The sequence below is a fragment of the Corynebacterium sp. USCH3 genome, from assembly GCF_037619475.1.
GTDB lineage: Bacteria > Actinomycetota > Actinomycetes > Mycobacteriales > Mycobacteriaceae > Corynebacterium.
On sequence record NZ_JAQPZT010000008.1, the window covers coordinates 57672 to 114117 of the forward strand.

At 65.9% G+C, this 56446-nt stretch carries 50 protein-coding genes, 1 tRNA gene and 1 other RNA gene (1 of these 52 running past the window's edge); 30 read left to right on the forward strand and 22 right to left on the reverse strand.

Going from position 1 to position 56446, the window contains the following annotated elements:
* The 3 genes from pgi to PQI66_RS15145 form a co-directional block, all read right to left on the reverse strand.
* On the reverse strand, positions 1-1620 hold the 5' portion of the coding sequence (gene pgi, locus PQI66_RS15135; RefSeq protein ID WP_339999361.1) for a glucose-6-phosphate isomerase. Its footprint begins 84 nt before the window's first position; the window shows 1620 of its 1704 coding nt (coding positions 1-1620); the start codon lies at positions 1618-1620; its stop codon lies beyond the left edge, outside the window.
* A 76-nt stretch (positions 1621-1696) separates the two neighbouring features.
* The gene (locus PQI66_RS15140; protein ID WP_339999362.1) at positions 1697-2518 is read right to left on the reverse strand and encodes an inositol monophosphatase family protein; all 822 of its coding nucleotides are present in this window, start codon (positions 2516-2518) and stop codon (positions 1697-1699) included.
* Positions 2515-3360, reverse strand: coding sequence for an inositol monophosphatase family protein (locus PQI66_RS15145; RefSeq protein ID WP_339999363.1), 846 nt, complete (start codon positions 3358-3360; stop codon positions 2515-2517). The genes PQI66_RS15140 and PQI66_RS15145 overlap by 4 nt, the downstream gene beginning before the upstream one ends.
* 62 nt (positions 3361-3422) lie before the next feature.
* Between PQI66_RS15145 and prfB the strand changes: the two genes are divergently transcribed.
* From prfB to PQI66_RS15185, 8 genes are all read left to right on the forward strand, one after another.
* Positions 3423-4547 (forward strand): peptide chain release factor 2, encoded by a 1125-nt coding sequence (gene prfB / locus PQI66_RS15150; protein WP_339999364.1) that lies wholly within the window; start codon positions 3423-3425, stop codon positions 4545-4547.
* Positions 4548-4698: 151 nt separating this feature from the next.
* Positions 4699-5613, forward strand: a complete 915-nt coding sequence (locus PQI66_RS15155; protein WP_339999365.1) for an aldose epimerase family protein — start codon at positions 4699-4701, stop codon at positions 5611-5613.
* A gap of 23 nt (positions 5614-5636) precedes the next feature.
* Positions 5637-7289 (forward strand): sodium:solute symporter family protein, encoded by a 1653-nt coding sequence (locus tag PQI66_RS15160; RefSeq protein WP_339999366.1) that lies wholly within the window; start codon positions 5637-5639, stop codon positions 7287-7289.
* Between the two features lie 26 nt (positions 7290-7315).
* Positions 7316-7639, forward strand: coding sequence for a hypothetical protein (locus PQI66_RS15165; RefSeq protein WP_339999367.1), 324 nt, complete (start codon positions 7316-7318; stop codon positions 7637-7639).
* A 14-nt stretch (positions 7640-7653) separates the two neighbouring features.
* Positions 7654-8832, forward strand: coding sequence for a galactose-1-phosphate uridylyltransferase (gene galT / locus PQI66_RS15170; RefSeq protein ID WP_339999404.1), 1179 nt, complete (start codon positions 7654-7656; stop codon positions 8830-8832).
* Positions 8829-10181: a galactokinase gene (gene galK, locus PQI66_RS15175; RefSeq protein WP_339999368.1), complete on the forward strand. Its 1353-nt coding sequence runs from the start codon at positions 8829-8831 to the stop codon at positions 10179-10181. The genes galT and galK overlap by 4 nt, the downstream gene beginning before the upstream one ends.
* Before the next feature lie 137 nt (positions 10182-10318).
* Positions 10319-10600, forward strand: a complete 282-nt coding sequence (locus tag PQI66_RS15180) for a hypothetical protein (protein WP_075811713.1) — start codon at positions 10319-10321, stop codon at positions 10598-10600.
* Positions 10601-11078: 478 nt separating this feature from the next.
* Entirely contained in the window at positions 11079-12278 is a 1200-nt protein-coding gene (locus PQI66_RS15185; RefSeq protein ID WP_339999369.1) for an RtcB family protein, read from the forward strand.
* On the opposite strand, the gene PQI66_RS15190 is transcribed toward PQI66_RS15185, so the two are convergent.
* The 3 genes from PQI66_RS15190 to PQI66_RS15200 form a co-directional block, all read right to left on the reverse strand.
* Positions 12265-12879 (reverse strand): class I SAM-dependent methyltransferase, encoded by a 615-nt coding sequence (locus PQI66_RS15190; RefSeq protein WP_339999370.1) that lies wholly within the window; start codon positions 12877-12879, stop codon positions 12265-12267. The two genes, PQI66_RS15185 and PQI66_RS15190, sit on opposite strands and share 14 nt — an antisense overlap.
* A 140-nt stretch (positions 12880-13019) precedes the next feature.
* Positions 13020-16457 (reverse strand): proline dehydrogenase family protein, encoded by a 3438-nt coding sequence (locus tag PQI66_RS15195; RefSeq protein ID WP_445228045.1) that lies wholly within the window; start codon positions 16455-16457, stop codon positions 13020-13022.
* 488 nt (positions 16458-16945) lie between these two features.
* A complete protein-coding gene (locus tag PQI66_RS15200; RefSeq protein WP_339999371.1) occupies positions 16946-18568 on the reverse strand; it encodes an AbgT family transporter in 1623 nt (540 codons plus the stop codon).
* 113 nt (positions 18569-18681) lie between these two features.
* Between PQI66_RS15200 and ftsE the strand changes: the two genes are divergently transcribed.
* From ftsE to PQI66_RS15240, 8 genes are all read left to right on the forward strand, one after another.
* Positions 18682-19371: a cell division ATP-binding protein FtsE gene (gene ftsE / locus PQI66_RS15205; protein WP_339999372.1), complete on the forward strand. Its 690-nt coding sequence runs from the start codon at positions 18682-18684 to the stop codon at positions 19369-19371.
* A gap of 30 nt (positions 19372-19401) precedes the next feature.
* Positions 19402-20304 carry a permease-like cell division protein FtsX gene (gene ftsX, locus PQI66_RS15210; RefSeq protein WP_339999373.1) on the forward strand — a complete coding sequence of 301 codons (903 nt, stop codon included), beginning with the start codon at positions 19402-19404 and terminating at the stop codon, positions 20302-20304.
* 21 nt (positions 20305-20325) lie between these two features.
* Positions 20326-20886, forward strand: a complete 561-nt coding sequence (gene smpB / locus PQI66_RS15215) for an SsrA-binding protein SmpB (protein ID WP_339999374.1) — start codon at positions 20326-20328, stop codon at positions 20884-20886.
* A gap of 115 nt (positions 20887-21001) precedes the next feature.
* Positions 21002-21379, forward strand: a transfer-messenger RNA (tmRNA) gene (gene ssrA, locus PQI66_RS15220).
* 133 nt (positions 21380-21512) lie between these two features.
* Entirely contained in the window at positions 21513-22403 is an 891-nt protein-coding gene (locus tag PQI66_RS15225) for a cutinase family protein (protein ID WP_339999375.1), read from the forward strand.
* Positions 22404-22504: 101 nt separating this feature from the next.
* The gene (locus PQI66_RS15230; protein WP_339999376.1) at positions 22505-23092 is read left to right on the forward strand and encodes a TetR/AcrR family transcriptional regulator; all 588 of its coding nucleotides are present in this window, start codon (positions 22505-22507) and stop codon (positions 23090-23092) included.
* 106 nt (positions 23093-23198) lie between these two features.
* Positions 23199-24512 (forward strand): phenylacetate--CoA ligase PaaK, encoded by a 1314-nt coding sequence (gene paaK, locus PQI66_RS15235; RefSeq protein WP_339999377.1) that lies wholly within the window; start codon positions 23199-23201, stop codon positions 24510-24512.
* A 338-nt stretch (positions 24513-24850) separates the two neighbouring features.
* A complete protein-coding gene (locus PQI66_RS15240; RefSeq protein WP_339999378.1) occupies positions 24851-27142 on the forward strand; it encodes an AAA family ATPase in 2292 nt (763 codons plus the stop codon).
* 20 nt (positions 27143-27162) lie between these two features.
* On the opposite strand, the gene PQI66_RS15245 is transcribed toward PQI66_RS15240, so the two are convergent.
* The 3 genes from PQI66_RS15245 to paaZ form a co-directional block, all read right to left on the reverse strand.
* Positions 27163-28407 carry an MFS transporter gene (locus PQI66_RS15245; protein ID WP_339999406.1) on the reverse strand — a complete coding sequence of 415 codons (1245 nt, stop codon included), beginning with the start codon at positions 28405-28407 and terminating at the stop codon, positions 27163-27165.
* A gap of 192 nt (positions 28408-28599) precedes the next feature.
* Entirely contained in the window at positions 28600-29064 is a 465-nt protein-coding gene (paaI, locus tag PQI66_RS15250; RefSeq protein ID WP_339999379.1) for a hydroxyphenylacetyl-CoA thioesterase PaaI, read from the reverse strand.
* Positions 29061-31199 (reverse strand): phenylacetic acid degradation bifunctional protein PaaZ, encoded by a 2139-nt coding sequence (gene paaZ, locus PQI66_RS15255; protein WP_339999380.1) that lies wholly within the window; start codon positions 31197-31199, stop codon positions 29061-29063. The genes paaI and paaZ overlap by 4 nt, the downstream gene beginning before the upstream one ends.
* 115 nt (positions 31200-31314) lie before the next feature.
* On the opposite strand from paaZ, the gene PQI66_RS15260 reads away from it, so the two are divergent.
* The 3 genes from PQI66_RS15260 to PQI66_RS15270 all read left to right on the forward strand — a co-directional run bounded on the left by PQI66_RS15260 (position 31315) and on the right by PQI66_RS15270 (position 33714).
* On the forward strand, positions 31315-31701 hold the full coding sequence (locus PQI66_RS15260) for a PaaI family thioesterase (RefSeq protein ID WP_339999407.1): 387 nt from the start codon (positions 31315-31317) through the stop codon (positions 31699-31701).
* Between the two features lie 61 nt (positions 31702-31762).
* On the forward strand, positions 31763-32503 hold the full coding sequence (locus PQI66_RS15265; RefSeq protein WP_339999381.1) for a FadR/GntR family transcriptional regulator: 741 nt from the start codon (positions 31763-31765) through the stop codon (positions 32501-32503).
* A complete protein-coding gene (locus PQI66_RS15270; protein WP_339999382.1) occupies positions 32500-33714 on the forward strand; it encodes a CynX/NimT family MFS transporter in 1215 nt (404 codons plus the stop codon). The genes PQI66_RS15265 and PQI66_RS15270 overlap by 4 nt, the downstream gene beginning before the upstream one ends.
* A 23-nt stretch (positions 33715-33737) precedes the next feature.
* On the opposite strand, the gene PQI66_RS15275 is transcribed toward PQI66_RS15270, so the two are convergent.
* From PQI66_RS15275 to paaA, 9 genes are all read right to left on the reverse strand, one after another.
* A complete protein-coding gene (locus tag PQI66_RS15275; RefSeq protein ID WP_339999383.1) occupies positions 33738-34610 on the reverse strand; it encodes a 3-hydroxyacyl-CoA dehydrogenase family protein in 873 nt (290 codons plus the stop codon).
* A gap of 1 nt (position 34611) precedes the next feature.
* A complete protein-coding gene (locus PQI66_RS15280; RefSeq protein WP_339999384.1) occupies positions 34612-35388 on the reverse strand; it encodes an enoyl-CoA hydratase/isomerase family protein in 777 nt (258 codons plus the stop codon).
* Complete coding sequence (locus tag PQI66_RS15285) at positions 35385-36620, reverse strand: thiolase family protein (RefSeq protein ID WP_339999385.1); 1236 nt, start codon at positions 36618-36620, stop codon at positions 35385-35387. The genes PQI66_RS15280 and PQI66_RS15285 overlap by 4 nt, the downstream gene beginning before the upstream one ends.
* A complete protein-coding gene (locus PQI66_RS15290) occupies positions 36617-37390 on the reverse strand; it encodes an enoyl-CoA hydratase/isomerase family protein (protein WP_339999386.1) in 774 nt (257 codons plus the stop codon). The genes PQI66_RS15285 and PQI66_RS15290 overlap by 4 nt, the downstream gene beginning before the upstream one ends.
* Positions 37391-37454: 64 nt before the next feature.
* Positions 37455-38609: a 1,2-phenylacetyl-CoA epoxidase subunit PaaE gene (gene paaE, locus PQI66_RS15295; RefSeq protein ID WP_339999387.1), complete on the reverse strand. Its 1155-nt coding sequence runs from the start codon at positions 38607-38609 to the stop codon at positions 37455-37457.
* Positions 38609-39136 (reverse strand): 1,2-phenylacetyl-CoA epoxidase subunit PaaD, encoded by a 528-nt coding sequence (paaD, locus tag PQI66_RS15300; RefSeq protein WP_339999388.1) that lies wholly within the window; start codon positions 39134-39136, stop codon positions 38609-38611. Before paaD ends, paaE begins: the two co-directional genes overlap by 1 nt.
* On the reverse strand, positions 39130-39954 hold the full coding sequence (paaC, locus tag PQI66_RS15305; RefSeq protein ID WP_339999408.1) for a 1,2-phenylacetyl-CoA epoxidase subunit PaaC: 825 nt from the start codon (positions 39952-39954) through the stop codon (positions 39130-39132). The genes paaD and paaC overlap by 7 nt, the downstream gene beginning before the upstream one ends.
* A gap of 38 nt (positions 39955-39992) precedes the next feature.
* Positions 39993-40277, reverse strand: coding sequence for a 1,2-phenylacetyl-CoA epoxidase subunit PaaB (paaB, locus tag PQI66_RS15310; RefSeq protein ID WP_038549899.1), 285 nt, complete (start codon positions 40275-40277; stop codon positions 39993-39995).
* A gap of 53 nt (positions 40278-40330) precedes the next feature.
* Positions 40331-41284 (reverse strand): 1,2-phenylacetyl-CoA epoxidase subunit PaaA, encoded by a 954-nt coding sequence (paaA, locus tag PQI66_RS15315; protein ID WP_339999389.1) that lies wholly within the window; start codon positions 41282-41284, stop codon positions 40331-40333.
* 162 nt (positions 41285-41446) lie between these two features.
* Here paaA and PQI66_RS15320 point away from each other — a divergent pair, with 162 nt between their 5' ends.
* Positions 41447-42154, forward strand: coding sequence for a phosphatase PAP2 family protein (locus tag PQI66_RS15320; protein ID WP_339999390.1), 708 nt, complete (start codon positions 41447-41449; stop codon positions 42152-42154).
* On the opposite strand, the gene PQI66_RS15325 is transcribed toward PQI66_RS15320, so the two are convergent.
* Positions 42051-43730, reverse strand: a complete 1680-nt coding sequence (locus PQI66_RS15325) for an AMP-binding protein (protein ID WP_339999391.1) — start codon at positions 43728-43730, stop codon at positions 42051-42053. The two genes, PQI66_RS15320 and PQI66_RS15325, sit on opposite strands and share 104 nt — an antisense overlap.
* A 123-nt stretch (positions 43731-43853) precedes the next feature.
* On the opposite strand from PQI66_RS15325, the gene PQI66_RS15330 reads away from it, so the two are divergent.
* Positions 43854-44432: a lipoprotein LpqH gene (locus PQI66_RS15330; protein ID WP_339999392.1), complete on the forward strand. Its 579-nt coding sequence runs from the start codon at positions 43854-43856 to the stop codon at positions 44430-44432.
* A gap of 53 nt (positions 44433-44485) precedes the next feature.
* Here PQI66_RS15330 and PQI66_RS15335 read toward each other — a convergent pair whose 3' ends face one another.
* Positions 44486-45913 (reverse strand): alanine/glycine:cation symporter family protein, encoded by a 1428-nt coding sequence (locus PQI66_RS15335; RefSeq protein WP_339999409.1) that lies wholly within the window; start codon positions 45911-45913, stop codon positions 44486-44488.
* Between the two features lie 265 nt (positions 45914-46178).
* On the opposite strand from PQI66_RS15335, the gene PQI66_RS15340 reads away from it, so the two are divergent.
* Positions 46179-46973, forward strand: coding sequence for a DsbA family protein (locus PQI66_RS15340; protein ID WP_339999393.1), 795 nt, complete (start codon positions 46179-46181; stop codon positions 46971-46973).
* A 331-nt stretch (positions 46974-47304) separates the two neighbouring features.
* Here the strand turns inward: PQI66_RS15340 and PQI66_RS15345 are convergent.
* Positions 47305-47380, reverse strand: a tRNA-Ala gene (locus PQI66_RS15345).
* Between the two features lie 199 nt (positions 47381-47579).
* Between PQI66_RS15345 and PQI66_RS15350 the strand changes: the two genes are divergently transcribed.
* The 6 genes from PQI66_RS15350 to nrdE all read left to right on the forward strand — a co-directional run bounded on the left by PQI66_RS15350 (position 47580) and on the right by nrdE (position 53354).
* The gene (locus PQI66_RS15350) at positions 47580-48194 is read left to right on the forward strand and encodes a vitamin K epoxide reductase family protein (RefSeq protein WP_339999394.1); all 615 of its coding nucleotides are present in this window, start codon (positions 47580-47582) and stop codon (positions 48192-48194) included.
* A 226-nt stretch (positions 48195-48420) separates the two neighbouring features.
* Positions 48421-48543, forward strand: coding sequence for a type B 50S ribosomal protein L36 (gene ykgO, locus PQI66_RS15355; RefSeq protein ID WP_012732041.1), 123 nt, complete (start codon positions 48421-48423; stop codon positions 48541-48543).
* Positions 48544-48938: 395 nt separating this feature from the next.
* Positions 48939-49169: a glutaredoxin-like protein NrdH gene (gene nrdH, locus PQI66_RS15360; protein WP_339999395.1), complete on the forward strand. Its 231-nt coding sequence runs from the start codon at positions 48939-48941 to the stop codon at positions 49167-49169.
* Between the two features lie 113 nt (positions 49170-49282).
* Positions 49283-50644, forward strand: a complete 1362-nt coding sequence (locus PQI66_RS15365) for an MFS transporter (RefSeq protein WP_339999396.1) — start codon at positions 49283-49285, stop codon at positions 50642-50644.
* Between the two features lie 31 nt (positions 50645-50675).
* On the forward strand, positions 50676-51119 hold the full coding sequence (gene nrdI, locus PQI66_RS15370; RefSeq protein WP_339999397.1) for a class Ib ribonucleoside-diphosphate reductase assembly flavoprotein NrdI: 444 nt from the start codon (positions 50676-50678) through the stop codon (positions 51117-51119).
* A gap of 75 nt (positions 51120-51194) precedes the next feature.
* Complete coding sequence (gene nrdE / locus PQI66_RS15375) at positions 51195-53354, forward strand: class 1b ribonucleoside-diphosphate reductase subunit alpha (protein ID WP_339999398.1); 2160 nt, start codon at positions 51195-51197, stop codon at positions 53352-53354.
* 130 nt (positions 53355-53484) lie between these two features.
* Here nrdE and PQI66_RS15380 read toward each other — a convergent pair whose 3' ends face one another.
* The gene (locus tag PQI66_RS15380; protein WP_339999399.1) at positions 53485-53982 is read right to left on the reverse strand and encodes a ferritin; all 498 of its coding nucleotides are present in this window, start codon (positions 53980-53982) and stop codon (positions 53485-53487) included.
* 423 nt (positions 53983-54405) lie between these two features.
* Between PQI66_RS15380 and nrdF the strand changes: the two genes are divergently transcribed.
* Together nrdF and PQI66_RS15390 are read left to right on the forward strand one after the other, a co-directional pair.
* Positions 54406-55404 carry a class 1b ribonucleoside-diphosphate reductase subunit beta gene (nrdF, locus tag PQI66_RS15385; protein WP_339999400.1) on the forward strand — a complete coding sequence of 333 codons (999 nt, stop codon included), beginning with the start codon at positions 54406-54408 and terminating at the stop codon, positions 55402-55404.
* A gap of 251 nt (positions 55405-55655) precedes the next feature.
* Positions 55656-56446: cbb3-type cytochrome c oxidase subunit I (locus PQI66_RS15390; protein WP_339999401.1), on the forward strand; the 791-nt coding region annotated here is incomplete at its 3' end.

Here is a 56446-nt window from a genome sequence, read left to right on the forward strand (position 1 = left end):
GTTACCCAGCAGGGGCAGCAGCTCGTTGGCCTGCTTCTTGCCCAGCTCCACGCCCCACTGGTCGAAGCTGTTGATGCCCCAGACCACACCCTGCACGAAGCAGATGTGCTCGTAGAGGGCGATCAGCGACCCCAGTGTGCGCGGGGTCAGCTTGTCGGCGATGATCGTGCTGGACGGACGGTTACCCGGCATGACCTTGTGCGGGATGAGCTCCTCGTCCACGCCGGCCTCGCGCAGTTCCTCGGCGGAGCGGCCGAACGCCATCACCCGTGACTGGGCCAGGAAGTTCGACAGCAGCATGTCGTGCATGCTGGTCTCCCCGTCGGAACCCCGGTGATCGGTGTGGGGGTTGACGAAGCCGATGAAGTCCGCCGGGATCAGGTGGGTGCCCTGGTGGATCAGCTGCATGAACGCGTGCTGGCCGTTGGTGCCGGCCTCGCCCCAGTAGACCTCGCCGGTCTCGGCGGTCGTGAGTTCTCCGTCGATGCGGACCGACTTGCCGTTGGACTCCATCATCAGCTGCTGCAGGTAGGCGGGGAAGCGGCCCAGGTCCTGCGAGTACGGCAGGACGACATGCGACTGGGAGTTCAGCACCGAGGTGTACCAGACCCCGAGCACACCCATGAGCACCGGCGCGTTCATCTCCAGCGGCTCGGAGTAGAAGTGGTTGTCCACGTCATGGAAACCGGCGACGAACTCCATGAAGTCCCGCGGACCGATCGCCGCCATCAGCGACAGCCCGATCGCCGAGTCCACGGAGTAGCGACCGCCGACCCAGTCCCAGAACCCGAACATGTTCCGGGTGTCGATGCCGAACTTCTCGACCTCGTCGGCGTTCGTCGACACGGCGACGAAGTGTTTGGCGACGGCGTCCTTCACCGCCGCCTCGTCGGAGCTGTCGACACCGAGGCGTTGGAGGCCGTCGATCAGCCAGCGCTTGGCACTGTGGGCGTTGGCCAGGGTCTCCGAGGTGGTGAAGGTCTTCGAGGAGACGACGAAGAGGGTGGAGGCCGGGTCGAGTCCGTCCAGCGTGGCCGTGAGGTCCGCCGGATCGACGTTCGAGACGAAGTACGGGGTGATCCCCGCGGTGCAGTACGGGCGCAGTGCCTGCGCCGCCATCGACGGCCCCAGGTCGGAACCACCGATGCCGATGTTCACGACGTTCTTGATGGTGTGGTTCGTCGCGCCCCGCCAGTCGCCGCTGCGCAGCGCCTTGGCCAGCCCACGCATCCGGTCGAGGGTGTGGTGCACGTCCTCGGCGACGTCCTGGCCGTCGACGCTCAGGTCCTGGTCGATCGGCACCCGCAGCCCGGTGTGCAGTGCCGGACGGTCCTCGGTGGTGTTGACGTGCTCGCCGTTGAACAGGGCCTGACGGTAGTCCTCGATGCCCTTCGCCCGCGCCACGTTCAACAGCAGACGCACGGTGTTCTCGTCGACGAGGTTCTTCGACAGGTCCACGTGCAGCGGGCCGACGTCGAAGGTCATGTCCCCGGCACGGCCCGGGTCATCGCGGAAGAGGTCCTTCAGCGTGGTGCCCTTGAACCGGGTCGCATGGGCGACAAGAGCCTGCCACTCCGGCGTCTTCGTCACAGGGGTGGGGTTCGGGACGGTGAATGTCACTGGTGTCGCCCTTTCGAGAATCCGGTGTCTGTCGTCGTTGGCTGAATCCGTTGTCCCCGCCCACGGTAGCGGAAAATCAGGCGCCGGGTTTCCACCCCGCATCCAGTGCCGAGAGCACCGCGTCCTGCAGCAGCCCGTTCGACGCGACGGCCGATCCCCCGTGCGGGCCCGCGGTGCCGTCGAGTGCGGTGAACGTCCCGCCGGCCTCCCGGACGAGGACGTCCAGCGCCGCCAGGTCCCACAGGTTGACCTCGGGCTCCGCGGCGACGTCCACCGTGCCTTCGGCGACCATGCAGTAGGACCAGAAGTCGCCGAAGCCCCGCAGCCGCCAGGCGGAGTCGGTCAGTGCGATGAGCTCATCGCGGCGTCCGACCGTCTTCCACCCCTCCAGCGAGGACAGGGAGATCGAGCAGTCGGCCACGTCGGACACCTTCGACACCGAGATCCTGCGTGCCTCACCGGTGTTGAAGACCGCCCACGCCCCCATGTCCGCCGCGGCCCACCAGCGTCGCGCCAGGCCGGGGGCGGACACCACCCCGACGACGGGCGTCCCGTCGACGACCAGGGAGATCAGCGTGGCCCACACAGGTACCCCACGCACGAAGTTCTTGGTTCCGTCGATGGGGTCGATGACCCACTGCCGGCCCGTGGACGCCGTACCGCCGAACTCCTCGCCCAGCACCGTGTCGTCCGCACGACGTGTGGACAGGATCTCCCGCAGCTGACGTTCCACCTCGGTGTCGGCGTCGGACACCGGTGTCAGGTCCGGCTTCGTGGAGACCTCCAGGTCACCGGCGCCGAAACGGGCCATGGTGACCTCGTCGGCGACATCGGCGAGGGCCAGCGCCAGGGTCAGGTCGTCGGAATACTCGGTGCGGTCGGACGTCGGTGCGTTCATTCCTCCAAGGATAGGGTCTCCACCACATGACCGACACTGGAGGGGGAGCCTGCCACCGACCACACCCGTCCGCCGGCGGCGACCCGCTCACACCGCCCGCCCGCGCCCTCGATCAGCGCCCGACCCGGTAACAGGTCCCACGGCAGGACGCTGTGCTGGAACCAGCAGCTCGCGTTGCCCGCCGCCACCCCGGCCATGTCGACCGACGCCGACCCGTTGAAGCGCACCGTCGCGAAGTCCTTCACCGTGTCGGTGAAGACCCGGTTCAGCTCCGGTGCCGCGATGTCGGTGGGGTGCAGGTAGCCGGACAGGCAGGACGCCTCCGGGGGCAGGTCGGGGAGTGTGCCGACCGGCGTGCCGTCCAGCGTGGTGGGCAGGTCCGGCCCGCCGAACCAGGTGTAGCCCATCGCCGGACGGTGCACCGCGCCGAAGTGCAGCCTCTCCGGATCCTCCGGGTCGCCGTCGACCAGGGCGAGCGCCGAGCACCAGTAGTCGGAGCCGGTGGTGAAGTTGTACGTGCCGTCCACCGGGTCGATGACCCAGGTCCGTCCCGACTGCGACGGGGCGGAGGACCCCTCCTCCCCGAGCAGACCGTCCTGCGGACGCAGCGTGCGGAGGACCTCGGCGACGAAGTCCTCGGCCGCGCGGTCGGCGGCGGTCACCACGTCGGACACCGACGTCTTGAACTCCGTGGTGACGCCCGCCTCCCGCATGCGCCACGCCAGCCGCCCGGCGTTGTACACCAGTGCCTGGGCGAGTGTGCCGTCGTCGTCCCGGTCGTGGGAGATGATGAACGTCTTCGTGATGGCCTGCAGGGCGTCCGCGGGGAGGGGGGAGTTCATACGTCTATTGTGCACGGGGTGTGCCCCGGGTGCCGCCCGTGGGGTGAGTAGACTGGACGACCATGCAGCCCGATGTGATCTCCGCGATCGATGACCTTGACTCCACCCTCACCACCATCGAAAAGGTGCTCGACCTTGACGAGCTGGAGTCACGCGCGCGCGAACTCGAAGACCAGGCCGCCGACCCGTCGTTGTGGGACGACCCCGACCACGCCCAGCAGATCACCAGCCAGCTCAGCCACGTCCAGGCGCGGCTGAAGAAGGTGCGCGGTCTGCGCGACCGGCTCAACGACCTGCCCGTCATGTACGAGATGGCCGATGAGTCCGAGGGTGACGACGCCGCCGAAGCCACCGAGCTGGCCGAGACGGAACTGGCCGATCTGCGTGAGGAGATCGAGTCCCTCGAGGTCACCACGATGCTCTCCGGCGAGTACGACGCCCGCGAGGCCGTGGTGAACATCCGCTCCGCGGCCGGTGGTGTGGACGCCGCCGACTGGGCCGAGATGCTGATGCGCATGTACACCCGCTGGGCGGAGAAGAGCGGGCACAAGGTCGAGGTCTACGACATCTCCTACGCCGAAGAGGCCGGCATCAAGTCCGCGACCTTCGTCGTCCACGGCGACTACATGTACGGCACCCTGTCGGTGGAGCAGGGAACCCACCGTCTGGTGCGGATCAGCCCCTTCGACAACCAGGGTCGCCGTCAGACCTCCTTCGCCGAGGTCGAGGTCCTGCCGGTGGTGGAGACCTCCGACCACGTCGACATCGACGACAATGATGTGCGCGTGGACGTCTACCGGTCGTCCGGTCCCGGTGGCCAGTCGGTGAACACCACCGACTCGGCGGTGCGGCTGACCCACATTCCGACCGGCATCGTGGTGACCTGTCAGAACGAGAAGTCGCAGATCCAGAACAAGGCCTCGGCGATGCGCGTCCTCGCCGCGAAACTGCTGGAGCGTAAGCGCCAGGAGGAGGCCGCCGAGATGGACGCCCTGCGCGGCGACGGCTCGAACTCCTGGGGCAACCAGATGCGGTCCTACGTGCTGCACCCGTACCAGATGGTCAAGGACCTGCGGACGAACTTCGAGGTCAACGACCCGTCCAAGGTCCTCGACGGTGGCATCGACGGGCTGCTCGAGGCGGGGATCCGCTGGCGGATGGCGGAGCAGCAGGGCGCAGGGGAGTAGGTCGGAGGCTCCCCGGGGAACTCCTGTCGGACCCCGGGGTTGTGCCGGTCACCAGGGGATCAGACCGGCCCAATCCTGGGGTTCTGCCGTGCCGGGCGGCCGTGAAAATCTAAGGTTCCTTCCTTAAGCAAACTGGACTAGTGTGAGCTGAATGACAGCTGCCCGGGCGAGTGTGACGATCGTCTCGGGGGAGTGTGCCGCGACCCTGGCACTCCGGGGTGGCGGCCCCTCACAGCTGACGTGGCGGGGGCTGGAGATGCTCGAGGGCTACGGGGCTCCGGGACAGCAGGCCACCGCACCACTGTCCGCGAATGTCGTCCTGGCCCCGTGGCCGAACCGGACCAGGGACGGGGTCTACAGCTTCGACGGACGGCATCACCGCCTGGAGATCACGGAACCGGGGAAGTCCACCGCCCTGCACGGCTTCGTCGCTGACCGGGAGTGGACGGTGGTGGCACAGGAGACGGACTCCGTCCGTCTCGTCGTCGAGCCGGGGCCGCAGCCCGGATGGCCGTGGCCTGTCCACGTGTCGGTGCTCTACTGCATCACCCGTGACGGGCTGCGGGCGGATCTCGCCCTGCGTAACGACGGCACGACGGACATGCCGGCGGCCGTCGGTTTCCACCTCTACCCGTCGGCCCTGGGTGCGTCGACCGACACCTGTTCGCTGACGGTGCCGACCCACCGGCACCTGCCCCTCGACGAGCGTGGCCTGCCGTGCGGGGAGGAGCAGGAGGACGTCGGAGTACTGCCCGACCGGAAGAACCCCCTCGCGGGGCGCGTGCTCGACCACTGCCTGCGGACCGACGACCCGACGTTCGTCCTGTCGCGTCCCGACGGTGCCGGTGTCGCGCTCAGCACCTCCCCGGAGCTGCGCTGGTTCCAGGTCTTCACCCCGGACGCCCGGACCGGGATGCCCTATCCGGGACGTCCGGGAGGTCGTGCCGTCGCCGTGGAACCGATGACGGCCCCTCCGGACGCCCTGAACTCGGGCACCGGCCTGGCACGTCTACCGCCGGGGGAGAGCCTGACCTGTTCCTGGCGTCTTGACGTCCTCGCCCCCTGACCCCGACAGAAAGCGCATCCCTCATGGAGACCGCACAGAACGTCCTCCGGCTCGACGCGAGCTGGGTGGACTACGCGCTGGTCGCCCTGTTCTTCATCTTCGTCCTCGGCATCGGCTGGGCGGCGAAACGCAGGGTCTCCAGCTCCATCGACTTCTTCCTCTCCGGACGTGGTCTGCCAGCCTGGGTCACCGGTCTGGCCTTCGTCGCCGCGAACCTCGGAGCCGTCGAGATCATCGGCATGTCCGCCAACGGGGTCGAATACGGCCTGCAGACCATGCACTACTTCTGGATCGGCGCCGTGCCGGCGATGATCTTCCTCGGCATCGTGATGATGCCCTTCTACTACGGCTCGAAGGTCCGCTCGGTGCCGGAGTTCATGCGACGCAGGTTCGGTAACGGGGCGCACCTGGTCAACGCGATCTCCTTCGCCGTCGCCCAGCTGCTCATCGCCGGGGTGAACCTGGTGCTGCTGGCCAAGGTGGTCAACGCGCTGCTCGGCTGGCCGCTGTGGGTCACACTGGTCGTCGCCGCGCTGATCGTGCTGTCCTACATCACCCTGGGTGGACTGTCGGCCTCGATCTACACCGAGGTCCTGCAGTTCTTCGTCATCGTCGCCGCCCTCGCCCCGTTGACCATCATCGGCCTGAACCGCGTCGGTGGCTGGGGCGGACTCAAGGAGCAGGTCCAGGACTTCCAGAACCATGCGTGGCCGGCGCAGGAACTCTCCGGTTTCAACAGCCCGGTGCTCTCCGTGATCGGTATCGTGCTGGGCCTGGGCTTCGTCCTGTCCTTCGGCTACTGGACCACCAACTTCGTCGAGGTCCAGCGCGCGATGGCGTCCGACTCGATCAGCGCGGCGCGTAAGACGCCGATCATCGGCTCCTTCGTGAAGCTGTTCGTCCCGTTCATCGTCATCGTCCCGGGCATGATCGCCTCCGTCGTCGTCGCCGCCTACAGTGACGGCGGGGACGCCGCCCCGAACGACGCGATCCTCTACCTCATGCGTGACCTGCTGCCCACCGGCCTGCTCGGTGTGGCGATCGCCGGCCTGCTGGCGTCGTTCATGGCCGGTATGGCGGCGAACATCTCCGCGTTCAACACGGTGTTCAGCTACGACATCTGGCAGGCCTACGTGGTCAAGGACCGCAAGGACGGCTACTACCTGACGGTCGGACGCTGGGCCACCGTCGGCGCCACCGTGATCGCCGTCGGCACCGCGATGATCGCCAACAACTTCGGCAACGTCATGGACTACCTGCAGACGTTGTTCGGCTTCTTCAACGCGCCACTGTTCGCCACCTTCCTGCTCGGTATGTTCTGGAAGCGGATGACCCCGCACGCCGGCTGGTCGGGCCTGGTCGCCGGTACCGCCGCCGCCATCATCTTCTGGGCCTTCTCCCTCGGCGAGGACCCGCTGGTGAACCTGCCCGGCCAGGGCACGGCGTTCGTCGCCGCCGGCCTGGCGTTCGTCGTGGATATCGTGGTGTCTGTGATCGTCACATCCTTCACCGCACCGAAGCCGGACAAGGAACTCGTCGGTTTCGTGAAGTCCGTGACCCCGAAGGCGATGCTCGAGGACCCGGAGGAGAAGACGCTGCCCTGGTACCGCCGTACCGTCCCGCTGGGCATGCTGGCCCTCGCCATCACCGTGATCCTCAACATCGTCTTCCACTGATTCCGGTGACCTGAAAGGAGAAAACAATGTCTGACACTGCACACACCGCGAGCGTCCCGACCACCGACCCTGCAGCTCCGACGAAGCACCGGGCCGGCGCCTTCGACATACGGACCGTGACCGCGGCCCTGCTCGGCATCTACGGGGTCGTCCTGCTGCTCTGCGCCGCGTTCCTCGACCCCGGGGTCAACCCCGACACCGGCGAGGCCAAGTCCTCCGTGGACAACCTCTGGACCGGTGTCGCCCTGCTCGTCGTCGCCGGAGTGCTGGTCCTCTGGGCGAAGCTGAACCCGGTCGTCGTCGACGAGTCACTCATCGACGAGGACAAACTGCCGGGGTCCGGCGACTGATGGGGGAGCACCCGCTGAAGATCACCCCCACCCGCCTGGCCGACGGCCGCGAGCTGATCTACTTCGACGACGACCCGGACGTCCTCGCCGGACGCGTCACCCGCGAACTCCACGACTCCCGGGACTCCCGTGACCTGCCGGCGACCGTGACCGAATCCGAGATGCGACGCGACCCGCTGACCGGCCAGTGGGTGACCTACGCCGCGCACCGCAACAACCGCACGTTCATGCCACCGGCGAACGAGAACCCGCTGGCCCCCACCACGCCGGGCAACCTGCCGACGGAGGTGCCCGCCGACGACTACGACGTCGTCGTCTTCGGCAACCGGTTCCCGTCCTTCTCGACGTCCATCGCCATGCCGGACGACCCGGCCGACTACGCGTGGAGCGTCGACGGGGAGGACCTGTACCCGCGGCGACCCGCGGAGGCCGCCTGCGAGGTCATCTGTTTCACCCCGGACGCCACGAAGTCCTTCCGCGACCTGTCGCTGCCCCGGATCCGTACCGTCGTCGAAGCCTGGACGCACCGCACCGCGGCCCTGTCGCGGATCGACAGCGTGGTGCAGGTCGCCCCGTTCGAGAACCGCGGCGAAGAGATCGGGGTGACGCTCCAGCACCCGCACGGGCAGATCTACAGCTACCCCTTCCTGCCGCCGCGCTCCCGCCAGATCCTGGAGAACGCCCGCGAGCACCGCGGCGCCACCGGGCGTGACCTCTTCGACGACATGCTCGCCGCCGAACATCGTGCCGGCACGAGAATCATCCTCAGCACCGCCGAGTTCACCGTCCTCGTCCCCGCCGCGGCGAAGTGGCCTGTCGAGATCATGGTGGTGCCGAACCGTCCCGTCGCCGACTTCACCGGCCTCACCCGGGACGAACGCGCGGCACTGGCACGTGTGCTGAAGCCGCTGTACACGGCCGTCGACCGGTTCTTCGAGGGCGTGGAGCGCACCCCGTACATCGCCGCGTGGAACCAGGTGCCGGTGCAGTCACGGCTCACCGGGGACGACGAGTCACTGCGTGGGGAGGGGCGTCTGCACCTGCAGCTGTTCTCCCTGATGCGCTCGCCGCACCGGATGAAGTTCCTCGCCGGTTCGGAATCGGCCTTCGGGGCCTGGATCAGCGACACCACACCCGAGGCGGTCGCGGAGAGGATGCGCGCGGTATGGCCCGACGACAAGGAGTGGCAGTGACATCTGACGGGACGCCTGACGGGACACCTGACTGGTGGACGACCCGCGACGACGACCGGCTCGCGTCCGATGCCCGAGCACTCTTCGCAGCCCACTTCGGGGTCAGTGCGGGCTGCGACGGCGTGTGGGCCGCGCCGGGGCGGGTGAACCTCATCGGCGAGCACGTCGACTACGCCGGCGGGATGTCCCTGCCGTTCGCGCTGCCGCAGAACACCGCTGCCGCCGTGGGACGTCGGACGGACGGTCTGCTGCGGCTGGTCTCGGTGCTGCCGGGGGCGGACGCTGCCGAGTACGCGGAGATCAACCTGGACGACGTGGGCCCTGGGCAGCCCGACGGCTGGGCGGGGTACGCGGCCGGTGCCGTGTGGGCGGGCCTGCAGGACGGGGTGATCCCGCACTGCGACGGACTGGATATTGCCCTGGTATCCGATGTCCCCGTCGGTGCAGGCCTGTCCAGCTCTGCGGCGCTCGAATGTTCTGTCGCATTGGCTGCCTACGAACTCGCCACCGGCCGGACACCCGGTGCCGAGGACCTTCCGCGGCTGGTTGCGGCGTGCATGTGGGCGGAGAACGAGGTGGTCGGCGCATCAACCGGCGGACTCGACCAGCGCAGCGCCTTCTACGGAACTGCGGGCATGGCCTTGGCCGTCGACTTCCTCAGTGACACGGTGGAGGCGGTCCCGTGCGATCTCGCCGCAGTCGGCCTGTCGCTGTTGATCATCAACACCAATGCGCAGCACCGGCTCGTCGACGGACAGTACGCGTCACGCCGTGGCGTGATCGACGCCGTCTCCGGGTATCTCGGCGTCCGGACCCTCGGGGAGACGCTGGCGGGGGCGCCCGATACCGCTGCACTGGAGGATGCCGTGACGTCCTGGTCGACCAGTCGGCAGGCCCGTGACCTGCTCGGCGGTAGTGAGGAGACGGGCCAGGTGACACAGGACGAGGTCACCCGGACCGCTCTGCGCCGCGTCCGACACGTCGTCGATGAGATCCGACGGACCAAAGACGGTGCTGTACCGGCACTGCGGGACGGTCGGGCGTTCCCTGCCTACGGCACTACCACCTCGCTCGGGGAGCTCATGAACGCCAGCCATGCAAGCCTCCGTGACCTGTACGAGGTGACGGTGCCCGAGTTGGATTGTGCACAGGAGAGCGCGCTGGCCTGCGGGGCACGGGGTGCACGGGTGACCGGTGGCGGATTCGGGGGCAGCGTGATCGCGCTGGTCGGGAATGACGACGTGGCGCAGGTCGCCACCGGTGTCACGGAGGAGGCCGCCCGTCGTGACTTCCCGGCACCGACGTTCTTCACCGCCGAGCCGTCCGCCGGGGCGCGCCGGATCGGATGAGGCTCGTCGGCCCGTTAACGGGCCCGTCGCAGCAGTCCGTTGCAGTAGCCCGGGGCGTTGTCGGTGTCGGTGGGGTGAGACCGACAACGCCCAGCCATCCCGTGACAAGCATCGGGGCGAGTTGTAGTCTGCGGGCCATGAACCAGCGGCGCGACGATCTTCTTGAACTGTTCTCCGAGGTGGATCCCTGGAAACTCCGGGGAGAGCCTCTGAAGGCCCCGGCGGACGAGTATTCCCCGGAAGTCGACCGCCTCATGGAGTATGACCGCCCGACGGTGCAGGACGTGCTGAGGGTTTTCGTGGAGATGGGGAGCACCGGGACGCCGTCGGTGGGGGAGGAGCCGGTATTCGGGGAGTATCCCGCGATCAGCGAGCGCGATGCACAGCGCCTGGCGGAAGGGATCGCGCAGATCCGGTGATGTCGCAGAACCCCGGGGCTACGGTGGTTTCACCGGTCCGAAACCGACGCAACCCCGGGGTTTCACAAAGGAGGCGGGGCCAACCCTTGCAGGTAGGAAAGCAGTGTGTCATCATCATCTGGTCCGGACGGCACGATGCCCCGGACACAGACCATCGCAGGGTGGACACCAGAAGTCAGAAGCGTCAGAGATCCGGAAAGGGGGAACGGCATGTTTAGGAAGCACCAGCTTTCGTCGTGGCAGCAGCTGCGACAGTCGCAGCTAGAGCTGCATGAGCTGCCCGCCGTTTCCCTGAACGGTCACTGACCTCCACCTCGCAATTCCCCGGGCGCGGCGTCAGTGCCGCGTCCGGACGAGAATCCACGGATGTCCCGTGTGACCCCTGCCGACCCTTCGGTCGGGTCGCCCCGGATCCCGACTTCTCCGCCACGGATGTGCGCCTGCCGCCGTCGCCCTTTCACCAGAAAGGACGACCATCATGTCCACTGACTCCGTCGACATACCGGGAGTGACGCTGAAGGAGAACAAGCTCCTCAGCTTCGCCTCCGACGTCGACGACAACACCCTTGACCAGGCACGGCAGATCGCCGGCCTGCCCTTCATCTTCCCGCACGTCGCCCTGATGCCCGACGCCCACTTCGGCAAGGGATCCTCCGTCGGTACCGTCTTCGGCACCGAGCGGGCCGTGATCCCCGCCGCGGTCGGCGTGGACATCGGCTGCGGGATGATCGGAGTGCGCACCACGTTCACTGCCGCTGACCTCACCGGACGGGATCTCACGGGCCTGCGTGACGCCATCGAGCGCACCATCCCGCTGTCCCCGGGCAACTACAACGGCTGGGATCTCGGCGGGACCGCCGAGGCCAGGACCCGCGAGCTCGCCACCCTGGCGGAGGACACCGGCGTGGACCTGGGCCACTCGAAGAAGTGGCGTCAGCAGCTGGGCTCCCTCGGCGGCGGCAACCACTTCATCGAGCTCTGCCTCGACGAGGAGGACCGGGTCTGGATGTTCCTGCACTCCGGTTCCCGCGGCGTCGGCAACAAGATCGCCCAGAAGCACATCAAGACCGCGCAGCGGCTGATGCGGAAGTTCTGGGTGCAGTTGCCCGACCAGGACCTCGCCTACCTGCCGGAGGGTACCCCGGAGTTCGACTCCTATCTGCGGGACCTCGCCTGGGCACAGCGCTTCGCCTGGTTGAACCGCGAGGAGATGATGGACCGGTTCTCCACCCTGCTCGGTGAGTGGGTCGGTCAGCCGGTCGACGAGACCGAGCGGATCAACTGCCACCACAACTACACCGTCAAGGAGCAGCACTACGGACGGACGGTGTGGTTGACCCGTAAGGGCGCGGTCCGCGCCGACGAAGGAGTGAAAGCGCTGATCGCCGGGTCGATGGGGACGGCGTCCTACGTGGTCGAGGGACGTGGCTTCGCGCCGGGTCTGCGCTCGGCACCCCACGGTGCGGGGCGGAGGTTCTCGCGGAACCAGGCACGTAAGCGCTTCAGTGCGGAGGATCTCGATGCCCGGATGGACGGTATCGTCTACCGGCCCGGTGACGCCTTCGTCGACGAGATCCCCGACGCGTACAAGGACATCGACGTGGTCATGGCGGACGCCGAGCCGCTGGTGCAGGTGCTGCACAAGCTGCGCCAGGTCATGAACGTCAAGGGGACGTAGCGGCGCTGCTCCTGACCGCGATGATCTCCCCGTGAGTACGCCCGGGTCGCCCTGGCCGTGTCGCCGTGTGGGTGACCGCGCACCCGGTGTCTTCGACGAGTGGGACGAGGACGTCGAGCGGCCAGTGGTACGCCGTGGTGACGGCATGGTCGAACGGCCCATGTTCTGTGGCGGTGAAGAAGCCGAGGAGCAGACCGCCCCCGGGCCGGACGCACCGGGCGAATTCTCCGAGAGCCGTAGCAACCTCGACTGCGGTGGAGTGGATGAGGGAGTACCAGGCCAGGACCCCGCCGAGGGACGAGGAGGGGACACCGAGGTTTTCGGCACGTCCGACGCGGTAGGGAACCTCCGGATACGTCTGCCGAGCCAGATCGATGAACTCAGGAACGGGGTCCACACCGGTGATGTCGACGCCTTGCGTGGTCAGCCAGTGTGTCCATTGGCCGGGGCCGCACCCGACGTCGAGCATGGGGCCGTCGACACTCCGTGCCCAGTCACCGACCAGTTGGAGATCCGTGTCCTCGACGTGGTCGATGTGCCCCACAACCTCGGTGTACTCCTGGGCACGGGCGCCGTAGGCTGCGGTTGCTGGTGTGGACATGACGACGAGGGTAGTCGGAGTGGGTGAACCCGGGTTTGCGTTACCGTTCTCAGGATCTGCCGACCGCGGACGTCAGATCCTGTCACCCAAACCTGAACCGGGGCGGGTGGGGACAAGACGCCGTCGCGCCCCGCAACTACCTACGGCGTGGTGCCGTGGATGTAACCGAAGCGGTGCTCGGTGGTGGTCACCGCCTGCTCCAACAGCATCGGCAGCAGTTCGCGGCGACCGTCAGGGAGGACCGGCTGGTCGAGCACGACCGAGCCGGAACGTGCCGCTGCCTCGTAGAGCTCCTCGTCGACCTCGCCGAGCGTGCGGATCCGCACGCTCGGCTGAACGCCGATCTCCGCGGCGAACTCCCCGTCGGAGACCATGCGCAGCCGGTTGGCGAGCTCGCCCATCTCGGAGGCCACCCCCGGGGTGGCGGACACCTTGAGCTCCGTGCCCGTCACCGACGCCCCGAGGTAGAGGCGCAGCAGGTCGCGCAGGTTCGCGTTCTTGCCGATGCGCACCCGCAGCGGTTCCAGCAGCGGACGGTAGCGGAACACGTTGGACTCCACCACCAGGGCGGTCCGGTCGTGCTCGATACCGAACTCCGAGGTCCATGCCTGCGCGTCCGACTCCGCGGCACGGCGCAGCCACCGGTGGTCGTCCTCCGAGAGCACGGGGTGGGCCATGCCGTGGAACTCACGCAGCATCTGGGTGATCGCCGTGGAGACGCTGCCGCTGTGCAGCTCGCTGATGTCACCTTCGGACCAGTGACCCTGCTGGGCCACGTAGTTGGGTCCGCCGGCCTTGGCACCGTTGCCGATCGAGGACCCCTTCCAGCCGCCGAAGGGTTGGCGCTGCACGATGGCACCGGTGATGCCGCGTTCGACGTAGACGTTGCCGGCCTCGACGCGGTCGCGCCAGAAGGCGGTCTCGTCCCGGTCGATGGTGTGCAGGCCGGCGGTCAGGCCGTAGCCGGTGGAGTTCTGCCAGTCGATGGCCTCTTCCAGGGTGTCGGCGTGCATGACGCCGGCGACGGGCCCGAAGCACTCGTGGGTGTGGAACCAGGCGCCGGGGCGGACGTTGTCGCGCAGTCCGGGACTCCACAGGGTGGCGTCCTCGGCGGTGCCGTTGAGCGGTTCGGGCTTCACCAGCCACTTCTCACCCTTGTCCAGCGTGGTCAGACCGCGCAGGAGTTTGTCACCGGCGGGTTCGATGATGCCGTTCATGTCGGTGGCGATGTCGTGGCCCGGGCCGACGTTGAGCGACTTCACGGCGTCGACGAGCTGCCCCATGAAGCGCTTGGACTTGCCCATCGACCCCACGGTGATGATCAGCGATGCCGCGGAGCACTTCTGCCCGGCGTGACCGTAGGCGGAGGCGAGGATGTCGGAGACCGCCAGGTCGGGGTCCGCCGCCGGGGTGACGATGATGGCGTTCTTCCCGGAGGTCTCGGCGTTGATGACCATCCTCGGGTCCCAGGAGCGGAACATCCGGGCGGTCTCGGAGCCGCCGGTGAAGATCACCGAGTCGATGTCCGGGTGGGAGACCAGGCGCTTGCCCGCCTCGCCCTCGTCGGCGTTGACGAGCTGCAGCATGTCCTCGGTGATACCGGCGTCACGCACGGCCTCGACGAAGATCTCGGCGATGCGCAGTGTCTGCGGGGCGGGCTTGATGACCACGCAGGCGCCGGCGGCGAGCGCGGCCATGCAGCCGCCGACGGGGATGGCGATGGGGAAGTTCCACGGCGGGACGACGGCGACGGTCCGGTAGGGGGTGAAGGTGGAGCCGCGGTGGCGGTCGATCTTGCGTGCGGACTCCGCGTAGAACCGGCAGAAGTCGATGGCCTCGGAGACCTCGGGATCGGTCTCGGCCACCGTCTTTCCGGCTTCGTGGACGGCGGCGGCGATGAGCCGGTGCCGGTTGTTCGCCAAGGCGTCGGCGGCGCGGTCGAGTACCTCGGCGCGCTCCGCGCCGGACTTCGAGGCCCACTCCTCGTGCGCGCCGAGCGCACGTTCGACGGCCGTGTCGACGGTGGCGGGGTCGGTGACCTCGTCGCTGACGGCGGGGCCGGGGTCGGACGAGGGGTCGACGATGCGGGCCGCCCACTCGCGGTTGGCCGGCAGATCGGAGTCGGTGTCCGGTTCGTTGACGAAGTTGCCGGGGACGCCGGCGGAGCGGGTACCGAGCTTCTGCCGGGCCTCCTCGGTGCGGTCCTGCGTCCGGCGGGGACCGGCGACGGTGGACCACCGGTCGCGGACGGCGGCGAGGTAGCGCTCGCGCTGCCCCTCCATCGGGGACATTCCGGTCTCGTCGTCGTCCTCGGGGGTGAACATGGCGTAGAGGAAGTTCTGCTTGGCGCCGTTCTCCTCGAGACGACGGACGAGGTAGCTCACCGCGACGTCGAAGTTCTCTTTCTTGACCACCGGGGTGTAGAGGATCACCTCGCCGACGACCTGCCGGACGGCGTCGGCCTGGGCGGGGGCCATGCCCTGCAGCATCTCGGCGTCGATCTGGTCCTCGACGCCACGCTCCACGGAAAGTTCGTGGGCCAGCGCCATGTGGAAGACGTTGTGGGTGGCCACGCCGATGCGGATGGCGTCGGCGTACTCCGGGTGCAGCACCCAGTCGAGCAGTCGGAGGTAGTTCGCGTCGACCTCGGACTTCGTCAGGTACGGCGCCTGGGGCCAGTCGTGGGTCTCGGCGTCCACCCGCTCCATGGACAGGTTCGCGCCCTTGACGATGCGGACCTTGACCTTCGCGCCGCCGCGCTCCCGGCGCTTCTGGGCGAACTCGGTGATCTGACGCAGGGCGTCGAAGGAGTCCGGGAGGTACGCCTGCAGGACGATCCCCGCCTCGAGGTCGAGGAACTCGTCCTCGCCGAGCAGTTCGGTGAAGATCCGCAGGGTGAGGTCGAGGTCCTTGTACTCCTCCATGTCCATGTTGATGAACGGGTGCGGGGAGCGCTTCACCGCCTCACGGTAGAGCGGGCGGAGCCGCTCCTTGAGCCGTTCGGTGGATCCGTCGAGGTCCCAGTGGTTCAGCTGGGAGACCACGGCGGACGGTTTGACGCTGATGTAGTCGACCTTGGGGTTACGCACCAGGTCGATGAGGTCGTCACGGCGGCGCACCGCCTCGTCCTCGCCGAGGACCGCCTCGCCCAGGAGGTTGATGTTGAGCCGGAAGCCGGACTGGCGGGCGTCGTCCAGCATCTTGTCCATGGTGGACCCCTCGGCGTCGAGGACGAGGTGTCCGACGACGGACCGCAGGTAGGCCCGGGCGATGGGCATCACGATCTGCGGCAGCAACGGTGCGGCGATCGAGCCTGCGGTCATGAGGATCTGGTCGACGACACCGAGGAAGCCCGGCACCGGCGCCTGCCGTTTGACCGGGTGCGCGATCTTGGCGAACTCCTCGGCGGCGACCTTGTTGTCTTCCGGACGTGCGACGCGGTCGACGAAGCTGAAGGTGAACTCCACGCCGCTGGGTTCGTGGACCATGTCCGCGAGTTGTTTGGTGGACTTGCTGGTCTCCGTGACCTGCAGCCACTTGTCGGCGAGGTTCAGCGACCGCCTGACCACGGCCTCCACGTCGTCGGCCTTCTGCGGACGGGTGGTGGCGGCGTCATCGTCGGTGCTGCTGCTTTTGGTGTTGCTGCCGTTGCCGCCGGCAGTCGGGCCGGACGGTGAGGTGGTCGATGAGGTGCTCGGGGACACGTCTGGTTCTCCTGTGCGGCCACGGGACGGTGGCCGGTCGATTTCGGCTGCGGTGGTGAGGTGGGGGCGCTCACTCAGCGGCAGGAGGGCGGTCGCCGACAGGTCGGAGTCGGGTCAGTCCGACACGGTCGGACGACGGCGGGCGATGCGGCACTGTGCTCCTCTCTCGTCATCTACGTCCGGCGTCCGAGATGTGACGGACGGCGGCGTCGGTCATGTCTGCAGCGCGCCGGGGCAGAGGAGAGTGGGCGCGCGGGGATGCGGGGTTCGAGCCTACGCCCGACCTCTCAGTTTCGCTTATGGCCGCATGCCAGCGGGTGTGACCGGACCCCACCCGTGGAGGTGGGGATGACCTCCCGGTCCTAGTTCGCCGGATACTCCATCGGCGCGCCGGGGCCGAGGGGGATGCCGAGCGCCCACCAGGCGAGGAAGAAGAGGAACCAGCCGACGAGCATCGCCATCGAGTAGGGGATGGACATCGACAACAGCGTTCCCAGACCCGCCTTCTTGTAGTAGCGGGTGAGGAAGGAGAGGGCCAGGGCGAAGTACGGGCTCATCGGCGTGATGATGTTCGTCGTCGAGTCACCGATGCGGTAGAGCATCTGGGTGACCTCCGGGGAGATGCCCACGTACATCATCATCGGCACGACCACGGGTGCCATCAGGGCCCACTGTGCGGACCCGGAGGTGATCATGAGGTTGAGCAGGCACACCATGACGATGAAGCCGATGAACAGCACCACCGGGGGCAGGTCCCAGGTCTGCAGCAGTTCGCTGCCCTTGATGGACAGGAAGTTGCCCAGGTTGGACCACTCGAACCAGGCGAGGAACTGGGAGACGGCGAAGAACAGGACCATCATCGGCAGCAGGGTCTTCAGCCCCCGGACCATGAACTCCGGGATGTCCGCAGGTGCGGTCACCGAACCGACGACGACACCGTAGACGGTGCCCAGCAGGAAGAACCCGAGCGCGATGGGCACGGCGATGTCGGTGATCAGCGGGCTGTCCATCACCGAACCGCCCTCGCCCTGCAGCGGGGAGCCGGACACGAAGAGCAGCACGAAGTAGACGGCCAGCCCGACCAGGCTGACCAGGCCGGCGACCTTCAGCCCCCGGACCTCCTTGTCCTTGAGGGTCAGGTCCGAGACCTCGTTGCCGTCCTCGTCGGTGAAGGCGACCTCCTCGTAGTTGACGTGGTCGTGGTCGACCAGCTGGTGGATCCGCCTGTTCATGAACAGTTCGGTGACCAGGGTGATGATCACCGACAGGACGATGGCGGAGGCCATGACGAAGAAGTAGTTCGACAGCGGGTTGACCACGTAGTCCGGGTCGACGATCTGCGCAGCGGAGGTCGACAGACCCGACAGCAGAACATCGGTGATGTTCAGCACCAGGGACGAGTTGAAGCCGCCGGAGGAGGCGACGAAGGCGACCATCGCGCCGACGATGGGCGAGCGTCCGATGGCGTGGAAGGCCATGGCACCGAGGGGGATGACGATGACGTAGACCGCGTCCGACGCCACCGACCCGGTGACACCGGCGATGGCGACGGCGAAGGTGAGGGTCCTCGGCCCGGTCTTCGCCACCATCGCGCGGACGAGTGCGCTGATGAGTCCCGCATGCTCGGCGACGGCGACACCGAGCATCACCGTGATGATCACACCGAGTGGCGGGAAGTCGGTGTAGTTGGTGACCACGCCGGTGACGATCTGGTGCAGACCGTCGGTGGTGAGCAGGTTCGTCACCTCGACCGGGTCCCCGGACTGCGGGTCGGAGGCGGACCACCCGGCCAGTGACCCCAGCCAACTGATGACGAGGACGAGGCCGCCGAGGATGACGAAGAGCCAGAACGGGTTGGGCAGCTTGTTGCCCAGCCATTCCACCCATCCGAGGAAGCCGTGGGGCCTGGACTTCCGGCCGGGTGTCCCCGGTGTGTCCGACGTCTGTTCTGTCTCCGACGAGGTCGGGGTCTCCTGTGGCGTCATGGGGGAGCAGACTACCAACGCGGCAGGCGACGTGCAGGAAATGCACAGAAATAGACCTGTCACAGCAGTCACATCTGTTTCTTTTGTCCCACGGGGTCGGGTACGGTGGCGACGTGATCACATTCGACAAGGTCAGCAAGACATACCGGACGTCCACCCGGCCTGCATTGCAGGACATCTCGGTCGAGATCGAGAAGGGCGAGTTCGTCTTCCTCATCGGGCCCAGCGGCTCGGGCAAGTCCACTTTCCTGCAGCTCATGATCCGCGAGGAGGAGGTCGACACCGGAGACCTCCATGTCGCCGACTTCCACGTCAACACCCTGCCCAAGCGCAAGACCCCGCAGCTGCGGCAGAAGATCGGCTACGTCTTCCAGGATTTCCGGCTGCTGCCGAACAAGAACGTCTACGACAACGTCGCCTTCGCCCTCGAGGTCACCGGACGGCGTCGCGACGCGATCGGGAAGTCGGTCCCCGAGGTGCTGGACATGGTCGGTCTCGCGGGCAAAGGCCAGCGGATGCCCGACGAGCTCTCCGGCGGTGAGCAGCAGCGCGTCGCGATCGCGCGCGCCACGGTCAACCGTCCACTCGTCCTGCTCGCCGACGAGCCCACAGGCAACCTCGACCCGGACACCTCCGCCGAGATCATGGCCCTGCTCAACCGCATCAACCGCGGCGGCACCACGGTCGTGATGAGCACCCACGACGACGTCGCCGTCGACTCCATGCGTCGCCGTGTCCTGGAACTGTCCAACGGGAAGCTCGTCCGCGACGACGCCCACGGCATCTACGCCGTCGGACGCTAGGGAACGACAGGGAACAGAAGGAACACGACCATGAAGATCCGTTTCGTCCTCAAGGAAGCCTTCGCCGGGCTGACCCGCAACGTGACCATGACCGTCGCGATGGTCATCACCACCGCCATCTCGTTGGCGCTGCTGGCCACCGGTGTGCTGATCACCAACATGACCGCCGACACCAAGGAGCTCTACCTCGACCGGATCGAGGTGATGGTCCAGCTCGACGACGACATCTCCGCCAACGACCTCGACTGCTCCAGCGACGTCTGCAAGGACATCCGGGACACCCTCGAGGCCGACGATGACGTCGAGTCGGTGACCTACCGCAACAAGGACCAGAGCTACGAGCGTTTCGTCGAGCTCTTCGGGCAGTCCGACCCCGTCCTCGTCGAACAGACCTCGCAGGACGCGTTCCCCGCCGCGCTGCACGTCCGCCTCGCCGACCCGTTGGACACGACGCCCATCGACGAGATCGCCGAGAAGCCCGGCGTCGCGACCGTCGTCGACCAGCAGGACGACCTGCGCGGGGCGACGCAGAACCTCGACGCCGTGCGCAACGCCAGCTTCGTGCTCGCCGCCGTGCAGGCCGTCGCCGCGGTGTTCCTGATCATGAACATGGTGCAGCTGGCGGCGTACTCCCGACGGCAGGAGACCAGCATCATGCGCATGGTCGGTGCGACCCGCTGGTACACCCAGGCGCCGTTCATCCTCGAGGCGATGCTGGCGTCGCTCATCGGCTCCCTGCTATCGGTGGGGGCGCTGCTGCTGGGCAAGAGTTTCCTGCTGGACCAGGCGCTCGGCTCGCTGTATGACGCGAACCTCATCGCACGCATCACCGCCACCGACATCTGGCTGGTGGCGCCGTTCGTCATCGTCGCCGGCGCCCTGGTGGCCGGGGTGACTGCGCAGGTCACACTGCGCTGGTACGTGAAGAAGTAAGCGGGTAGACTTCGTCGGGCTATGGCGAAGAAGAGCACACCGGTGGATTCCGGACGGAAAAAGGGCGAGAAGGCCGCCAAGTCGGGCAAGACCGGCAAGGCCGGCACGAAGAACGGCGGCCCGCTCGTCGTCGCCACCAACCGCAAGGCCCGCCACAACTACCGCATCCTCGACACCGTCGAGGCCGGCGTCGCTCTCGTCGGAACCGAGGTCAAGGCACTGCGTGAGGGCAAGGCGTCGCTGGTGGACGCCTTCGCCACCGTCGACGACGGTGAGGTGTGGCTGCGTAACCTCCACATCCCCGAGTACACGCAGGGGACGTGGACGAACCACGCGCCGCGGCGCGTCCGGAAACTCCTGCTGCACCGCGGCGAGATCGACTCGCTGATGGGCAAGGTCCGCGACGGCAACAACACACTGGTCCCGTTGCAGCTCTACTTCGTGTCGGGGCGTCTGAAGGTCGAGCTGGCGCTGGCCACCGGTAAGCAGGACTACGACAAGCGCCAGGACATCAAACGACGGACCGAGGAGCGCGAGGCCACCCGCGAGGTGGGCCGCCGGATCAAGGGGATCACCGGCTGAGTCACCGTGGTACCGGCGGGGTTGACTGGGGTAACTCGCCCGAACTAGAGTGAGTCATCCTGCCATCGCCGAGCTTTCCGGTGGTGGGGTGCACTACCGACGACAAGTCGTAAAAGGGGTCGATCAGGTTTCGACTTCGTGCATTGAGCCAGGGGAAGCGTGCCGGTGCAGGCTGGAGACCACCGTGAGCGTCGCAGCAACCTATAGGCGCCGAGAAGAACACTCAGCGCGACTACGCCCTCGCTGCCTAATCAGCGACCGCGTGTCTGTCAGCCCGGGTAGGTCCCTGACCCGGTCACTGGCATCAGCTAAGGGACTTGACGCCACCGTCCTGTCGTTCGGGCGGGTGGCGGACATTTCAGGACGACTGGGCTCATCATCCGGGCACGTCCGCATGACCCGGAGAGCCGAGCAGAGATGACCGCGGACTGCGCACGGAGAAGCCCTGGCGAGGTCGCGAAGGACCCGGGTTCAATTCCCGGCGGCTCCACGGAAAGTCCCCCTGACCTGCATTCGCGGGGACGGGGGACTTTTGTTTTGGGGTGGGGCGCTCCGGGGGAGTGGATGTGCTTATAATCCTGTTGTCGTTTCATGCCGGAGTCTGTCAGCCCATCCCAGGAGTACCTGTGCGCCTTTTCCGCCGTCACCGCCGTTCCGGTGTCCGATCCGTTCTCGGCGCGGCGGCGGCAACCGTCGCCCTCGCCGTCGTCGGGGCTCCGGTGGCCTCCGCCGTCGGTTTCTCCACCGGTATCGTGGCAACTCCCGCTGTCCCGAGGTGTGAGCCGGACATCGTGGTCATCGTTCCCGGCGGCGGCCAGTCGGCGCCGGGGATGCCCGACAATCTGCCGGTCGGGGCGTACACCTCGGACCTCGGCGCGATGCTGGAGACCTTCGGGACATCGACGACCAGGACGGTCGCCTACAACGCCGTCCCGTTCGTCTCCACGGCCTACACGCAGATCCAGGCCGACGGCATCGCCAAGACCCGTCAGCTCATCGCCGCCACGGCAGCCCAGTGTCCGTCCTCCACCATCAGCCTGACCGGCTACTCCCTCGGTGCGGACGTGGCGTCACGCGTGGCGGCGGACATCGGCCACGGGCGCGGGCCGATCACCGCGGAGAAGTTCGGCTCCGCCGCGGTGATCTCCAGCCCCAACCGCGGTGCCGGCTCCGCAGAGGGCGGTTCCGCCCGCGGCGGCGAAGGTGTCTTCGGTGCCCTGCCCGACGGCTACGGTGAGGTCACCGACCGGGTGATGGACGTCTGCTCCGCCGCGGACTACATCTGCAACTCGGACGACCGGACGAAGAACACCCGTGGGCGCGCCGAGGCGATCACCCAGATGACGGCCCTGGAGCAGGGCCTGACCGGAAGTTCGGACGTCCGTGGCGTGGACAACCGCAGCATGGTCGCCGAGGTGCCCTTCGGGCTGGCGCCGGGGCAGTACGCGCATGTCTCGAGCTACGGCGGCAACGGTGGGGTCAACCCCGCCTACGGGTTTCTGACCCGGCACTTCTGACGCTCCGGTAGGGCAGTCTCGTGCTGTCCGGGGTGGGGTGGGCCGCGCCTCGACGAATTGTCGGTACAGTCTGAACAAAGACAATGGTGAGGAGTGGGACTGTGGTGGTTGAGACTCGACGGCGTAACGCCTACGACCGTGAAACTGTCCTACGTACCTGTGTCGAGGTCTTCAACCGTCGTGGTTACGAGGCCACCAGTATGGGGATGCTCGCCAAGGAGCTGGGGATATCGAAGGCGGGTATTTACCATCATGTGACGTCCAAGGAGGAGATCCTTGAGGTGGCCTCGGACCGGGCTCTCGCGGGCCTGGAGTCTGCCAGGCACCGGTGCGAAGCGCTCGAGGGGACGTGGAGCGAGAAGCTTGCGTATCTGCTGCGAGAGTCGGTCAGGTTGGCCATTGATGACCGACCGTACGTAGCGCTGCTGCTCCGTCTGCGGGGCAATTCGCCGGTGGAGACTGCCGCACTCGCGCGGCGACGTGAGTTGACACGTTTCGTGGAGGATCTGATGGTTCGCGCACAGGAGGCGGGGGAGATCAGGAGCGATGTCGATGCCCGACTTCAGGCGAGGCTTCAGCTCGGCATGGTGAATTCCGTTGTCGAGTGGTTTGCCTCGGAGGGGGATACCGGTGTCGGGGCACTGCAGGACAATGTTGTGCAGCTGGTTTTTCGGGGGATCGCCACGTAGTTGGTGACTCAGCTCATGTTTTGTGTAGGATATCGATCATCCCACCTACCGACCGAACGGTCGGCAGGGAAAGGGGAGTCCCCCACTGCGAGAAGAGATGGTGAGCATGACTGCGCTGATCACGAACCGCGTCGCCGGCGGCGGTCCGGAACTGGACATCGAATACGCCTCACGTGACGAGATCACGGCATTACAGATAAACAGGGCGAAAGCCACGCTGCGGCACGTGTACTACAACGTTCCTCACTACCGGAAGGCCTTCACTGACCTCGGTGTTCACCCGGATGACTTCCGGGAGATGGCGGATCTGGCGAAGTTCCCGATGACCGAAAAGGAGGATCTCCGACAGAACTATCCCTTCGGCATGTTCGCGGTACCCCAGGAACAGATCGCGCGTGTCCACGCCTCATCGGGGACGACGGGACGTCCCACCGTCGTCGGGTACACCCACAAGGACATCGAGACATGGTCAGAACTCGTCGCACGGTCCCTCCGCGCCGGCGGGATGCGTCCCGGTGACAAGATCCAGGTTGCCTTCGGCTACGGTCTGTTCACCGGTGGCCTCGGTGTGCACTACGGAGTCGAGAAGCTCGGTGCCACGGCCATCCCCACCTCCGGGGGAATGACGGAACGCCAGGTCCAGATCATCCAGGATTTTGAACCCGATGGCATCATGTGCACGCCGTCGTACATGCTCAACATCGTTGATCGGATGATGAAGGAGGGTATTGATCCCTCGGAGACCTCGATCCGTGCCGGAATCTTCGGGGCGGAACCCTGGACAGCGGGCATGCGCGATGAACTGGAGAATGTCATGGGTATCACTGCCACTGACATTTATGGCCTGTCTGAGGTGATGGGGCCTGGTGTCGCCCAGGAGTGCGTCGAGACCCGGGACGGGTTGACGATCTGGGAGGACCACTTCTACCCGGAGATCGTTGACCCGGAGACAGGGGAACAGTTGCCGGACGGTCAGGTCGGTGAGCTCGTGATCACCTCGCTGACCAAGGAAGCGTTCCCCGTGATCCGTTATCGTACCCACGACCTCACCAGGTTGTTGCCGGGGACAGCCCGGTCGATGCGCCGGATCGACAAGATCCTCGCCCGCAACGACGACATGATTATCCTGCGGGGGGTCAACTGCTTCCCCTCCCAGTTCGAGGAGATCATCACCGAACACGCGGACCTGCGGCCGCGGTACCAGTGCGTTCTGGAACGCAGTGGACGCATGGACACGTTGACCATCAAGGTCGAGGCCGTCGCGGGGATAGGCGAGAACAACCGGGATGATGCCGCAGCCTGGCTGACCCGCGAGATCAAGAACCGCATCGGGATCTCGACGGCGGTCGAGGTCCTCCCGGAGCTTGACACCGGTGAGGGCAAGGCTAAGCGACTGGTCGACAACCGGCCGAAGGCGTAGGGGAGGACAGCCGTAGTCTGATCGGTATCACGGGGCAGCTTCCGCTGTTGCTGTCCACGCCCGGTGTCCCCGGATGCCATCCGGAGCGGTCCGGAATGTGCCTATGTTCATTCAGGACTTTCTGAGATAATGAAAATAATATCTTTCATTATCTGGAAAGGGTTCACATGGGACTGTTTGATCGCCTTCGTCATAGCTCCGGGAAGAAGCCCACGCCGCCGTCCGTGGAGTCCTCTCCGTCATCGTCTGTGGGCGCCGCCGTGACTGGCACCGAGACACTGGAGTCTGTTCCTGGTTCAGCTCCTGCCGATGTGGAGCGAGCAGCTTCAGGTTTGACGATGACGCCGGAGTTCCGGGCCGCGCTGGATCATCTTCATGCGGGTCATCACGTGTTTCTTACCGGCAAAGCAGGAACGGGTAAGTCTACGCTGGTCCGGCACTATCTGGAGACCACCGGCAGACGCACGATCACCGTGGCGCCCACGGGCATCGCCGCATTGAATGTTGACGGCTACACCATCCACCGGCTGTTCTCATTCCCGAAAGGGGTATCCGCACAGTTCGTCCGCAGCCCGGGGTACCGGCCGGGACGATTCAGTAAGGTACTCGCCAGTATTGACACCCTCATCGTCGACGAAGTCTCGATGGTGCGGGCGGACCTTTTCGATGCTCTCACCGCCGCACTCGAGCGTTTCGGCCCCCGGCCTGGAACCCCGTTGGGCGGGGTCCAACTGGTGCTTGTGGGAGATCTCTACCAGCTGCCGCCTGTTGTCAACGATGTAGAGGTGGCGTGGATCGAGGAGAACTTCGGTACTCCGTTCTTCTTCTCTGCCCACTCTTTCGATCCCGGCACGTTTCCCGTGGTGGAGCTGGGGACCGTGTTCCGGCAACAGGGTGACGACCGCCTGGTGTACCTGCTGAACGCCGTGCGCGAAGGTTCGCTGCTCGAGGAGACCCGCGCTGAGCTGAACAGGTGCACGAGACCGGAGTTTGAGCCTGCGCTCGACGAGTTCTGGTTGACCCTCGCCACGACCAACCGCATCGTCAGAGCCCGCAACCGGCAGATGCTCGAGCGACTCCCTGAACCATCGCAGGTGTTCGATGCGACGGTCACTGGAGACACCGACGGATTCGAGTGTCCTGCCGACGATCCGCTGGAGATCGCCGTCGGTGCCCAGGTCATGATGTTGAACAACGATCCCGCAGGCCGCTGGGTCAACGGAACGCTGGGCAGGATAACGGCCATCGAAACTGACCGAGAAGGCCCGTTGGTCACCGTACTGCTGCGGGACGGTCACAGCGTGCAGGTGCGGGAGCACACCTGGGAGATCACGCGTCCGGGCGTACACGGAGGGGCGCTTGTCCACGAGACCGTCGGGTCTTTCACCCAGCTCCCGATGAAGCTGGCCTGGGCGATCACGATTCACAAGTCGCAGGGGCAGACCCTGGATAGGGTGATCGTGGATCTGACCGGTGGCACTTTCGCCAACGGCCAGCTGTATGTGGCTCTGTCACGCTGTACGAGCCTCGAAGGGCTTGTCCTGAAGCGGGACGTCCTCCCCAGGGACCTGAAGACCGATATGCGGGTGCGCCGCTATCTTGCCACGGGTACCACGCAGACCGGGAGCCCGGGGGAGGCGTACCTGTCTGTGCTCACGGTGGGGACGGACGGCCGTAACTGGCGTCCACGCCCCGTCGAGATCGCGGTGGTGACTGACGACGGCGACGAAGTGAGCACTGTCGTCAATCCCACCAGCGATCTCTACTCGGCCAGCACCGAATACGGCATCACGACCAGAGACGTCCAGCTTGCTCCACTGTTGAAGGAGGCATGGCCGGCGATCAGTTCGCTGCTCGCCGGCCGGGTCCCGGTGGGGGTGGACGTGGACAGGCAGCTCTCGTATATCGATGTCGAGCTCAAGCGGAACGGTGTCGTGGAGCCTGTCCCGTTGGGCATCGACGTGCCGCTGTCTCTTCTCGACACCGGTGAAAGGGGTCGGCTTACGTCGTCGACGGCGCTTGAGCGAGCCCGTGCAGTCCGCGACGCTGTGCAGCGCCTGTGCAGGGGCGGTACCGAGTTTCCGGGCACTGGCACCGCATTCCGGGAGATCGCCTATGGGCAAGGCTACCTGCTCTCACGGACAACCGGTCCTGAAGGAATCTCGGAGCCGGACGCCTTTGTTGTGGGAGGAAACCTCGCCGCTGAAGATGATGCCGCGGAGGTTCTCGCAGGTTTGCTGCGCGAGGCGTGGACACGGGTGCATCACCCGGACGAGTCCGTTGTCAACCGGATACGCGCGGTAGAGCGGCACTACGGGGTGAGCGTCCTGCCGAATGATGTGGAGTTGAGCGGGGCAGTTGACGTGGATACCGTACTTGTGCCGGGAGCGAGGATCTGTTTCTCCGGGTCTGTGAACTCCCCTGTCCACGGTGAGCTGTCCAAGTCCGACCTTCACGAGATGGCCGACGCCCGGGGTCTCGTTGCAGTCCAGACCCTCACCAAGAGCAAGACCGATGTGCTCGTCGTCGCTGAAGCGGGGACACAGTCGAAGAAAGCCAGGGACGCTGCCCGGTGGGGTAAACCCGTTGTCGTCGTCGAGGAGTTCTTGACCTGGGCAGGGAGGGAATGACTCCCCCGAGGGGTCGCCACCTACACCCGCAGATCACCCTTTTCCACGGACTTCGGAACTGCCCAGGCGGCCAGGAACGAGATGACACACACAATCGCCAGGTACAGGCCGATCATCCAGGACTGTCCTGTCGAGTCGAGCAGTAGCTGTGCGATCAACGGTGCGAAAGCCCCGCCGATGACGGAACCGATCGCGTAGCCGATCGACGTGCCGGAGTAGCGCACGCGGGCGGGGAACATCTCGGCGTAGAGTGCCGGCTGGGGTGCGTAGCACGGCCCCAGTGCCATACCCAGGATCACCACCGCGAGGATGAACATCCCGGTGTCTCCGGTGTCGATCAGGGACCACATCGGAACCAACCAGGCGATCAGCAGGGCATAGCCCACCATGAAGGTGACGCGTCGTCCGATACGGTCGGACATCCACCCGCCGAGGAATGTGAAGACCAGCCAGACGGCACCGCCGCACAGGGCCACGACCAGTGTGGAGGTTTTCGTCATCCCCAATTCCGCCGTCCCGTAGGAGGAGAAGAACGCGATGATCATGTAGCCCACGGCGTTGGTGCCGGCGAAGATCAGTGCCGCCAGGACAACCCCTCGCCAGTGGTGCCGGAAGAGTGAGCTCAGCGGTGCAGAGGCCTCTTTCTTGCGGGTCTGCATCTCCACGAAAACCGGGGATTCGTCCACGGAGCGTCGGATCACGTAACCGGTCAGGATCAGGATGATGGAAGAGAGGAACGGGATCCTCCACCCCCAGGAGAGGAAGGCGTCGTCGGACATTGAGGTGGTCAGCACCATCATGAAGGTGGTTGCGAGGATGAGACCGAGCGGGACACCGATTTGTGGGTAGGCGCCGAACCAGCCCCGCTTCTCCCGTGGTGCGTGTTCGACGGCCATCAGGGCAGCACCTCCCCACTCACCACCCGCGGACAGCCCCTGCAGGATTCGGAGCAGGACGAGCAGGATGGGGGCACCGACTCCGATCGAGGCGTAGGTGGGCAGGAGTCCGATCAGCGCGGTGGCCAGCCCCATCCCGACGAGGGTGAGGACGAGGAGGAGCTTTCGCCCGTAGCGGTCTCCGAGGTGACCTGCGATCACGGCGCCGAGGGGGCGGAAGAGGAAACTGATACCCAGCGACGCCCAGGAGAAGATCTGGGCGAGGGTGCTCTGGGAACCCACGGGTTCGAAGAACAGCGGTGCGAAGACGAAGGCCGCGGCCTGTGCGTAGATGAAGAAGTCGTACCACTCGATCGTGGTTCCGACCATTGTGCCGGCGAGGACACGACGTTCTTCTCTGCGACGTTCGGGGGAGCGGACCTCGTTCGGACCGCTGGTGGGCACGGCAGGATTGACGGGGTCGGGCGCAGGCATGGCGCCCGGGGTGAGTGTTGCCACGGGGGACTCCAAGGGGATTCGGTGGAGAGCAGACGTGTACAGCTATGACGGGGAGAACAGGTGCTACTTCAGGGTGACGACGCGTGAGGTGCCGCGGAACTGTGCGATGACGTGACCGTCGCAGGTGAGTTCGACATCGGTGATGCCGTTACGGCCCCAGGTATCTGACTGGACGGCGTGGCCGCGGATACGTTGTCCCTCTTTGCCGGGGGCGATGTAGTGCATGGTGTTGAACGCGGCGACGGCCGCCCGGCCACCGGAGTTGCAGGCTCCGGCGAACAGGGAGTCGGCGAAGGCGTAGAGGAACCCTCCCTGGGCGTTGCCGTGGCCGTTGCACATTTCCGGGCGCAACGTGAATTCGCCTTCACAGACTCCCTCGGAGAGCGACGTGATCGTGATACCGAGGAAATGGGAGGCGCGGTCGTCCCGGAACATACCCCGGACCCAGTCGAATGCCGGCTCGTCGGCGACGCCTGGGGCGAGGATGGTGTCGGGGGTGGTCTGCAGGGTCGTCGTCGCGGGGCTCATTGGTCTCCCCAGTTCGCGTAGGTGGTGTCTTCCTTCTCCACGAGAGTCAGCACGTCGTAGGTGGCGACGATGTCGCCGTCCTGGTTGGTGATCAGGGCATCCCAGCAGACTTCCCCGTAGTCATCGGTGACGCGCGGGGTGATTCGCTTCGCCGTCAGAGTGACGCGAATTGAGTCATCGTAGGTGACCGGGGTGACGAACCGGAGGTTCTCGAGTCCGTAGTTCGCGAGGACAGGCCCGGGGGAGGGCTCGACGAACAGGCCGGCGGCCCAGCTGACGAGGAGGTACCCGTGGGCGACTCGACGGGGGAAGAACGGGTTCGCAGTAGCCGCAGCCTCGTCGGTGTGGGCGTAGAAGGTGTCACCGGTGGTGTCGGCGAAGTACTGAATATCTTCCAGCGTCACGGTACGGGGTTCGGAGACGAGCTGGTCTCCGATCTGAAGATCGGCCAGTGATTTCCGGAAAGGGTGGGTACTCCTCCCCGCGTCGATGTCCTCGCGGGTGACAGTGCGCACGGCCGCCCCCCGCACCCATTCGCCGGTGACCGCGGTGAGATGGTCCGGGGAACCTTGCACAGCGGTGCGCTGCATGAAGTGCTTGATGCCGCGGGTGCCGCCGAGTTCCTCTCCTCCGCCGGCACGGCCGGGGCCGCCGTGGACGAGGACGGGCAGCGGTGATCCGTGACCGGTCGAGGTTTTCGCGTCCTGCCGGTTGACCAGGTGGAGACGACCGTGCATGGGGGCGATACCGCGCGCGACGACCGCGGCGGTGCCCATGTCGTTCGTGACCAGGGACGCTACCAGGGATCCACGGCCGAGGTTCGCCAGGTCGATCGCTTCGTTGATGTCGCCGTCGGCGTAACCGATGATGGTGACGACGGGGCCGAAAGCCTCGGTGTCGTGGACGGCAGAGATCCGTGCATCGTCGACGGAGAGGATGGTGGGGGAGAAGAAGGCACCGCCCTCCCCTCCCTCGGGTGCCCCACCGCCGAGTCGGACGGTCGCGCCGGCGTCGACGAGGGTCTGGACGGCTGCGGCGACGTCGGACTGCTGAGTCCTGGAGACCAGAGGGCCCATCGTGGTCCCCTCTTCGCGGGGGTCGCCGAGGACGACCTTGTCAGTGAGACGTGTGGCGAGGGCGTCGACGACGTCATCGAGGAGAGCGGACGGCACGATTGCACGGCGGACGGCGGTGCACTTCTGCCCTGCCTTCGCAGTCATCTCGCCGAACAGGACCCTGATGTAGGCGTCGAACTCCGGTGTGTCGGGCGAGGCATCCGGTGCGAGTATCGCCGCGTTGAGGGAGTCGGCCTCCGCAGAGAAACGCAGGCCGTGGATCTGGACCGCGTCGGAGCTACGGAGGAGGCGGGCGGTGTCGGCAGAGCCGGTGAAAGCGAGGTGGTCCCGCTCATCGAGGTGGTCGATGAGATCCCGGCCCCCGCCCGCGATGATCTGCAGCGAACCCGCCGGGAGCAGGCCGGACTCAACCATCATCCGGACACACTCGACGGTGACGGGCGCCGTCTGGGTGGCTGGTTTGACGATGGAGGGCACCCCCGCGACGAAGGCCGGGGCGAACTTCTCGAGCATGCCCCAGACCGGGAAGTTGAAGGCGTTGATCTGCGCTGCCACACCTGGGACAGCGGTGTAGATGTGACGGGCGACGAAGCTGCCGTCCTTGCTCAGCGTCTCGACGGGGCCGTCGGGGATGATGTTGGTGTTGGGGAGTTCGCGGCGTCCCTTCGACGAGAACGCGAAGAGTGTCCCGATGCCGCCGTCGATGTCGATGAGGTTGTCGCGACTGGTCGTTCCGGTAGCGAAGGACAGTTGGTAGAGGACGTCCCGACGCTCGTTGAGGTACAGGGCGAGATTCTTGAGGATCAGTGCCCGCTCATGTGTGGTGAGGTCGCGGAGACGCTGTTGTCCGACGGTTCGTGCGTGAGCGACGGCTGCTGCGGAATCCACAGGGCCGCCTGGACTGTCGGAGACGGCCTGCGCGGTGACTGAGCCGGTGGAGGCGTCGCTGATGGTTGTGAGGCGTGTGCCGGGAGCAGACGGGTCAGGGGTGACCCACTGGTCGGCGATGTAACTGGGGAGAGTGGTGACGTCGGCCTGTGCAGGTGCGGAAGCAGTCACGGGGGTCCTTTCTGTGATGCTTGGTTACCGAACGATCGGTCGGTTCGGCTATAGTATCGTAAAGGAAAGAAGTGACACAACACACAATGGAAGAGGATGTCGGGTGGACGACGAAATGTGGCAGATCAGGCTGGGGGAGCTCGACGAGAAGATGGGGGTGAAAATCCTCGAGGAGAGCCCGGAAAAGGTGGTTGCGACGATGCCTGTGGCGGGCAACCGGCAGTCACTCGGACTGCTGCACGGTGGGGCAATGGTGGCGCTCGCCGAGGCGGTCGGATCATGGGCGGCTTTGAAGTACGCGTCGCGACAAGAAAAAGCCGTGGTCGGCGTGGATATCAATGCAACGCACCATGCATCCGCGAGAACGGGGGCCGTGACGGCGACCGCCGTTGCGATACGGCTCGGGCGGCGGATCTGCTCCCATGAGGTGACCATCGCCGATGGTGACGGACGTCGCCTCTGTACGGCGCGGATCAGCAACCTTGTTGTGGCCCGCGAGTGACTTCACGTGCCGAGGGGGGCAATTATCCTACATTTGGTTCTTTGTTGTTATGCTGTTTCGCATGTCCAGGATTCAGCCGCGCTCCACATTGCCCGAGCAGGTAGCCGATCAGCTGCGACGGCGTATCGCCTCCGGAGAATTCCCGGTAGGCACACGCATTCCCACAGAACATGACCTGGCTGAGGACTTGGGGGTCAGCCGGAACAGCGTCCGCGAAGCCGTGCGCGCTCTCGTGCACGCCGGGATGCTCGGGGCACGCGCCGGGTACGGCACCTTCGTCACCGCCACCAGTGACCTTGCCCCTACTCTCGCACGACGTGTCGACCAGGACCGGGAACAGGACGTTGCGGAGGTTCGTGCGGTCCTGGAGCGCGAGGGTGCCAGGCTTGCCGCACTGCGGGCAACCGACGTACAGATCGGTGCGTTGAAAGAGGCACTTGTTTCACGTGCCGTCGCCGCCGATGACCATGCCTACGCCGCGGCCGACATCACGTTCCACCGGATCCTCATGGAGGCATCGGGCAACGCCCTGCTGGCGGAGCTCTACCGCGGAGTGGGCGGCAATGAGCAGGCGCTCCTGCATTTCTCCCAGGAGGACATCAACTTCGCTGACCGCCCCACCGCCATCGCTGCCATCGACGATGAGCACACCGCCATCGTCCGGGCTGTCGCCGCCCACGAAGCCGATGATGCAGCAGACGCCGCCACGCGCGCCGTCACGTTGGTACAGGACTACGCCGTAGTCCACGGAACATCACTGGGAGCGTCACACGGCCCGGAACTGGGGGAGGCCGGGAAATGACGGATAACCTCACAGACACCGCCCCTCCGGCTCGTGGTCAGCGCGTTCCCACTGTGCTCATCGTGGTCGGGATACTCCTTGTCGCGAGCAACCTGCGGGCGGCGATCACCACCGTCGGGCCTGTCCTCACCGACATCGAAAGTGATCTGGGCATCTCCTCCTCCGTGGCGTCCTTCCTCGTCAGTCTGCCTCTGCTGGCGTTCGCGTTGGTGTCGCCCCTGGTCCCGCGGTTGGCGCATCGTCTAGGGCTGGAACGCATCATCGTTGTGGGACTCACCGTCCTCGTCACAGGCCTGCTCGTGCGGTCTACACCGCCGATCGCCCTGCTCTGGGTAGGCACACTCCTGATCGGCGTTGCCATCGCTGTTCTGAACGTGGTGCTCCCCGCCCTGGTGAAGCGTGATTTCCCCGCGAAGATCGGTCAGGTCACCGGTGCGTACTCCGCGGTCCAGTCGGGGTGTGCGGCACTCGCCGCCGGAGTAGCGGTGCCGGCGGCGGGGCTGACTGCCGTGGGGTGGCGGCTACCCCTGGGAATGTGGGCGGGCCTCGCGCTGCTGGCCATTGCCGCTGTCCTCCCACAGCTGCGCCGGGGTAGCTCCGAGTCCGCCGTCGTGGCAGCACCGGCTGCTGCGCGGGTCCGGCAACCGGTGTGGCGTCGCGCGCTGGCCTGGCAGGTCGCTGCATTCATGGGGTTGCAGTCCACCGTCTACTATGTCCTGGTCACCTGGCTCCCGTCGATCGAGCAGGACGCCGGTGTCAGCGGGGCAACCGCCGGTTCCCATCTGCTGCTCTTCAATGTCTTCGGAATTGCCGGTAGTCTCGTCTGCTCAGCTCTGCTGGTGAGGCTGCGGGATCAGCGCATCCTCGGGGTCGTCATTCCCGTGACCCTGCTCATCGCCGTCACCGGGATTCTCAGTGCACCCGGGCTGACGGGGATATGGGCCTGTATCGCCGGCATCGGTGGTGGCGCGAGTATCGTGCTCTCGTTGTCGTTGTTCGGACTACGGACCCGACACCACACGGCAGCGGCGTCGTTGTCAGGAATGGCTCAGTCTGTCGGCTACATTCTCGCTGCCCTCGGGCCGGTCGCTGTCGGGGCATTGCATGACGCTACCGGCTCCTGGACACCGGCGCTCCTCATGCTCATTGCCGTGACCGCCGCGATGCTCTGGGCAGGAGTACTCGCAGGACGGGACCGGACGGTGGATTGAGCTGGACCGCCCCGTGCGAGACATCAGGACGGGTACTCGTAGAATCCCCGGCCTGACTTACGCCCCAGCTCTCCAGCACTGACTTTGTCCCGGAGTATCTGTGGCGGGGCGAAACGTTCACCGAGTGTGGACTCCAGGTACTCGGCGATACCGAGTCGGACATCGAGCCCGACGATGTCGGTCAGGGCCAACGGGCCGACAGGATGCTTGTACCCCAGGGTCATGGCGTTGTCGATGTCTTCCGCTGAGGCGACACCTTCCTCGACCATGCGCATCGCTTCCAATGCGATGGCCACGCCGAGCCGTGATGACGCGAAGCCGGGACGGTTCTTCACCACTACGGGTGTCTTCCCCAGGGCCGTGGCCCACGAGGGAGCTCTGTCGGCGAGTTCTCCGGAGGTCGCGTCAGCGATCACCACCTCGATCAGCTTCGAGGCCGGTACCGGGTTGAAGAAGTGCAGACCGCATACGTTCTCGGGGTGACCGGTGACCTGTCCGACGGCGTGCGCGAGGTCGTCGACTGACAGGGACGAGGTATTTGTGGCGAACCATGTGTTCTCCCCGACGACGCGGGCCGCATCGGTGAGGGCGGTGGTCTTGATGCCCATGTTTTCAGGCACCGCTTCGATGACCAGTGTGCTCCCGGCGAGCGCCGACATGGACGCCGACACGCTGAGACGGGCGGCGGTGTCCTCCACCGTTCCCTGGAGCTTTCCGCGCTCTGCTGAGGCTCGGACCTGGTCCACCACCCGGTCGTGGGCGGCCGCGGAGGCGTCGGGATCGGCCTCCACCACGGTGACGGTGGAACCGGCGGTGAGGAAGGCATGGGCGATGCCGGCTCCCATCCGGCCACCACCGATGACTCCTACGGTGTCGGGGATGTGGGGGACGGTCATGTCACTTCTTCTTTCTGTCGATGAAAGCCTGCATGCGGTCGAACTTCTCCTGTGACTCGAACAGGATCGCCTGGGCGAGTTCGTCGACGTGCGGGTGGGCGTCGCGTGGCATGGAGAAGACGCGTTTGGACACCCGGACGGCGAGCGGATCCTGGGTGTCGATGCGTTCGGCGAGCTCAACCGCCGCGTTCATGATGTCGTCAGGATCGTGGAGGGATAGCAGGATACCGTTGGTGAGACACTCTTCGCCGGTGAGGATTCGCCCCGCCAGAAGGATCTCCTTGGCCAGCTGCTCTCCGGTGACCTCTCGGAGCCGCCACAGGCCACCGGCTGCGGCGATGATGCCCAGTCCGGTCTCCGGTTGCCCGAACCGGACCGCCGGGGTGCCGAGGCGGAAGTCCGCGGCAAGCGCGAGTTCTGCGCCCCCGCCGAGTGCGGCACCGTCGACCGCGGCGATGACCGGCATCGGCAGGTTCGCGATACGCTCGAAGATCTGCGAGTTGATCCCCCGCAGGGCATCCTCGCGGCGTCGTTCCCGGAGCTGGGTGATGTCGGCGCCGGAGGCGAAGATCCCCTTCGGTCCGTACCGTCCGTCAACCTGGCATCCGGTGAGGATGAGGGTCCGCGGGCGGGCCTCCAGGTCGGCGCACACGGCGTGGAGATCGTCCACCATCGCCTGGTCGATAGCATTGCGGACCGCGGGACGGTTCATTCTGACTACGGCGTACGTCCCCGTGCCGTGGTTTTCATCGGTGAAGGACAGTGTGGAGAGACTCATGCGTCCACCCGCTCGATGAGGATGGCGGTGCCCTGGCCGACCCCGACACACATCGTGGCGAGGCCGCGGTGCCCGCCGGTCCGTTCGAGTCGGTTCAGCAGGGTGACGATCAACCTCGAACCGGAGGATCCCAGTGGGTGCCCGAGAGCAATCGCGCCACCTGAGGCGTTGACGATATCCTCGCGTCGGTCCAGTCCGAGTTCCCGCATACATGCCAGCGACTGGGTAGCGAAGGCCTCGTTGAGTTCGACGGCGTCGAGGTCCTCGATGTTCCATCCGGCCCTCTCGAGAGCACGGCGGGTGGCGGGCACCGGCCCCATACCCATGATCTCGGGGGCCAGCCCGACCGCCGCATCGGTCACGATGCGTGCCCGTGGAGTGAGGCCGTAGCGGGTACACGCCTCCCCGGAGGCGATGAGCAGGGCAGAGGCCCCGTCGTTGAGGGAGGAGGAGTTTCCCGCGGTGACGACACCGTCCGGACGGACGACCGGACGCAGGGCGGCGAGCCTGTCCAGGGTGGTGTCGGCCCGCGGTCCCTCGTCGGTGTCCACGACGGTCACGGCACCCTTGCGGCCGTGGACGGTGACGGGTGTGATCTCGTCCACGAAGTGTCCTGTGTCGATCGCGGCAAGCGCCTTCGTGTGCGAGTGCAGTGCGAACACATCTGCGTCGGCACGCGTCACCCCTCTGACGTCGGCCACCTCCTCGGCGGTCTCGGGCATCGACAGCGTCCGCTTGTCGACCTCGAGGTGCTTCGGGTTGGTGAAGCGCCAGCCGATGGAGGTGTCGAAGCTGGGCCCCGGCTTGGCCCACGCCGTCGACGGTTTCTCCTGGACCCAGGGCGCCCGGGTCATCGACTCCACGCCGCCGGCGATGACAAGATCGGCGACCCCGGCCGCGATCTTGTGCCAGGCATCCGCCACCGAGCTCATCCCGGAGGCGCACAGACGGTTCAGGGTCATGCCGGGCACATGCTCGGGCCCGCCCGCGAGAAGCCAGGCCATCCGTGCGACGTTACGGTTCTCCTCGCCGGCACCGTTGGCGTTCCCGAGGATCACCTCGTCGACACTGGACGGATCAGCGCCGGACTTTTCCAGGACATCGGAGATCACCGTGGCGGCGAGGTCGTCCGGACGGACGGACGCGAGCGCACCCCCGTAACGTCCGACCGGGGAGCGGCGGGCCTCGATGATGTAGGCGGAGCGGGGATCGAGCTGTGTCGGTGCATTCATGGACGGACCTTTCCGGTGAAGACGGGCCGCCGTTTCTCCTGGAAGGAGCGGAAGCCCTCGGCGTAGTCGGAGGTGTGGGACAGGCGGACCTGGGCGGCACTCTCGAGACGGAGTGCTTCGTGGGGCCCGAGCGCATTGTCAGCGATGGTGGACAGCAATCGTTTGGACTCACGGAAAGCTTCGGTGGGGCCCGTGGCTGCCGTGCGTGCTGCGGTACGTGTCGCGTCCAGGAGCTCGTCGTCGGGCAGCGCCCGGGAGAACAGTCCTTCAGCGACGGCACGGGTGCCGCTGATGAGTTCGCCGGTGTAGATCAGGTCGAGGGTGCGGTGACGACCGAGTCGGGAGAGGAGATAGGCGTGTCCGCCGGAATCGAGTGTCGCCCCGAGTGCCGCGAACGGCGATCCGATCTTGGCGTTTTCCGCGAGGTAGACAACGTCGCAGGCGATTGCGAGTCCTAGTCCGACTCCGAGGCAAGCCCCGTGGACGGCGGCGAATGTCGGCGTGGGGAACTCCTCCAGCATGTGGAGGACCGGTTCCAGGGCGGCGAGGTAGCCGGCGGCGTCGTCGTTGTCCGGGTCGGCACCGGAGACGTCGCGTCCGGCGCAGAAACCGCGTCCTTCGCCACGGAGGAAGAGAGAACGTACCTCACCGCGGAACGCCTGTGCGGTGGCCTTGTCCAGGACAGCCCCGAGGTCAGCGAGGTCATCAATGGTCAGCGCATTGAGCTTCTCGGGCGCCGACAACACGAGTTCCGCGACGCCGTCGCTCACCGTGAGGATGATGGTATTCCCGACATCTCCGACGCTGTGCCCAGAGGGGGATTCTTCGCGCTGGTCAGGCATCGAAGTTCACACTCACAGCGTCGCTGGTCGGCCGGGACTGGCAGGTGAGGATGTACCCGGCATCGACTTCATCCGGTTCCAGGGCGAAGTTCTCGTCCATGTCGCAGGTACCTGACACCAGCTTCGCCCGGCAGGTACCGCAGACGCCTCCGGCGCAGGCGAACGGGACGTCCGGACGTTTGCGCAGCGCGGCGTTGAGAATGGTTTCCCGGGCGGACCGAGGGGAGTCCACTGTGGATGACGAGCCGTCCAGGGTGAACTCGACATTGTAGGTCGGCTCGTTGTCCCTGACCTCGATGACGCGACCCTGCTGACCGTCCGGGCTGGACGGCTTTCCCGTGGTGAACAGCTCGAACCGCACACGCTCCTCGGGGACGCCCCGGTCTTTGAGCTCGTCGCGGGCAAGTTGCACCATGTCGAAGGGACCGCAGAGGAACCACTCCTCCACATCTCCGGCGCGGAGCATCCGGTCCAGCATGAGGGACAGCTTCTCGTCGTCCACGCGTCCGGTGTGCAGGGGGCTCGTCCGGTTCTCGCGGGACAGGATGTGGTGGACCGTGAACCGGTCCGGGTACCGATCCTTGAGGTCGCCGATCTCTTCGGCGAACATCACGTCCACGGTCGACCGGTTGGCGTAGACAAGTTCGAAGGTGGCGTCGGGAGAGCCGGCCAGCGTCGCCGTGGCGATCGCCATGACCGGCGTGATCCCCGAACCTGCGGCGAACGCGACGAGACGGGCCCGTGGATTGTGGTCCAACTGCTCGGAGACCAGTCCGGCGGGGTCGTTCATCGCTGTGGTCCGCACCTTCTGCGTGAAAGCCCCCTGCGGGTTCATCACCTCGATGACGTCGCCGGCGGCCAGGGCTTCGTTGGCCCAGGTGGAGAAGACACCGCCCAGGGTCTTCTTGATCGCCACCCGGATCTCGCCGGGCACCGGGGCGGCGCAGATCGAGTAGGACCGGCGGATCTCGGATCCGTCGATGGTAGCGCGTAGGGCCACGTACTGTCCCGGGACGTAGTTGTAGTCGGCCACCAGGTCGTCGGGCACCGAGAAACTCACTTCCACGGCATTCTCCGTCAGCGGTCTGACCGCAGAGACTGTCAGCGGGTTGAACCGGGCACGGGTGCGGGGGGTCGTTGTTGTCATCAGTGCACCTTGAAGTAGTCGAAGGGTTCGTGGCAGTCACTGCACACGTACAGCGCCTTGCAGGAGGTCGAGGCGAACCGGGTCAGTTCTCGGGTGTTGTGGGACCGGCAGCGGGGGCAGGGGACGTCCGGGCGGTGGAGACCGAGTTGCAGGGTCACCGGACCGGCGGGAGTAGACCGGTGTGTCGGTGGGGCGATGCCGTACTCCGTGAGCTTTCGTTTGCCCTCCTCCGTCATCCAGTCAGTGGTCCAGGCCGGGCTGAGCACGGTCTCTACCTGGATCCGGGAGTGGTCGAATCCGGTGCGCGCCACAGCATCTGTGACATCGGCGGTGATCTGTGACATCGCCGGGCACCCGGAGTAGGTCGGTGTAATCGTCACTGTCACGGAGTCGTCCTCGACAGTGACCTTCCGTAGAATCCCCAGGTCGGAAATGGTGAGCACGGGAATCTCCGGGTCCGTGACCGTTGCTGCGGCAGTCCATGCCAGAGCCTGTGTGTCCGGTGTAGTGGAGTCGGCGGTCACCATGTCGCTCCCGGGTGTTGGCGGGCCAGCGACTGCATCTCGGTGATGATGTAGCCGCGGTGTTCACTGAACCGGCCGGTTCGGGCGTATCCCAGGTCGGCGGCCGCGGGGACGGTGGGCACCGAGAGTCCGGCTTTCTCGATCACCGTCGACAGGTGGGTGTCCACGGCCTCCTTGAGGTCTGACGGCCGGACGATCGCCCCCGGTGACTTCTCGTCCGCCCGGTCGATGGTCGCTGTGTCGGTGAACAGCTCGTCCTTGTACGGCCACATTGATTCCAGTCCCGCCTGTATACGACGGTGGGATTCCTCGGTGCCCAGGCCGAGACGCAGTAGCCACTGGATCGCGTGGTCGACGTGGTAGCTGACCTCCTTGACGGCCTTGTCCGCGATGGGGGCGAGCATGGGGTCGGTGGAGGCGGACAGCCGGGAGTAGAGTTCGCCGGCGTAGAGGCTGAAGATCAGCTGGCGTGCGATCGTGTGTCCGAAGTCCCCGTTGGGTTGTTCGACGAGCCGGCACGAGCGGAAGTCTTCTTCGTCACGGAAGTAGGCCAGATCGTCCTCGGTCTTTTCCCAGGCACTGCCGGCGTAGGTGTAGAGGAATCGGGCGTGGCCGAGGACGTCGAGGGCGATGTTGCCCAGGGCGACGTCCTCCTCCATTTCCGGTGCGCGCGAGATCCACCAGCCCAGGCGCTGGGAGAGGACCAGCGAGTCGTCGGCGAGCTGGAGAGCGTAGTCGGCGATCTCCGGCGAGGCATTCCCTCCGCTGTCCGCGATCATGTCGGTGACCTGTTCGGCGGTGATTGCATCACCGACGGACATGTGGGTGGCGGAGTCCGTGCTGACGGCGGTGTCGGTGTTCACAGGTGCTTCACCCCTTCTGAGGCGGTGTAGTACGTCGCGTGGCGGTAGTTCTTCCCGGAGGACGACTGGAAGTACCCGCCCTTGGAGTCGGGATCGGACGCCGTGATCGCCGCTGACGGGACGACCCATACCGAGGTGCCTTCATTGCGGCGGGTGAAGAGGTCACGGGCATTGCGCAGTGCCATGGTCTCGTCGGGGGCGTGCAGCGAGCCTGCGTGGACGTGGGAGAGTCCCCGGGTCGACCGGACAAAAACTTCCCACTGCGGCCAGTTGGTGGACATGGTGTTCCTCTTCTCTTTCGTCTGTCTACAAGTCAGGTATGTGCTCAGGCGGGTCAGGCGCTGACCAGTGTGGTCTCGACGGCAGTGGAGCGTTGGGCGTAGGCGGCGGCGGCCTCGCGGACCCATGCTCCGTCGGTGTGTGCCTGACGTCGGTGTTCCATGCGCTGGGTATTGCACGGGCCGTGGCCCTTGATGACGGACATGAACTCATCCCAGTCGAGCTCGCCGTAGTCGTAGTGGCCGCGCTCTTGGTTCCACACCAGGTCGGGATCATCGAAACTGAGTCCGAGTGCCTCTGCCTGGGGGACGATCGTGTCGACGAAACGTTGCCGGAGCTCGTCATTGGAGAAGCGCTTGATCTTCCAGGCCATGGATTCCTCGGAGTTGGGGGAGTCCCCGTCGGGTGGGCCGAACATCTGCAGGGCGGGGCCGTAGAATCGGTTGATCGCCTCCTGGGCCATCTGCTTCTGTGCAGTGGTGCCGTTGGCCAACGAGTGCAGGATCTCCCATCCCTGACGCTGATGGAAGGATTCCTCTTTGCAGACGCGTACCATGGCCCGCCCGTATGGACCGTAGGAACAACGGCACAACGGAACCTGGTTGACGATTGCGGCGCCGTCGACCAGCCAGCCGATCGCGCCGATGTCAGCCCAGGTGCGTGCCGGGTAGTTGAAGATCGAGGAGTATTTCGCGGTGCCGTCCAACAGCTGTTGCACCAGCGTCGCACGGTCAGTCCCGAGGCTCTCGGCGGCAGAGTAGAGGTAGAGGCCGTGGCCGGCCTCGTCCTGGACCTTGGCCATCAGAATCGCCTTGCGTTTGAGGCTGGGGGCCCGTGAGATCCAGTTCGCCTCGGGCTGCATCCCGATGATCTCGGAGTGTGCATGCTGGGAGATCTGGCGGGTCAGGGTCTTACGGTACTTCTCGGGCATCCAGTCCGTTGACTCGATGCGGGCGTCGTTGTCGATGAGCTCGGCGAATGCCTGGTCCGGTGTCGTCGTGGCAGTCATGGTTACCTCCGGTCGTTGCCTCGGCCGTGAACTGACCGATCGTTCGGTAAGTGTATGTTCCGTCGTGGTGTGTTGTCAAACGAAACTTGATGACGGGCGTGCGTCCTGAAGCTCACCGTGCCGAATGGGAACCCGGGCGTGGGATTGGTAGCGTTCCCGGCAATGTCGAGATCAGTATCTTTCCCACGTACCGTCGGGGCCGCCGCCCTCGTCCTGGTGCTCGTGGCCGTGGCGTCCTATCCCGCACGCGACACCCTCTACCGGTCGATCGCCGAAGGCACCGCAGGGTCACCCTTCAGTGGTGCAGTGGGCGTGTTCACCGAGGCGGGCCTGCTCGTGCTCGTCGCGACGGCTGGTCTGGTCGCCCTGTGGTCGTTGCTGCGTGACCACGAGGTGTTGCGCCGTCTGGTGCTGGGCGGCGTCGGTGTCATCGCCGCGTACCTGGTCAGTGAGGTGACGAAGAGCGTCGTCCGGGAGGCGCGTCCGTGCGCGGCAGGGGATGTCGCCACCGTCCTGACGTGTCCGGAGGCGGGGAGCTGGGCATGGCCGTCGAACCACTCCACGATCGCGGCGGCCTTCGCCGTGGCGTGTGCCGTCGCGCTGCCGAAGCTCGGATGGTTCACCGTGCCGCTCGCGGTCGCCGCGGCGTTCAGCCGTGTCGCGGCAGGTGTCCACTACGTGCACGACGTCGCCAGCGGTCTGGCGGTCGGACTCGTGGTGGTCGTGGTCGTGGTGACGGTGCTGGACCGACTGGTGCCCGAGGTGGTCAGCCTTCCGTGGTCGCGGCGTCGTCCTGCTCCTCCGATGCCTCGTCACGCAGCACATTCTTCCGGACCTTCCCCGTCGAGGTCCGGGGCAGCTCCTCGATGACCCGGTAGTCACGCGGCACCTTGTAGCCGGCGATCAGGCCGCGGCAGTGGTCGATCACCGACTGTTCGAGGGTGTCGTCCGGCTCGACACCGGGGGAGAGGACGACATAGGCCCGCAGCGCCTCGCCCCATGTCTCGTCCGGGACGCCGATGACGGAGACGTCCGCGACCGACGGGTGGCTGATGATCGCCTGTTCGACCTCGATGGTGGAGATGTTCTCTCCGCCGGAGATGACCACGTCCTTGGCCCGGTCGAGGACCTGGATGTAGCCGTCGGGATGCTTCACCGCCAGGTCGCCGGAATGGAACCACCCTCCGAGGAAGGCCTCCGCGGTGGCGTCCGGGTTGTGGAAGTACTCCCGCATCACGATATTGCCGCGCATCACGACCTCACCCATGGTCTCACCGTCCTGCGGCACGTCGACCAGCGTCACGTCCTGCGGGGCGTCCTTCGCGACCTGCTCGACGACGCGGACCTCTTCACTGGTGACCATGGCCAGCCCCTGGCGCGACTTCAACGTCGCGCGTTCCGCGGTGGACAGCGCGGACCATTCCGGCTGAGGGGCGCACGCGACCGTCGGCCCGTAGGTCTCGGTGAGCCCGTAGACGTGGATGACGTCGATGCCGAGATCCTCGCACGCGCTGATCACCGTCGGGCTGGGCGGGGCACCGGCGGTCGCGATCGACAGGGAGGTGACCTCGTGGGCCTCGTCGGCACCCACGATGGTGGCCAGGACGGCAGGGGCGCCGCACAGGCTGGTCACCCCCTCCTCGTCGATCAACCGCCAGATCTCCGGCCCACGCACCGCCCGCAGCGCGACCTGTGTCGCGGACGCCGCCATCGCCGCCCACCCGGTGCACCAGCCGGAGCAGTGGAACATCGGCAGCGTCCACAGGTACACCGTGTCGCGGGTGTAGGTGTGGGTCATCACCATCCCCAGCGCCGCGAGGTAGGCACCGCGGTGGGTGTAGACGACGCCCTTGGGACGTCCGGTGGTCCCCGAGGTGTAGTTGATGGCGATCGCCGCGTCCTCGTCGTCGACGGTGAAGGTGAGGGGGACGTCGGCCTCGTCGCTGTCGCCGTCCCCACCGGTGAGGTACTCGTCGAAGGTGGTGACCACCCCGGAATCGGGGAACTTCGGCTCGGGCTGTGAGCCGTCCGCGTTGTGGATCAGCACGAAGGTGTCCACCAGTCCGGCACTGCCCAGGGTGCGGCGGCAGGCGAGGATGAGGTCCTGTTCGCCGAACAGGGTGCCGATGCCGGCATGGTCGCAGATGTAGCGGACCTCCGCCGGTGCCAGGCGTGTGTTGATCGGGACGAGGACACCGCCGGCCAGCGGGACGGCGAACTGGGCGAGGAGGGCTTCGTAGCTGTTCGACGCGAGCATGCCGACACGTCCACCCGGGCGCAGTCCACGACGCAGCAGGGCGCGGGCCAGGCGTAGGGCGTCTTGACGCATCTCGGCGAAGGTGACGCGGCGTGGTCCGTCGACGCAGGCGGTCCGGTCCGGGTAGGCGGTGGCGCTGCGTTCGAGGAAGCGGAGCGGGGTCAGGGGAACGTTGAGTCCGGCGGTCATGTGGTGTCCTTGTGGCCAGGTGATGGTTTCCCTGAGGGTATATCCTCAGGCCCGGTCTCCGCGGCGACATGCGAAATCCATCTACTATCGACGGGGAAACAGTCTCCGAGGGAAGGATCTGCCGTGAACATCACCACCATCCGCCGACGTACGGCCGTCGCCGCCGTGGGCATCGTCGCCGCCGGCGCGCTCGTGGCCTGCAGCGACGGGGACGGCGGCGACACCGCCACCGACACCGCCGCGCAGGAGACCGTGACCGAGACGGTCACCGCCGAGCCGTCGACGTCGACCGAGAGTTCGACCGCGGATACGACGACGAGCTCGGCGCCGACGTCGGGGAGCAGTGCAGGGGGAGACGGTAGTGTCGCCACCCTGATGTTCGACGGGGAGGACGTCGCCTCCCAGTTCACCGAGGTGCAGTGTCGTGAGGACGGTGCGGACGAGTACGAGATCGACCTCTGGAACGAGGAGCGTACCGACCACGTCGAGATCGATCTCGACGTCCGGGACGCGCCGCGGGTCGACGGACTCGGAGTCGACCGTGGCGGCAAGGAGTGGGAGTCCACCGACGCTCAGGAACGGGATGCCACGGTCGAGGTCGACGGTGACACCTACCGTGTGAACGGCCAGCTGGAGGTCGATGACGACCACCCGGACGCCGGTGACGTCGCCGACCTCGAGGTGGAGGTCAGCTGCGCCTGACCGGCGCTGACCGGCGCTGACCGGCGCTGACCGGTGCTGAGAGGGGGGAGCGGTCAGCGCCAGGGGGTCTTCTGCTCGATGAGGAACTTCTCCACCTCGGGGGCTGACGCCCTGAGCTTCGGGTCGAAGTCGAGGTAGGCCTTGGTCTCGCGGGCGATGAGCCCCGAAAGGATCAGCAGGCCGACGAGGTTCGGCAGGGCCATCAGCCCGTTCGCCAGATCCGAGAACGTCCAGGCGACGTCGAGTTCCATCGTCGCACCGACGACGACCACGCAGGTGAACAGGATCCGGTAGGGGATCGTGGCGTAGTCGCCGAAGATGCGTTGTGCGCTGCGCTCACCGTAGTACGACCAGCCGAGGATGGTGGAGAAGGCGAAGAACACGATCGAGATCGTCACGATGTAGCCGCCCCAGTGACCCGGGAGAGCCTCGGCGAAGGCGTCGCTGGTCATGGTCCCTGCGCGGTCGGCACCCTGGTCCCACACCCCGCTGGAGATGATGACCAGGCCGGTGAAGGAGACGACGATGATCGTGTCGATGAAGGTCTGCGTCATCGACACCAGGCCCTGACGCACCGGGTGGGTGGTCTTCGCGGCAGCCGCGGCGATGGCGGCCGACCCCATGCCCGACTCGTTGGAGAAGATGCCGCGCGCGGCACCCATCTGCAGGGCGAGCAGGATGCCGGCGCCGACGAAGCCGCCGACGGCCGCGGTGCCGGAGAACGCGTCCGTGAAGATCAGTGCGATCGCCTCGGGCAGGTTCGCGGCGTTGATGGTGAGTACGGCGAGTCCACCGATGATGTAGATGGCGATCATCAGCGGAACGAACCCGGAGGTGACCTGTCCGATCGCCTTGATGCCGCCGAGCAGGACGGCACCGATGAGGATGAACAGGACGATACCGGTGATCGTGGGATCGACGCCGAAGGAGTTCTCGAGGTTCTCGGAGACCGCGTTGGCCTGCGTCATGTTGCCGATGCCGAAGGAGGCGATGACCGCGGCGATGGCGAAGAACCAGGCGAGGAACTTGCCCAGCGGCCCCTTGATGCCGCGCTCCAGGTAGCGCTGGGGGCCGCCGGACATGTTGCCCTTGCCGTCGGTGACACGGAACCGCACGCCCAGGAACGCCTCGGAGTACTTGGACGCCATGCCGAGCAGCCCGGTGACCCACATCCAGAACAGCGCGCCGGGTCCGCCGATGGAGATAGCGGTGGCGACACCGACGATGTTGCCGACACCGACCGTCGCGGCCAGGGCCGTCGTCAGCGCCTGGTACTGGGTGATGTCACCCTTTCCACCGTCGTCCTCCCGGTCGATGAGGCCGAGGCGCAGCGCCGGAGCGAGTTTCCGGAACTGCACGCCACGCAACCGGATGGTGAGGATGAAGCCGGTGGCGAAGAGCAGGGGGATGAGGAGCCAGGGCCCCCAGACGAAGGAGGCGGTCGCGCTCAGGCCGTCCTCGAAGCCCGAGGCGAGCAGCATGTCGGTTGTTTGCATGAGAGAAAGATATCCTGCCCGTGTTTCTGTGAGGTAATGAACAGGGAAGTTTTCGGCGACGGGGGTAAGTGCCCCGCAGCTGTGCACGCACTGTGAGCGGGGGAGTCCGGGATGCCAGTTTGCTGGGAATGGCGCGACCCGGGGCGACACCGTGTGGAACTACGAGGAGGGCGAACGCTAGGGTAGACGCGGTCACGTCCTGCGACAATGCCGGGACGAGGAGAGAGAACACCGTGAAAGGTTGAGGTTTGTGAGTCAGAAGATCAAGGCGCCCAACGACAAGAACCGGAGTTTCCTCTGGGGGATCGTGGCCCTCGTCGTCATCTGCGTGGTGTTCATCGGTTTCATGGTCTTCAACGGCCGGAAGAGTACCGATGTCGAACTCAGCGCTGCGGATGTGTCCTTCTCGGTCGCGGTGGAGGACGGTGTTGTTCAGCTTCGGTCCAACGACGTCGCCGACGACGCCCCGACTGCGGACGTCTACGAGGACTACAGCTGCACCCACTGTGCTGATCTTGTTGAGGCGGACAGCGAGTCCATGGAGGAGGCTCTCGACGCAGGAAACATGAACGTCAACCTGCACACCGTCAATTTCCTCGACAGCAACGGCAACGAGTCCTCGTCCCGGACGGGGGCGGTGGCGATGGCCATCGCCGAGACCGGCGACGCCGGGGCGTTCTGGGCGTTCCACGAGAAGGCATTCGGCGACCAGTCGGAAGTCGCCCGGGACTGGCGCTTTGACGAACTCGCCGACGCCGCGGAGCAGCTCGGAGTGGATTCAGCGGTAGTGGATTCGATCCGCGACGAGTCTGTCGTGGAAACCTACAAGCCTGACCTGCAGAGTAACGGGGATCGCCTGCGTGAACTCATGGGTGACCAGGCAGGTACACCGGCGCTGTACATCGACGGGGAGTACCTCACGGTCGAACGGGATCCGGAGGATCCGTCGAAGCTGAAGGACTGGGTGCCGGACGTGGTCGGCAGCACGACCGAGGACGCCCCGCAGGAGTCCGCGACGGAAACGGAGTCGGCTGACTCCGAGTAGATCTGGGCAGGTCCGGGTATCCGGCTCTGAGTGAGCCGGTGGCCCCCGACGAAAAAAATACGCCCTCGCCCGTCGCTGTTTCTCTCCGCAGCGACGGGCGGGGGCGTCACTGTTCTCACTCCAATTCTCCTCCGGCTGACACCGACACGTGAGGGCGGTGGTGAACGGTGAAACCGCCCTCACGTGTCGGTGTCAGCTGAGGGGGCTGCGCCGGACCGTGTACAGTCCCGTAGCCCGTGTTCCCGTATCCCCCACACGAGCGGGAGGGGGAGAGGACGAGAAAGAGGTCCGGCCCTCGTTCTTCCTGGGAAGAACGAGGGCCGGACCTCGGTGGTGGAGCTAAGGGGACTCGAACCCCTGACCCCCACACTGCCAGTGTGGTGCGCTACCAGCTGCGCCATAGCCCCGTACGCTGTTGCGGAGAAGATGAGCTCCTCGCTGCGGACGAGATATAACGTACCCCAGCGTTCTCCGACGGTGCAAACCGGCAGGTAAATGCGGTGAGAGGTGCGTTACAGGGTTGCGGTTCCGGTGCCGCGGTATGCGAGAATTACAGCTACAGCCATGGCGGTCACCGTGTCCGCTCCGGACTTGATGGGAGATCCAGTGAGTGCAGCAGTAGAGACGCGTCCCGAGGCGCGCGCCCCAGGCCTCTGGGGGGCGTCGCAGCTTTATGCTGTCTGGCTCGTCCTGTCCGGGGCCGTCGGACTGTTCATGTCCGGTCTGATCCTCTTCGACAAGATCAAACTGCTCCAGGACGCGGGGTTTACCCCGGCCTGCACCCTGAACGACGTGGTCTCCTGTACGGACGTGATGAACTCCAGCCAGGCGTCCGCCTTCGGCTTCCCGAACCCCTTCATCGGCCTGGTCGGATTCGCGGTGGTGCTCACCCTCGGTGTGGCTCTGCTGGCGGGCGCCCGGTTCCGTGCGTGGTTCTGGTACGGGTTCCTCGTCGGGCTGATCCTCGCCGTGGGCTTCGTCCACTGGCTCGCCTATGAGGCGGTCTACGAGATCGAGGCGCTGTGCCCCTACTGCATGGTGGTCTGGGCCGTCGTCCTCCCGTTGTTCGTCTCCACGGTGGTGCGCGTCGGCCGGTCCCGCGCTGTCGACCGCGGCGACGAGCCGTCGTCCGGGATGTCGGCGGTCGGTATGCCTCTGGCGGTCGTGATCGTCTGGTACCTCGGCTTCACGGCCCTGATTCTGCAGCAGTTCGTGTTCTGACCCACGGTCGTCGGGTCCACTGCCGCGGCACCGGTTTGGTCGAGGCTGTGTCTGCGGCTAAACTGTCGTGCTGTGTCGCGACCCGGCCTCGCCGGGCTCGCACGTTGCTTCTCCGGCGGGTTCTGCCCGGCACGGGAAGCCTGATCAATTCCGATCAATCACGATCAACACCGCGCCGAGGTTCTGTGTGAGCAGCCCGGGGCGCACGACGAGAAAGGAGCGCCCGATGAAGGTCCGTAAGTCCCTTCGGTCGCTGAAGAACAAGCCGGGCGCCCAGGTTGTCCGCCGCCACGGCAAGGTCTTCGTGATCAACAAGAAGGATCCGCGGTTCAAGGCTCGTCAGGGCTGATTCCCCCGGTTCCGGGTTGTCGAACCCCTCCGCTCCTCCCCTTCCGGGGTGGTTGCCGGAGGGGTTCTTCCGTGCGCGGGGATCGTGGTGCAGGGGCATGGGGGAGGGGAACGGCACGTGTGGAATTACAACGATGATTTTTCGGCCCAACATGTAGTGTCGCCACCGCTGAGCCACCTGCGAATACTCTCCTTGTAACTACTACATCTTGTATTTTGTAGTTGATTTCACCCCAATATCTCGTGGGAAATCGGCTTGTGCGCCGATCTGATCCCGGTGTAGTGTCGTCCTCATCAGCCCGGCAGGGGCGCGGTGCCGGGGACTCCCGGTGACCTCCTCGAGCCGGGCCTCCGCCACCGAACCGTCCGCCGTCTTTTCTTCTCAGGAGCGCCTCGATGATCACCGTCTACACCAAGCCTGCCTGCGTCCAGTGCACCGCCACCAAGAGGGCTCTCGACAAGGCCGGGCTTGACTACGAGATGGTCGACATCAGCCTTGACGACGAGGCCCGGGACTACGTCATGGCTCTCGGCCACCTGCAGGCTCCGGTCGTCGTCACCGAGGACGCGCACTGGTCGGGCTTCCGTCCGGACCGGATCAAGGCCCTGGACGTCGCCGCAGCCTGATCCCGCCCCCTGCCGAGGGGACGGAACACCACCGGGAAGGAAGCTGCGTCAGGCAGCGTCCTTCCTTTCTTTTTGTGCCTGACCGACAACAAACTCCCGGGAGCGGTGTTTTCATGGTTCCACGCTCTACGCGACGTCCGACTCGGGCGGCACTGCGGTCGATCCTGGCCGACACCACGCCGCTGCAGTCGCCGCACTTCCGTCGGTTGTGGACCGCGAACATCATCACCGTCATCGGGGCCCAGCTCAATGTCATCGTCGTCCCTGCGCAGATCTACGCGATCACCGGGAGCTCCGGGTACGTCGGCCTGGCCGGCGCGTTCGGCCTGGTCCCGCTGATCATCTTCGGTCTCTACGGCGGCGCACTGGCGGACATGATGGACCGTCGCCGCCTGCTGATGATCACGACCGTCGGGCTGATCGTCACCGCCGGCGCCTTCTGGGCCCAGGCGGCGGCCGGTGTCGACAACGTATGGCTGCTCCTGAGCATATTTGCCCTGCAACAGGCGTTCTTCGCCGTCAATCAGCCGACGCGCACGGCGATCACCGCCCGCATCGTCCCGGACGGGTCCATCGCGGCGGCCGTCTCGCTGAACATGACGGTGCAGCAGGCGGGGGCCATCGTCGGGCCGATCCTCGGAGGCCTGCTGATCCCGGTGACAGGGTTCGCCCTGCTCTACCTGATCGACGCATTCTGCCTGGCGGCGACGTTGTGGGCCGTCGCGAAACTTCCCGCGTTGCCGCCGGATCCCGGCGACTCCACGACCGGGCCGGGCTCGTCGGGGGTCCCGGGGCCGCAGGCCCGTCGCCGTCGTACCCCGGGGTTCCGCAGCATCGCCGAGGGTTTCGTCTACCTGGCAGCGATGCCGATCCTGCTGATGAGCTTCGTCATCGACCTCATCGCGATGGTCTTCGGCATGCCGCGCGCGCTGATCCCGCAGATCTCCACCATCGACTTCGGTGAGGCGGGCGACGGCGGGCTGTTCTACGCCCTGCTCTTCGCCGCTGTGCCGTTGGGTGCGGTTCTCGGCGGCGTCTTCTCCGGGGCGGTGACCCGGCTCCGGCACCAGGGCGCCGGCATCGTCGTGGCCGTGCTCTGCTGGGGCGTCGCGATCATCGTCATGGGCCTGGCGGTCAACCTCGCCGACGGTCGTGCCGGGCTGTGGGCCTGGGTCGCCGTCGTGGCGTTCGTCATCGGCGGTGTCGCCGACATGTTCTCCTCGGTGCAGCGCTCGGCGATGTTGCAGGAGGCGGCGGACGACCGGATGCGTGGACGACTCCAGGGCGTCTTCCTCATCGTCGTCGCCGGTGGGCCGCGGCTGGCGGACATGCTGCACGGGTGGGCGGGGTCCACCTTCGGCGCGGGGACGGCGACGCTGCTCGGCGGCGTCCTGGTGATCGTCGGTACCATCGTCGCCGTAGCGGTGGTCCCGTCATTCCTGAAGTACATTCCGGCCCGGTTCAACGAGAAGTAGAGACAGAGAGAAAGAGAACGGACAGGCACCCATGCTCATCGTCTATTTTTCCTCCACCACCCGCAACACCGACCGTTTCGTCCACAAGCTGGGGTTGCCTGCTGCCAGGATCCCGCTGCGTCGCACCGAACCCGCGTTGACGGTGGACGAACCCTTCGTTCTGGTCTGTCCGACCTACGGCGGGGGAGCGTCGATCACCGGTGACGACTCCCGGCCGGTGCCCAAGCAGGTCATCCGGTTCCTCAATGACCCGTCGAACCGTGCCCTGCTGCGGGGGGTCATCGCCTCGGGCAACCTGAACTTCGGCGAGGACTTCTGCCGTGCGGGCGAGGTCATCGCGGCGAAGTGTGGTGTCCCGTTCCTCTACCGGTTCGAGCTGATGGGCACACCGACAGACGTCGCCCGCGTCTGCGAGGGGCTCTCGGACTTCGAGGACTCGCTGCGGCAGGACGGGCGCTGGGAGGCGGCGGCATGACATAGGCAGCCGACTCCAGTAGACATAGACAGACCGACACAGTCACACACCATCTTTTTCACAACGGGGAGAACCATGACCACCGATCTCGGGAAGACCGTCGCAGAGCCGGTCCAGCAGGCCGACCAGCTGGACTACCACCAGCTCAACGCGTTGCTCAATCTGTACGACGCAGACGGTCAGATCCAGTTCGACAAGGACCGTGAAGCCGCCAACCAGTACTTCCTGCAGCACGTCAACCAGAACACCGTCTACTTCCACGACCTGGAGGAGAAGATCGGGTACCTGGTCGACAACAAGTACTACGACCCGGCCGTACTCGACCTGTACGAGTTCGCCGACATCAAGGCACTGTTCAAGCGCGCCTACTCCCACAAGTTCCGTTTCAAGACCTTCCTCGGAGCGTTCAAGTACTACACGTCCTACACGCTGAAGACCTTCGACGGACGTCGGTACCTGGAGCGCTACGAGGACCGTGTGTGCATGGTGGCCCTCGGGCTGGCGGACGGTGACATCGACCTGGCCGGGGATCTCGTCGACGAGATCATCGGGGGCCGGTTCCAGCCGGCGACACCGACCTTCCTGAACATCGGCAAGGCCCAGCGCGGCGAACCGGTGTCCTGCTTCCTGCTGCGCATCGAGGACAACATGGAGTCCATCGGACGCTCCATCAACTCCGCGTTGCAGTTGTCCAAGCGCGGTGGCGGCGTCGCCCTGCTGCTGAGCAACCTGCGTGAGACCGGTGCACCGATCAAGCACATCGAGAACCAGAGCTCCGGCGTGATCCCGGTGATGAAGCTGCTGGAGGACTCCTTCTCCTACGCCAACCAGCTCGGCGCGCGTCAGGGTGCGGGTGCGGTGTACCTCAACGCCCACCACCCGGACATCATGAAGTTCCTCGACACCAAGCGGGAGAACGCCGACGAGAAGATCCGCATCAAGACCCTGTCGCTCGGCGTCGTCATCCCCGACGTGACCTTCGAGCTCGCCAAGCGCAACGACGACATGTACCTGTTCTCCCCGTACGACGTCGAGCGCATCTACGGCCGTCCCTTCGCCGACATCTCCGTCACCGAGCACTACGAGGAGATGGTCGAGGACCCGCGGATCCGCAAGAAGAAGATCAACGCCCGCCAGTTCTTCCAGACCCTCGCCGAGATCCAGTTCGAGTCCGGTTACCCGTACATCATGTTCGAGGACACGGTGAACAGGGCGAACCCGATCGAGGGACGTATCACCCATTCCAACCTGTGCTCGGAGATCCTCCAGGTCGCCACGCCCAGCGAGTTCAACGACGACCTGACCTACTCGACGGTCGGCGAGGACATCTCCTGCAACCTGGGGTCGCTCAACATCGCCGCGGCCGTGGACTCCGAGGATTTCTCCCGCACGATCGAGACCGCCATCCGCGGCCTCACCGCCGTGTCGGACCAGACGGCCATCGACTCGGTGCCGTCGATCCGTGAAGGCAACGACGGTTCCCACGCCATCGGCCTGGGGCAGATGAACCTGCACGGTTTCCTCGGCCGGGAGCACATCCACTACGGGTCGGACGAGGGCCTGGACTTCACCAACGTCTACTTCGCCGCGGTGATGTACGAGTGCCTCAAGGCGTCCAACGCCATCGCCCGCGACCGTGGCGCGAAGTTCCGCAACTTCGAGAACTCCGACTACGCCTCCGGTGCCTTCTTCGACGCCTACGACCCGGAGACCTTCCAGCCGCGCACGGAGAAGGTCGCGGCCATCATCGCGGACTCCTCGATCCACGTCCCGAGTGTCGAGGACTGGGCGGAGCTGAAGGCCGCGGTGATGGCCGACGGCCTGTACAACCGCAACCTGCAGGCAGTGCCGCCGACCGGGTCGATCTCCTACATCAACAACTCGACCTCGTCGATCCACCCGATCGCCTCGAAGATCGAGATCCGCAAGGAAGGCAAGATCGGCCGCGTCTACTACCCGGCGCCGCACATGGACAACGACAACCTCGAGTACTTCGAGGACGCCTACGAGATCGGCTACGAGAAGATCATCGACACCTATGCGGTGGCCACGAAGTACGTCGACCAGGGACTGTCGTTGACCCTGTTCTTCAAGGACTCAGTGACCACCCGTGACATCAACAAGGCTCAGATCTACGCCTGGCGTAAGGGCATCAAGACCTTGTACTACATCCGTCTGCGCCAGACGGCGATGGCGGGGACCGAGGTCGAGGGCTGCGTGAGCTGCATGCTCTAACGGCTGCGTCGCACCCCGGTGGTGCGACACGAACACCCTGGGACGGGTTCTGAAGTTCAGAACCGTCCCAGGGTGTTCGTGTCAGGTGAGCCAGTCGGTGACGGCGGTGACGCCGGTGGCGCGGGAGAGCCTACTCTCCGTCGCGACCGCCGAGCTTGGCGTCGATGCGCAGCAGACCGGAACCGTCGTTGCCGACGGTCTTGATCCAGTCGATGATGTCGTTGACGGAGGACTCTTCCTCGATCTGCTCGGCGAGGAAGAAGTTGATCAGCTGACGGGAGTCGATGTCGCCGGTCTCGTCCGCGGTGCGGGCGAGGTTACGGATCATCTCGGAGACCTTCTGCTCGTGGGCGAGGGCGGCCTCGAAGGCGTCCAGGGGGGTGGCGATCTTCAGGGACGGCAGCTCGATGTCGGTGAGGTCGACGCGGGCGTCGCGGTCGAGGAGGTGCTCGGCGAACTTCGCGGCGTGCTCGCGCTCCTCGGCGGCCTGGGCGCGGAACCAGTCACGCATGCCGAGAAAGGAGAGGCGGTCCATCTCGTAGGACAGCTGGGTGTAGATGAGGGCCGCCTGGTGCTCGGCGACGACCTGCTGGTTGACGGCTTCCTGGAACTTCTCGTTGATGCTCATGGCGATAACGGTACTGATCGGTTAATCCACTCTCCAGGCAGTTCAGGCTAACCAACTGGTTATATGTGCAGGTGAAAAGGCATGTCTGCCCTAATTGTGCATTGCCTGCGCTACGTTGCCAGCGGCCGTATATGCCCAGGTGGTGGGCGGTGCGAGAGGGTCTACCGGTATCTCGCGGGCACTCCGGGGCCGTAGCAGGCGGCGGAAGGTGTTAGTGCGACCTTGTCTAAATTACCCCATTTCAGGGGTGGTCGTCCCGTTGCGGGAGGATGTCGTGCGGGGTGGGGAGCGGGACCGTGCAGGCGTTCGCTCCGGCGGTCACGTCAAGGATAGGATGGCGGTCACCCGTGTCCGTCGGGTGCCCGGTGCCATCCGGGCCGACGGGCACTGCAGGCTCGCACACTCGCTCCTCAGGAGAGGTACATGACAACGTCCCGGCAGTCGCACTCACCCGTCCACCACGACCAGGGCGGGCCCGTCACCGCAATCAACTGGAACACCATCCCCGACGACAAGGACCTCGAGGTCTGGGACCGGTTGACCGGGAACTTCTGGCTGCCGGAGAAGGTGCCCCTGTCCAATGACATCCAGAGCTGGGGCACGCTGACCGAGACCGAGAAGCAGGCCACGATGCGGGTCTTCACCGGCCTGACGATGCTGGACACCATCCAGGGCACGGTGGGGGCGACGAGCCTGATCCCGGATGCGGTCACCCCGCACGAGGAGGCCGTCTACACCAACATCGCCTTCATGGAGTCGGTCCACGCCAAGTCCTACTCGTCGATCTTCACGACCCTGTCGTCCACGCCGGAGATCAACGACGCTTTCCGCTGGTCCGAGGAGAACAGGAACCTCCAGGACAAGGCGGACATCATCCTCGGCTTCTACCGGGGCGACGACCCGCTGAAGAAGAAGATCGCCTCCACTCTGCTGGAGTCCTTCCTGTTCTACTCGGGCTTCTACCTGCCGATGTACTGGTCGTCGCACGCGAAGCTAACCAACACCGCCGACCTGATCCGGCTGATCATCCGTGACGAGGCCGTGCACGGCTACTACATCGGCTACAAGTACCAGCGTGGCCTGGAGCATGAGTCCCAGGCTCGTCAGCAGGAGCTCAAGGAGCACACCTTCGAGCTGATGTTCGAGCTCTACGACAACGAGTGCCAGTACACCGAGGACATCTACGACGACCTCGGCTGGACCGAGGACGTCAAGCGCTTCCTGCGGTACAACGCCAACAAGGCGTTGAACAACCTCGGTTACGAGGGGCTGTTCCCCGACGACGAGACGAACGTGTCCCCGTCGATCCTGTCGTCACTGAACCCCGGCGGCGACGAGAACCACGACTTCTTCTCCGGGTCGGGCTCCAGCTACGTCATCGGTAAGGCGGAGAACACCGACGACGACGACTGGGACTTCTGAGCGGGGCGCTCGGGTCGGTTGTCCATCGTCCTCCGGTGCAGGCAGTGCCGGGGGGTGCACCCCCGAACGCGTCACTGAGGGGGCGACGGGGGGCGTCGGCTATTAAAGCCGGGCCCGACCGATTAGTATTGACCCCAGTCTGCGCGGGTGGCCCCGTGACGGGTGACGTTCAACGCCACCGGGTACCCGCCGTGCAGCTCATTCATTGGGTGCCGTCCCGACGAACGGCACCGCGTAGTCAGGAGGATTGAATGACCGCAGTAGCGCCCAGGGAAGACCAACCGGTCTCCCCAGCCCGGCCTGCTCCTCAAGGCGGTAAGTCGAAGAAGGGTGGTCACGCGTGGACCATTCTGACCACGACTGACCACAAACAGCTCGGTATCATGTACATGATCACCGCCTTCATCTTCTTCGGAATCGGCGGCCTCATGGCGTTGCTGATCCGCGTGGAACTCTTCCACCCGGGCCTGCAGTTCCTGTCCAACGAACAGTTCAACCAGCTGTTCACCATGCACGGCACCATCATGCTGCTGCTGTTCGGCACCCCGATCGTCTGGGGTTTCGCGAACTACATCATGCCACTGCAGATCGGTGCGCCCGACGTCGCCTTCCCCCGGCTGAACGCCTTCGGCTTCTGGCTGACCACCTGGGGCGGCATCATCATGCTGACCGGCTTCCTCACCCCCGGTGGTGCCGCCGACTTCGGCTGGACGATGTACATGCCGCTGGCCGACGCCATCCACTCGCCGGGCATAGGTTCGCACCTGTGGATCATCGGCGTCGGCGTCGGTGGCGTCGGCAGTATCGCCGCCGCGGTCAACATGCTCACCACGATCCTGTGCCTGCGTGCCCCGGGCATGACGATGTTCCGCATGCCGATCTTCACCTGGAACATCCTGGTGACCTCGTTGCTGGCCCTGCTGATCTTCCCGCTGCTGACCGCCGCTGCGCTGGGCGTGCTCTACGACCGGATCCTGGGCGGGCACATCTACGACTCCGCCAACGGTGGCGCGATCCTGTGGCAGCACCTGTTCTGGTTCTT

Excerpts from the sequence above, each read along its gene's own strand:
- PQI66_RS15260 (WP_339999407.1), top strand. The coding sequence starts at position 31,315 with ATGTGGCAGATCAGGCTGGGGGAGCTCGACGAGAAGATGGGGGTGAAA.
- PQI66_RS15275 (WP_339999383.1), bottom strand. The coding sequence starts at position 34,610 with ATGACCGTCCCCCACATCCCCGACACCGTAGGAGTCATCGGTGGTGGC.
- PQI66_RS15335 (WP_339999409.1), bottom strand. The coding sequence starts at position 45,913 with ATGCTGCTCGCCTCGGGCTTCGAGGACGGCCTGAGCGCGACCGCCTCC.
- PQI66_RS15185 (WP_339999369.1), top strand. The coding sequence starts at position 11,079 with ATGTCCACTGACTCCGTCGACATACCGGGAGTGACGCTGAAGGAGAAC.
- PQI66_RS15155 (WP_339999365.1), top strand. The coding sequence starts at position 4,699 with ATGACAGCTGCCCGGGCGAGTGTGACGATCGTCTCGGGGGAGTGTGCC.
- ykgO (WP_012732041.1), top strand. The coding sequence starts at position 48,421 with ATGAAGGTCCGTAAGTCCCTTCGGTCGCTGAAGAACAAGCCGGGCGCC.
- paaA (WP_339999389.1), bottom strand. The coding sequence starts at position 41,284 with ATGACTGCCACGACGACACCGGACCAGGCATTCGCCGAGCTCATCGAC.
- PQI66_RS15365 (WP_339999396.1), top strand. The coding sequence starts at position 49,283 with ATGGTTCCACGCTCTACGCGACGTCCGACTCGGGCGGCACTGCGGTCG.
- nrdE (WP_339999398.1), top strand. The coding sequence starts at position 51,195 with ATGACCACCGATCTCGGGAAGACCGTCGCAGAGCCGGTCCAGCAGGCC.
- PQI66_RS15265 (WP_339999381.1), top strand. The coding sequence starts at position 31,763 with ATGTCCAGGATTCAGCCGCGCTCCACATTGCCCGAGCAGGTAGCCGAT.
- smpB (WP_339999374.1), top strand. The coding sequence starts at position 20,326 with ATGGCGAAGAAGAGCACACCGGTGGATTCCGGACGGAAAAAGGGCGAG.
- PQI66_RS15325 (WP_339999391.1), bottom strand. The coding sequence starts at position 43,730 with ATGACCGCCGGACTCAACGTTCCCCTGACCCCGCTCCGCTTCCTCGAA.
- PQI66_RS15320 (WP_339999390.1), top strand. The coding sequence starts at position 41,447 with ATGTCGAGATCAGTATCTTTCCCACGTACCGTCGGGGCCGCCGCCCTC.
- PQI66_RS15190 (WP_339999370.1), bottom strand. The coding sequence starts at position 12,879 with ATGTCCACACCAGCAACCGCAGCCTACGGCGCCCGTGCCCAGGAGTAC.
- PQI66_RS15240 (WP_339999378.1), top strand. The coding sequence starts at position 24,851 with ATGACGCCGGAGTTCCGGGCCGCGCTGGATCATCTTCATGCGGGTCAT.
- paaE (WP_339999387.1), bottom strand. The coding sequence starts at position 38,609 with ATGACAACAACGACCCCCCGCACCCGTGCCCGGTTCAACCCGCTGACA.
- PQI66_RS15160 (WP_339999366.1), top strand. The coding sequence starts at position 5,637 with ATGGAGACCGCACAGAACGTCCTCCGGCTCGACGCGAGCTGGGTGGAC.
- PQI66_RS15165 (WP_339999367.1), top strand. The coding sequence starts at position 7,316 with ATGTCTGACACTGCACACACCGCGAGCGTCCCGACCACCGACCCTGCA.
- PQI66_RS15180 (WP_075811713.1), top strand. The coding sequence starts at position 10,319 with ATGAACCAGCGGCGCGACGATCTTCTTGAACTGTTCTCCGAGGTGGAT.
- paaK (WP_339999377.1), top strand. The coding sequence starts at position 23,199 with ATGACTGCGCTGATCACGAACCGCGTCGCCGGCGGCGGTCCGGAACTG.
- paaB (WP_038549899.1), bottom strand. The coding sequence starts at position 40,277 with ATGTCCACCAACTGGCCGCAGTGGGAAGTTTTTGTCCGGTCGACCCGG.
- PQI66_RS15285 (WP_339999385.1), bottom strand. The coding sequence starts at position 36,620 with ATGAATGCACCGACACAGCTCGATCCCCGCTCCGCCTACATCATCGAG.
- PQI66_RS15270 (WP_339999382.1), top strand. The coding sequence starts at position 32,500 with ATGACGGATAACCTCACAGACACCGCCCCTCCGGCTCGTGGTCAGCGC.
- paaC (WP_339999408.1), bottom strand. The coding sequence starts at position 39,954 with ATGTCCGTCGGTGATGCAATCACCGCCGAACAGGTCACCGACATGATC.
- PQI66_RS15280 (WP_339999384.1), bottom strand. The coding sequence starts at position 35,388 with ATGAGTCTCTCCACACTGTCCTTCACCGATGAAAACCACGGCACGGGG.
- ftsX (WP_339999373.1), top strand. The coding sequence starts at position 19,402 with ATGAAGATCCGTTTCGTCCTCAAGGAAGCCTTCGCCGGGCTGACCCGC.
- PQI66_RS15380 (WP_339999399.1), bottom strand. The coding sequence starts at position 53,982 with ATGAGCATCAACGAGAAGTTCCAGGAAGCCGTCAACCAGCAGGTCGTC.
- prfB (WP_339999364.1), top strand. The coding sequence starts at position 3,423 with ATGCAGCCCGATGTGATCTCCGCGATCGATGACCTTGACTCCACCCTC.
- PQI66_RS15140 (WP_339999362.1), bottom strand. The coding sequence starts at position 2,518 with ATGAACGCACCGACGTCCGACCGCACCGAGTATTCCGACGACCTGACC.
- nrdF (WP_339999400.1), top strand. The coding sequence starts at position 54,406 with ATGACAACGTCCCGGCAGTCGCACTCACCCGTCCACCACGACCAGGGC.
- paaD (WP_339999388.1), bottom strand. The coding sequence starts at position 39,136 with ATGGTGACCGCCGACTCCACTACACCGGACACACAGGCTCTGGCATGG.
- PQI66_RS15145 (WP_339999363.1), bottom strand. The coding sequence starts at position 3,360 with ATGAACTCCCCCCTCCCCGCGGACGCCCTGCAGGCCATCACGAAGACG.
- paaI (WP_339999379.1), bottom strand. The coding sequence starts at position 29,064 with ATGAGCCCCGCGACGACGACCCTGCAGACCACCCCCGACACCATCCTC.
- PQI66_RS15200 (WP_339999371.1), bottom strand. The coding sequence starts at position 18,568 with ATGACGCCACAGGAGACCCCGACCTCGTCGGAGACAGAACAGACGTCG.
- PQI66_RS15245 (WP_339999406.1), bottom strand. The coding sequence starts at position 28,407 with ATGGTCGGAACCACGATCGAGTGGTACGACTTCTTCATCTACGCACAG.
- nrdI (WP_339999397.1), top strand. The coding sequence starts at position 50,676 with ATGCTCATCGTCTATTTTTCCTCCACCACCCGCAACACCGACCGTTTC.
- nrdH (WP_339999395.1), top strand. The coding sequence starts at position 48,939 with ATGATCACCGTCTACACCAAGCCTGCCTGCGTCCAGTGCACCGCCACC.